This is a genomic window from Ancylomarina sp. 16SWW S1-10-2 (genome assembly GCF_009669305.1).
Taxonomy (GTDB): Bacteria; Bacteroidota; Bacteroidia; order Bacteroidales; family Marinifilaceae; genus Ancylomarina.
Window position 1 is genome coordinate 1 of record NZ_SADB01000019.1, and the last position, 57,671, is coordinate 57,671.

Consider the following 57,671-nt stretch of genomic DNA (forward strand, 5'->3'; position numbering starts at 1 on the left):
GTCCGTATTCGGCCGAATAGCCCCCCGTACTAAAAGTCATGCCTTTAAATAGTGTAGGAGAGTAACGTCCCCATGATGGTGTGTTGTTGGCCGAAGCGCTATAGGGTTTCGATACTTTGAGACCATCGATAAAGGTTTGCGATTCGCTGCTGTTTCCCCCTCTAATAAAGAGTTCCCCACTTTCGCCCACGGTACTTGTTCCGGGTAAGGCATTAAATGCAGCAATATAACTGCCTGCTGCTCCTGCTGTGGTGAGAACATCTAAAGTTTTTAGTGCGCTTATCTTGCTGTTGTCGCCAGCACTGAAGGTTCCGGCCGTAATTACCACGGCATTTAGTGTATTCACTGACTCTTTAAGTTGAATTTGCAGATTTTGCATGTCGTCTACCTTTTTACTGAGCTTTGTTGTGATAAATCCAATGCAGGATACGACTAATGTTTGATTGCCCATTGTTTTGCTTCTGAAACTAAAGAACCCATCTATATCTGAGGAAGCTCCATCGTAGGTGTTCTCAATATAAATATTGGCACCGGGAATCGGGTTCCCTTTTTTATCGTAAACCTGACCACTGATGAGGTTTTGAGCAGATATAAATTGTGTTGTAAGAAGGATACAGAATATTAGAATGAATCGTAACATGAGATGTAAGTATTAATGATTAACACTTACAAAATTGGCTTTAGCAAGGATAATTTAAAAAGAATTGTTTCTGACTTGTTGAGTTGAGGAGCTGAATTGTAATGCTGCTGATTTAATTGCGTGGTTAGATCAAAATAAATCTATCACAAACAGTTTGATTGGTTCTATGAAGAGTTTTAACTCAGAAGAATTTGCTTTGATAACAGATGGATTTTGTACTATGCTCAACACAAAGGAACTGTGGTGGAATTACATAAGAATGTAAATGCTGATAATTTTTTCATAAGGAATCCTCTAGGTGGTCTTAAGGATAAATTTCCTAAAGTTATAAATGTGGAACAATTAAAAGGTTTTTTAAACGAAACTTATAATACGGGTTATCATGTAATATTAAAAGACAGTCAGTTTATAGTCACAGTTACGAGAAAATATAAAATTGAATCTTACCATAAGACTTTTTACTTAAACCCATTTGAAACTGTAAGTGTCTATTTTGCATCTAAAAATAAGTATATTGGAATCGAAGATCACACTGTGGTAATGCCAGGGGTTTTGTTAGCATGGATACTAGATCAACGTGAACGAGAAACGAACCAGATATTAATTGATATTGGCTTAACAGCTGCTTCGTTTTATATTGGTGGTACTGCTGTATTTAAAGCTGCTGGGATAACCGGGAAAATTATTAACTCAATTCTATTTGTAAAGGGATTAACAGATAAAATCCTAGAATCGCCAGAAGTATTAAAAATATTAATTAAGAAAAAAGGAGATAAAGGTGATGAGCTTATTCAGTACTATAAGGATTTTAGTAATTTAATTAACTGTACATTAATCTTTAAGAACTTTGCAGATAAGGAGATTGATTCAAAAATATCATTGCTAATTACTGCGTGGAGTGAAATTAATAAATTAAACAATTAATATGAGTTTTATAAAGAAATATAGTTATTTGAGAGCTCTCTTTGTGGGTGTTCCATTTGGAATTAGTTGTATTATAGGCGGAATAAGAGTATATAATGAAACTGCAGAGTTTGAAGATTTAATAATGGAAGAAGGTATTATTTATAATATTGAATCAAAAATAATTGAAGAAGGAGAACGAATTTATGATTTTGTAGAACTAACTCTAGCTGATGGCTCAAAATATTCTTCAGGTGAATATAAGAATGATATATTATCATTTTTTGCAGAAAAACCATATAAGAATAAAATAATTAAATACAATAATGAAATCTTATCATTTCCTATAAAGGAATTATATAAAAATAAAACAATAAAAATATGGCATGAAGAGAGGCAGGATAATATAAGACAGCTTTCAGTAGGAGAAGAAGTATTAATAGAATATTCAGCTCCTTATTGGATGGCGTATTTCTTTTTTTTGTTAGGAGTAATCACGCTTGTATCAGCTTTAATTTATGTGATAAAACACCCTGAAGATTATACTGGAGAGAAGAAAAAATAGACACCCCCGCTACCGCACGGTCAATGTCATTAAGTTAAGGCTTTTTTACAATGCATTTTTTTGATTTTTAGTCACCTTTGGAGTTACTCTATTTCGATATTTATCTTTATGTCTCTCAAACTTTCTATTCGGTCTTATTGGAATCAAATGATTTTGAAAAATATCTTTCAATTCAGAAAACACTGCTGATAGCTGATTGCTTTGAGTTTTATCTTGTTTCCAATCTGGGTTTTTTAGGCTGATTTGTGTTTGAATATCCGTTAAGAAATAATCTGCACCCATACTGATATTGATGCTTTCAGAAGGTATATATTTGAGTTTAAGCTTCAATTGCGCATTGTTCTCTTTTGTTCTCAATCTGATTAAATCGATCTTTTCCTTTTTGTCATTCGTTGCAAAACTGGCACCTGTTGTTAATAGCAACTTATCGCTTAGCATGCCTTTGTAAGAACTGTTGATGTATAAGTCCATCTCCTTGGTTTTGTAGTTTATCTTTTCAGGAGAGTCTATGGTTTTCTGCTGTAGCTGAAAGTTGGTGTAATCGTAGCCCGTGTATAATTTAAACAAACCTTTTTCAAAYTGATGACGGTAAACTGCTTCACCCGATAAAGTCTCAGGTGATTTGTCCCAATCGTAGCGTGTTGCATTTAATTGATGATAGGGAGCTAAATTGGTATATGAAGTATTCAGACTTAAGGCATCTTTATTCCCCTTTATCACCTTTCCCATGCCAATGCCCAGACTCATAATCGAGATATCGGTTTGCTCTTCATGTGGCATATCCTTCGTATCCATTAGAAGTATGCCCGAAAGTGCYTGYCCGTATTCGGCCGAATAGCCMCCCGTACTAAAAGTCATKCCTYTAAATAGTGTAGGAGAGTAACGTCCCCATGATGGTGTGTTGTTGGCCGAAGCGCTATAGGGTTTCGAGACTTTGAGACCATCGATAAAGGTTTGCGATTCGCTGCTGTTTCCCCCTCTAATAAAGAGTTCCCCACTTTCGCCCACGGTACTTGTTCCGGGTAAGGCATTAAATGCTGCAATATAGCTGCCTGCAGCTCCCGCTGTGGTGAGAACATCCATGGTTTTTAGTGCGCTTATCTTGCTGTTGTCCCCAGCGCTGAAGGTTCCGGCCGTAATCATCACTGCATTCAATGTATTCACTGACTCTTTAAGTTGAATTTGCAAATTTTGCATGTCGTCTACCTTTTTACTGAGCTTGGTTGAGATAAATCCAATGCAGGATGCAACTAATGTTTGATTGCCCATTGCTTTACTTCTGAAACGAAAGGCACCATCTATATCTGAGGAAGCCCCATCGTATGTTTTCTCAATATAAACATTGGCACCAGGAATCGGGTTCCCCTTTTTATCGTACACCTTACCACCGATGAGGCTTTGAGCAGATAAAAATTGTGTTGTAAGAAGGATACCGAATATTAGAATGATTCGTAACATGAGATGTAAGTATTAATGATTAACACTTACAAAATTGTATTATGGATAGATGATTTAAAAAGAATTGTTACTGACTTGTTGAGTTGAGGAGTTGAATTGTAATTAGTGTGTGGGGCGTTTTTTTTAATATATGATTTATTCTCCGCATTTTTTCACACTTGCAGGTAAGCGGCTAGCTAATTTGCGTGGGCGTACAACCAGAGGGAGTAATATAACTAATTGTGCACTAGCAAGGGACTGCTTGTGCAGAATACGAGACCGATAATAATCGGGAACAAGCTCGCACTTGCGTGGAGAACTATTCTAAATCCAAAACAAAAAAAAAGCTGTAGATCAATCTACAACTTTATATTATTTTTGAAATCACTGCATTTAAAGGGCTTCATATTGCAAGATTCCCTTTCCTAAAAGTTCCGCAAGCTAGACCATTCCCCATAAAGGAGCAATTCTGTCATCGGTTACGTCAACCTACCGTTCATGTTGGGCAGTACCTGCCACACGAACGCTTAGTTGTTGTATGCTGGCTTTTCTTCATTCTTCCTCTATCTCAACGAAATCTTTCTCAATACTATTAAAAACATTTATTGTTGCGCTTATTGCTTTAAACAAATCAAAGCTTAACATCTCACTGAAAACTTCTGAATACCTATTTAATTCATCCTTTGATTTAGTCTTTAGATGAATCATGTTTTTTCTGTGATTATATAATTCATTGATAACTTCTAAATTTTCACGTCTTGTTTCCCAGAAATCATTTTGTTTTATAGCTAACGGCACTACAGATTCTAATTTTTCCTTAAATGAAATACCATTCTCAATCTTCTTCTGATTGTAATTTGTCTTACCGTGTTTATTTTCTTTTGTATAAGAAAAATTAGTAGGTATTATTTGATTCATAAAACTTTCTAATGCACTAACAAGCATTATAACACTACTAGTAACTGCCTTAATATAACTTGTGTAACTCTGATTTGTACAACCGTAGCTAAAATCCAAGATAAATAAGTTTGTATCATTACCACGTTTGCCAAATCTGATAAATTCATCTGATTTAATTTTTTGCGAAACCTCAAAAAATTCTAAAGAAGATGTTAAGAATAAATGAGTAGGGCTAGGTAGGACTGATATGAATTGTTTTTCATCATGCTTTATTCCTAACATTTGATATACTCGTTCTTTCTCTCCTTCATGTTTAGCTATAACAATGAAATTATTTGATTTGTTGTGATTGGAATTATCGTTATTTGCTAATTCGGATGGGGATATTTTAGCCAAAGATTCTTCTGTTATTATTGGATCTGCATGTGGTGGAATTTTTATTTTCATTTTGATATTCTATGTTTATTTAAGCTTGCATACAACGTTTCGTGTATAATTTCGGAAGGGATTGCGGATTTCAAACCTGTCAGTTTACCCACTAAATTTGATGCGGGTGATAATGCTTGAAAACCTCTAAAACCCTTATAAATTATACATATTGTTGGGGGTAGTTAATGACTCTTAACCCTAGGGATTCTGATATTCAACTTATTGAGAAAATACTCAATCCATGAATTACACCATTCACTATTCGCTCCATATAAAGTCAAAATAATTCCTATTAACGCAATTATCAAAAGGATCTTTTGCAATCTCATACTAGCCCTTAATGAATTATCCTCTACAATATGAGAGTGAAGTTCTAAAATCTCTTCGTACGATTTTTTAATATCGCTACTTGTGCCTTCTGTGAGTTGTACCAATGATTCTTTAAATTCGTATGGTTTAACCTCTTTATCCCATGGTGAATTGTGGGAATCAGGAACTTCAAATTTATTAAGTATATATTTAAAAGTATCAGCAGTAAAATCTTTCCTTATATTCTCAAAACTTATCCAATTTAATGTTAGGTTATTTTTAAGACTTATTACCTTTCTTAAAAATAATGAGATTTTATTTTTTCTAAAATACTTAAAAGTTCTTTTTCTCAATTCTACAATATCTTGTTTTCTCAAACAAGAGAGGTTTATTAAAATCCAATAAGAAGCAATAGCTTGCATATAGTTTTTAGATAAAAATGAAATATGGTTGAATGGCTCTTTTTCAACATCAGTATTATTTGGAATAAATATTTCTAGACCGAAAGAGGTTTTTCTAGAATAATCAACATTTGTCAAAGACAATATTACGTTTGAACCTGAATACAAATTGGGTCTTGAAATATTTAATTTGTCAAATATTTCATTTTGATAACTTTTAAATTCATTGGGTTCATATTCAAATGAAGTTATTCGTGGAAATAAAATCTCATTATTGAGATTAAAAACTCCAAGATTCAAATTTGAAATTACCTCAGTTTTGAATTGAAATGATATTTCATTAAATAATGCTTCTATCCAATATTCTGAATTTTTATATTTATTTCCGATAGACGAAATCAACTGTTTGGTCTTGATTATTTGTTTTATGGATTTAAAATTAATCTCTGACTCGGAAGTGATTTCTTCATTAATGGATTGTCTAAATAGGCTATGGAATTTATCAGATGGAGTAATGGTATATGTCATTACAAGATGTGATTTAGCTCCTTTAACATATCCATATGAAATACCGTCGATCAAATCTAGCTCTTCATTCCCTTTTGTGTCATTGTGATATAGGTGTCCAAACGAAATTGTGTTATAATCTGAATCAAACTTTTTAAATGCCTTACTAATATCTATATTTGGATCTATAGAAAACTCCCTCCCTTTATATTTAGAGGTTATTTTGATTAATCTATTTTCTAATTTTTTGTAATCTTCCAACTCAACACAGTCCAGGAATGTTATACTATGAACATTGAAGTTCGGGTTCTTTGGGATTTTAGATTTATGACGTTTTGAAACTTGGTTCATATTTCTAAAAATAATATGACTTTTAAGAAAGTTGTTTCTATCTAATTTAAGTTTCTTAAAGAGGGAATTATTATATAAGGCTAATAAAACATTTGAGCAGATTTTATTAATCTTTTGACTAAAACATCGTTTTTCAAACTTGGATTTATATGTGAAATTATAGTTCATAATTTAATAATCGTAGTTCTCTATTTAATTACCCCCAACGATTGTGTAAGTGAATGTCATTTATATCTCTTTTATCCATATCAAAACATACACTTACACAGTTGATCTGGTTGTGTAAATGTATAAAATATATTTGCTGTCGTCAATACAATCAGCATTGTGTTTAGTCCTAAATTAGATTATTAAAAGAAAAGAGCCTCACATTCTGTGAGCCCCTTTGTTTTAATTAAGCTTATACGACTTCGGTATCAGGCTCGTTTGTAGTGCGACGGCGTTTTACCAGTTCGTTATTTGTATCGATTAGCTCGGCAATGGTGTGGGCAATGTCTGCGTAAGTTGCTGGGTTTACCTTTGCCATGGTATTCAAATAGCCCACTAAGCTTGTGTTAATCTCTACGATAGCTTCTTTCTTCAACTTACTGGCAGAAGCCAAGTCGTTCTTCACACCTTCATCTTCGGCCTGTTGCAGGGCTAGATTTTCAAAATCTTGTTGAGCCGTAGTTAAAATTGTAATTGTTTCTGGCACACCTTGCAATAGTGCCGCAGCTGCTACAACATTGGGTTTGATTAAATCGTTGAGTAAGGATTCAACATTTGCTGATTCCTCAGCGTAATCCTCATTCTGTATGCTCAAACCATATTGCGCCAATACATTCTCTACCAGCACGGCAGCATTTTGCATGTCGACAATAGGAATATACGTATAGCCCTCTATCAACTTAAACAGGGCTCTAATTGCCATATCGCGATCATGGTCCTTTTCTGCCATCTGAGAATAGGCTTTCAAACGTTTCAACGCCTCAATCATTAAGGTGTTTGTCGCATTGGCACTATTAATTAGAGGCGTTAAATAAAGGTCCGCACTCCAATCATTTTTTGCAAACGCTTTGAGAATAAGCGTTAATAATGCACTAATGTCGCCATTGCGACTACTCGGGGTAATTTTTTTAATTAATACCATAACTTTTCTTTTTTAAGGATAAGTATTTATTGATTATTCAAAATGTGATTTTTTGCTTTGTCACTATTTATATTGGGCAAAAAATCATTTTTACGTGCTTTATCGGTATTGATATTGAGAGAAAAATCAATTTTTTATGCTTTGTCAGTATTGATATGGCTTGTAAAATCAATTTTATGAGCTTTGTCAATACTGGTATTGATCAAAAAAACATTTTTTCAGCCTTTATAAATATTGGTATTGATCAAAAGGCTATTTTTCTGAAGTTAATATCTGTGTCAATACCATGTTGTTAGCTGTGTTGTTTTATTAAAGTTTAATAAAGTTAGTGATTAATAATATTAAACAAAAGAATATGTGGGAGAATTAATTCTCGTGTTTTATTAAAGGAGGGAGAGGATTAAAAAACCGTGTGGAGCTTATTTCGATGCGACTTATTCACCTTATATATTTAAGATTATTAAAATAAAGCGAGACTATTCAGTTAATATATGGATGTGATTTATCGCATTAAAGGGGGATGCTTGAGTTCCGTTGACTATCGGTACAGGATGAGGTTCAATAATGCCTTTCACCTTTGCGTATTTTGCGAAAAAACGTTGTGCTCTTTGCGTGAAAAAATCTGCGGGAGAAATTCTTTTTTGAAAACAGAACACAAAAAAGCTCGACTTGTGGGTCGAGCTTTCATAGTATAATTGGGTATGTTAGTTTTCTTCAATTTTGAATCCGACCTCTTTTAGTTGTTCCCAAAAGTTAGGGTACGATTTATTTACGACCATTGGGTCTGCAATTTGAATCTCAGGACGAAGCATTGCAATTGGAGCAAAAGCCATTGCCATTCTATGGTCATGATAGGTTTCAATGATAATATGATCACTTTCATCTTCCATATCACCATCCCAAGCGAGTTCTCCTTTCTTAGGTTCATATAAGATGTAACCTAATTTTGCTAACTCTTTAATAAGAGCATAAATTCGGTCGGTTTCTTTTATTTTTAGAGTTTCTAAACCTTTAAAGTGGAAAGGAATATTTTTTAGTGCTGCAACAACAGCAAAAGTTTGAGCTAAATCGGGCATTTCATTAAAATCGAAAACCAGTTTGTTGCAAACCTCATTGCTTTGTTCAATATACATGCCTTTATTAGAGAAATTGGTTTTTACACCAAGTTTGCTAAATACGTCCACAAGACCGGAGTCACCTTGAAAGCTGTTCTTTTTTAATCCATCTAGAAATAGCTTTCCTTTTGGAGCCAAAGCCATAAAAGCATACCAATACGAAGCGCTCGACCAATCACCTTCTACCGTATAAGGCATAACTTTATAAGTCTGGTTTGCTACGTAAATTTCATTGCCTTTAAATTGGGATTGAATTCCAAATTCCGCCATAATATTAAGAGTCATTTGAATATACGAACGAGATACAATTTTACCTTGTAATTTAATGCGAAGCCCATTTTCAAGGGTGGGGGCAATAAGTAAAAGAGCCGAAATGTATTGTGAGCTTGTGTCTCCAGCTAACTCAACTTCTTTGCCAGTAATATTCGATCCCATTATTTTTAAAGGAGGATAACCTTCTTTTTCCAAATATGTAATTTGTGCGCCCAATGCGTTTAATGCATCAACTAATACCGATATAGGGCGTTCTTTCATTCTATCAGAGCCTGTAAGTGTCCATTCGCCTAAAATCTTAGCTAGATATGCTGTTAGGAATCGCATACTTGTACCGGCATGACCTATATCAAACACATTTGTGTTCGAGAATAATACCTCTTGCATAACTCTAGAATCATCGCAAGTAGATAAGTTCTTGATTGGTTCAAAACTATAACTTAAAGCATTGATAATTTGTACTCGGTTCGAGATACTTTTCGATGGAGGAATAATAATTTTTCCATCTATATTTTTTTCTGGCTTTGAAATAGTATAATGCATGATTTCTGATTATGAGTGAAATCGATAGGGCTAATAAATAAATATCAAATAGTATAATTTGATTAATTATATCCTTTAACCTTTATCCTTGAGTTATTTATCCTAAAAGATTGTATGAAAAAAAAGCCGTAAGAAAATTGAATTTTCCAACGGCCGTATGGTGTAATTCCTTAATTTCTATAATCTAGAAATGGAAAAGAGAATCAACTTGATATTTAGTATCTAACTTTTCACGTCCATTTAAGAAGTCTAACTCAACCAAAAAGTTAACAAATACATTCTTAACATTAAATTTGTTAATCAGGTTGATAGATGCTCTTGCTGTTCCACCTGTTGCTAATAAATCATCATGAAGTAAAATAACATCATCTTTATCTAAAGCATCTTGGTGAATAAACATTTCATCTTCTCCATACTCCAAAGAATACTTTTCGGAAAAAGTAGGAGCAGGTAGTTTTCCTGGTTTACGAACTGGCACAAAACCAGCACCTAATTTATAGGCTAAAACAGTACCTAGAATAAAACCGCGACTTTCAAGGCCTACAATTTTGGTAATTCCTTTGTCTTTATACTGATTATATAGAGCTTCTACTAATGTGTTTAGGTGCTTCTTATCCTTCAACATTGTAGTGATATCTTTAAATATGATACCTTTTTTAGGAAAATCAATTACATCTCTAATTGAATCTTTCGCTTCTTGAAGTTTTACGTCCATCTTAATTTTTTTTTCCATATTGGTTTAGGGCTTCAAATATTTCTTCTTCAGTACAAATGTTATTTATTGTATAAGAACCAATATCTTGAAGAAGAGTGAAATTCACGCCTTCATTACTATTTTTTTTGTCGTGTAACATGAATTGATAAAATTCGGGATAATCCTTGGCAAAAATAGGAAAGTCTGTGTAAATATCTGTTATATATTTAACTATCTCTTCATATTTATCTTGAGGGAAGCCTTGTTTCCTTACTGATAAGTATAGTTCGCCTATCATACCAAGTACTACAGCCTCACCATGATATAGTTCAAGTTTATGTCGATGGGCAAAACTTTCGAATGCATGACCTATCGTATGTCCAAAATTTAGAACCTTTCGAATGTTCTTTTCCGTTGGGTCTTTCGTCACAAACTCTTGTTTTACGGCAACCGATTTCCTAATTAGGTTAAGTAATTTGGAGTAGTTGATATTCTCAAACTTGAAGGTAAAGAGTTCGTCAAGGTAGTTTTGACTATAAATAATGGCATGTTTTAACATTTCAGCAAAACCCGACTTAAATTCTTTCAAAGGTAAAGTTTTCAAGAATTCAGGGCTTACTATAATAATGTTTGGTTGGTTTATAACACCAATTTCATTTTTAAGACCCTCAAAATTGAAACCAGTTTTACCACCTACCGAAGCATCAATCTGCGCAAGAAGAGTGGTTGGTATGTTCATAAAGTTGCAGCCGCGTTTAAACGTAGAAGCAACAAAACCACCAAGATCAGTCATTATTCCACCACCAATGTTAATAACGAGGCTATGCCTGTTAGCTCCATTTTCACCTAAAAATTGCCATGCTTTAACAACAGAATCTAAAGATTTATGCTGTTCTCCGTTTTCAATTATAAGTTTTGGTGCATTCTGTAATTTTTTAATCCCCGAAAGTAGATGCCAGCAATATTTTTCTGCACCAGAATCCATAAGAATAAAGATCTTTGACTTAGAATAGTTATCTAAAATTCTGTCAAGCTCTTTTTCAATATTTTCAGTAAAAATTAAATCGTAAGATTGGGAACTCATTTGCTAACTTATTTATAGTTTCTAACTTTGGTCAAATATAGTGTTTTAGCAAGTGATGTCAAACTTGCTTATTTTAAAAATTAGGACTAAGACTATTTATAATAGTCGTAATTATATACCAAAATTTTATATTAATAGACATATGACTCTCAGCAATCAGAACCGTGCAGCGCATATTAAGCTTTTTTATTACATTATAAGCTTTCTTTTTTTGAGTTTAACTGTGTTAACAGTTTATCTTAATCCAAATAACATGTTTTTAATATTGCTTAGTTTATTTGTAATATTTGTCGTTTTAGTTAGTTTAAATCTAACACGCGAGTATAATTACATTATTTATAAGGAAACAGATGATAAAATTATTATGCGTTATTACCCTTTGCATCCTTTTCATGATAAGTTTAAATCTATTGAAATAAGTAAGCAAACATTCTCACATTTTGAATTAGAAAAGCTGAGTCTAGGATTAAGAGAAAACTTATATCTTTTTCAGATGAGCAAAAAAGGTTTAGCTAAGTATCCTGCAATTAGTTTATCGGCTTTATCAAAAAAGCAAAGGAGTACTGTTCTAGAATCTCTTTCTAAGTTTTCAAAAAAATAACGACTAACTATTTCTTCCTTATATATAGGTATGCACATGAAAAAGTATTTTACATTAATCATTCTATCTTTTTTATCAATATCATTGTTTTCTCAAAACGTAGAAGATGGTTTAAGAATTCAAGTGGGACTTCCATTTGCTAAATATGGTAAGTTCGATAAAAATTTTAAGAATGGGAGCGAGACTCAATATCCCTCATTACTTATTCAGGCTGATAAACCTTGGCGCGATGGATTTCGATTAGGTGCATATATTGGTTTTGCCGGTCAAAAAAATAAATCCTCATTAAGCGAATATGGTAATGTTACCTATAACTACTATCGTTTGGGTGGTGTTGTGTCTTACGATTTAAATGATTTGTTAGAAGCAATCAACATTTCTCCTGAGTTTGGAGTCGATTTGTATGCTTCGCTAAAGACGGGTTTTTCTTTAGAGCATATAAAAGTTGATCAAGGAATCACCAATAAGGATAATAATATTTTGTTCGATTTTGGGATTCTAATAGGTGGACGATATAATATAAGTGATAATATCGATGTTTTTACTGAACTTGGATATGGAAATGCTGGATTTGTAACTTTTGGTCTTGCGTTTAAGATGTAAAAATATTTCTTTTTGATTCCTCATTACAAATTCCTAATTTGAATAGTCTAAATCCAAATTATGGAAACACTATATAAAGTAGCTTTTAGTTTTTTTAATGGTCTTGGTAGTATCAATGCTAGAAAGGTAATTGCTTATTCGGGAGGAGTCGAATCTTTTTTTAAGTCAAAAAAAAATGATCTTTTAAAGATTCCAGGTATAGGTAAGGCCATTATTCAGAAATTAGATCGAGATGCCGCATTACGAGATGCCGAGGCAGAATTAAAGTTTATTGAAGACAATAATATAAATGTGGCTTTCTATCTCGATGAAAATTATCCACAACGTTTATTAAATTGTCCAGATTCACCAACTACACTATATTATAAGGGAGATATTAATTTTAATGCATCGCGTGTTCTTAGTGTTGTAGGTACTCGCAACGCAACTGATTACGGAAAAGATAATTGTGATAAGGTTATAAAAGCGCTTGCTTCTCATTCTGAAAAGGCAATTATTGTTAGTGGTTTGGCCTATGGTATTGATATTTGTGCACACAAAGCTGCAATGAAATACAAGTTGCCAACTGTAGCAGTTATTGGTCATGGTTTCCATTTAATGTATCCAGCTCAACATCGTAAGTATGTCAATGAGATTATTCACAGTGGAGGTATTGTTACTGAGTTTACTTCAAAAAGCGTCATAGATCCAAGACATTTTGTTCGTCGAAATAGAATTATTGCAGGTATGGCTGATGCAACTTTGGTTATGGAGTCTGCTAGAAAGGGCGGTTCTTTAACTACGGCAGAAATTGCAAACTCATATAATAGAGATGTGTTTGCTTTTCCAGGCAGAGTAGGTGATATTTATTCGCAGGGATGCAACCATCTAATAAAAACGAATCAGGCTCATTTAATAGAATCTGTTGCCGATATTGAATATATACTTGGGTGGGAGAATAATTTGCCTAAGACTGATGCTATTCAATCTAAAATGTTTGTTGAACTTTCTGCTGAAGAAAATTTAATAGTAAGTCTATTAAAGGAGGCTGGTAAATTAGGAATCGATTTGCTTTCAGTTAAATCCAATTTACCCATGAGTAAGGTCTCGAGTTTGCTTTTAAAAATGGAATTTGAAGGCCTTGTTCGCGTGTTTCCCGGTAAAATCTACGCTCTAAATTGTTAAAAAATCTATATTTTTAGGGCTAATGTTGTAGAGCAGAATTTTATTATCTGTAAGTCGCTGTAAGTCAGTGTTTATATTTTTTTTAAAACGTTTGAATTTTTTTGCAAAATAAATTTGAGATTATTGAATTTTATATACATTTGAACAAGAATAATAACAATTGTATCACAACAATCTTATTTTAATTTCATAACATAATTTGGACATGGAAGCGAAGATTAAAGAATTCATGGAGGCCCTAAAAGGTCGAACTCCAGGTGAAATAGAATTCCACCAAGCAGTTGAAGAAGTAATAGAAACAGTGTGGGATGTATATGATGCAAACCCAAAGTACAAGTCTGCAAAGATTTTAGAAAAAATGTGTGAGCCAGAAAGAACTATGATGTTCCGTGTGCCATGGATTAATGATGCAGGTGAAGTAGAATTGAATCGCGGATACCGTGTTCAGTTTAATAGTGCAATCGGACCTTACAAAGGTGGTTTACGTTTTCACCCTTCTGTAACTTTAAGTGTGCTTAAATTCTTAGGATTCGAGCAAACTTTCAAAAACTCTTTAACTACTCTACCTATGGGTGGTGGTAAAGGTGGTTCTGACTTTAACGCTAAAGGAAGATCTGATAATGAAATCATGCGTTTTTGCCAATCTTTCATGACTGAGTTGTGTAAGTATATTGGCGCTGATACTGATGTACCTGCTGGTGATATAGGTGTTGGTGGACGTGAAATTGGTTACCTTTTCGGACAATATAAAAGAATCCGTAACGAATTTACTGGTGTTTTAACTGGTAAAGGTCGTGAATTCGGTGGTTCTATCGTACGTCCAGAAGCTACTGGTTACGGTTCTGTATATTTTGCTCAACATATGTTGGCTGAACAAAAAGAAGAAATTAAAGGAAAAAGAGTTGCTCTTTCTGGATTCGGTAACGTTTCTTGGGGTGCTGCTTCTAAATTAACAGAACTAGGTGCTAAAGTTGTTACTATTTCTGGTCCTGACGGATATATTCTTGATGAAGCTGGTTTTGATGCTGAGAAAATTGAGTATATGTTGGAACTTCGTGCTACTAATAATGACGTTGTTGCTCCTTACGCTGAAAAATTCGGTGCTAAATTCTTCGCTGGTAAAAAACCTTGGGAAGCTAAAGTTGATATGGCATTCCCTTGTGCTATCCAAAACGAACTTAATGAAGACGACGCTAAGCAACTAGTTGCTAATGGTTGTAAATATATCATTGAGACTTCAAATATGGGTTGTACTGCTGAAGCTGTAAACTATGCAATTAAAAATTGTGTATTTGCTCCTGGAAAAGCTGCTAATGCTGGTGGTGTTGCAGTATCAGGTCTTGAAATGTCTCAAAACTCAATGAGATATAGCTGGACAGCTAAAGAAGTTGACGAGAAATTAGCTCACATTATGAGTGAAATTCATGCTACTTGTGTTAAATATGGTACAGGTGCTGATGGTAAAATCAATTACGTTAAAGGTGCTAACATTGGTGGATTCATCAAAGTTGCTGACGCAATGGTAGCTCAAGGATGTGTATAATATCCTAACGCTTTAAATATATAAAAAGCCGGCTTATGCCGGCTTTTTTATTCAATAAGAGTTATTTTTGAAAAGAAAATATTAGTTATGAAGTTAATCGATACACATTCACATATATATTCTGAAGCTTTTGATGAGGATATTGCTGAAGTGATTCAGCGAGCTAAAGATGTTAATGTTGGACAGATTTTCTTACCCAATATTGATTCTGAATCTATTGAGCCAATGTTTAAGTTGGTGAAAGATTATCCTGGTTTTTGTTTGCCAATGATGGGTTTACATCCCACATCTGTTAAAGAAAACTACGAAGAAGAGTTAGCTATTTGTGAAAAATGGCTTGACAAAGAAAAATTTATCGCAATTGGTGAAATTGGGATTGATTTGTATTGGGATAAAATATTTTTGAAAGAGCAGCAGTTTGTTTTTGAACAACAAATAAAGTGGGCTATTCAAAGAGACTTGCCAGTTGTTATTCATGCTCGTGAATCATTCTCCGAAATTTTTGAAATTTTAGATTCTTTCAAAAATCAAAATCTAAAAGGTGTCTTTCATTCTTTTACAGGCAATTTAGAACAGGCAAATAAGGCTATCGATATGGGTTTTTTGTTAGGCTTAAATGGAATTCTGACATTTAAAAATTCTGGATTAGACAAAGTTGTTAAGGAAATTGATACAAAATATCTAATTTTGGAAACCGATTCGCCTTATTTAGCGCCAACACCCAAAAGAGGAAAAAGAAACGAATCTGCATTTGTTGCACTTGTTGCCGAGAAGTTGGCCGAGATTCATAATTTGTCTCTCGAAGAGGTGACAAAAATTACAAGCCAAAATGCTCAACGCTTATTTAATGTTTAGTGAAATTTGAGATTTTGGAAAGCTAATGATTTGACTGTTTTATTGTGAAGATCAGAAAAAAAAGAAATTTATAGATACATGAAGACTTCAATTTTAATAATTTATACTGGAGGAACTATCGGAATGGTTAAAGATCCCGTAACTGGTTCTTTAAAACCTTTCGATTTTGATCACATTCTGAAACAAGTTCCTGAGCTTAAAAATTTCGGTTTTGAGTTAACATCTATAGCTTTTGATCCACTTATAGATTCTTCCAATCTTAATCCAGAGGTCTGGATTAGAATTGCAAATCTGATTAAAGAAAACTATGAAAAGTATGAAGGGTTTGTTGTCCTTCATGGTACTGATACGATGGCATACTCTGCTTCAGCATTAAGTTTTATGCTAGAAAACCTTGGTAAGCCTGTTGTATTTACTGGTTCGCAGTTGCCAATTGGAATGTTACGTACCGATGGTAAAGAAAATTTAATAACTGCTATTGAGATTGCTGCTGACTATAAAAATGGAAAAGCAATTGTGCCAGAAGTTTGTGTGCTTTTTGAAAATAAACTATTTCGAGGAAATCGTACAACAAAGCATAACGCCGAATATTTTAACGCTTTTTATTCTTATAATTACCCTGATCTTGCAAAAGTAGGTATCAATATTCATTATAATAATGCTGTAATTCGAAATGTTTCAGATGGAATGTTTAGTATTAACACCAATTTGGATATGAATATTGCCATTTTAAAATTATTTCCTGGTATAAATAAGCAGACTGTGGATGCTATTTTAAATATAGAAGGATTACGAGCAGTAGTGATGGAAACATATGGTGCTGGTAATGCACCAACCGATGAATGGTTCATCGATTCTATAAAAGATGCAATAAGCAGAGGAGTTATCATATATAATGTAACTCAATGTCCTTCAGGAAGTGTTAATATGGGTTTGTACGAAACAGGTGTTATCTTGCGAGATATTGGCGTTGTTAGTGGTTATGATATTACTACTGAAGGTGCTATTACCAAATTAATGTTTTTATTAGGGCAGCCGCTTGATTCGGATAAGATAATATTCTATTTAAATAAGTCCATCAAAGGAGAATTATGCTAGTATAAAATTTGTTTTCCATTTTTTTTTAGTAATTTGGTCCACTGTTAAAATCATCTTACATTATATAATAAGAGAGGTGATGTTAGATAGGACAAGAGTCTTGAACTCGTTTCTAAGAAGAAAAAATAATTGATTGTTGCTAATTGATTATTCATAAATTGAACCGTTTAATTTTGTAAAAAATAATTTCGTTAATTAAAATTTGAAAAACAGACTATGAAAAAATTATTTGCATTTATAGCAGTTATTGGGATGCTGAACTTTGGAGCATCATTCAATGCCGTTGCTCAAGATGAAACTACTGAAACTACTGAAGCTACAGTGGATACTCAGGATGAAGCAACTCAAGACGTTGCTGAAGAAGTAGCTGAAGAAGAAGTGATTGAAAGTACTTCTTTCCATGCTGTAGTTAAAAAACAATTCATCCAAGGTGGTGCAATGTTTATGAGTTTTGTATTGTTAACATTAATCTTAGGTTTAGCTCTTAGTATTGAGAGAATAATCTACTTGAACATGTCAACAACAAACACTAAAAAGTTGCTTGCTAACTTAGAAGAAGCGTTGAATAATGGTGGTGCTGATGCTGCTAAAGAGGTTTGTAGAAACACTCGTGGTCCTATCGCTAGTATTTTCTATCAAGGTCTTGATCGTGTTGATGAAGGTGTAGATGTTGTTGAGAAATCAGTAATTTCTTACGGTTCAGTTCAAATGGGTCTTTTAGAAAAAGGTCTTTCTTGGATTTCATTGATGATTGGTCTTGCTCCTATGTTAGGTTTCATGGGTACAGTAATTGGTATGATTGGTGCATTTGACTCTATTCAGTCAATGGGTACTATTTCTCCTGCTGCTGTAGCTGGTGGTATTAAAGTTGCCTTGATTACAACTGTATCTGGTTTGATCGTTGCAATGATTCTTCAAGTATTCTATAACTACTGTACTGCTAAAATTGATAGTATTGTAAACAACATGGAAGATGCATCTATATCTCTTCTTGATATCTTAGTAAAATACAAATTGAAAAAATAATATTCGACTATGTCAAATACATTGAGTAAATATTTAAATATTCTTACCTATGTAATGCTTGGTCTTACAGTTATTTTTGTAGCCATGTTTTACTTTGGTGGAGAATTACCAAATCAAACTTATGATACGCCGGTATATACCGATTCGTTGATTAGTTATGCAACGGTATTGTTTTATATCACTGTTGCCATATCTGTATTGTTTCCTATCCTTCAGATAATAGACAATCCTAAGGGAGCTCTTAAAGGTTTAGCAGGACTTGCCGGTCTTGGATTAATTGTCTTTATAGCTTATTCTTTAGCTGACGATACATTGTTAAAACTTCCTGGTTATACTGGAGACGATAATAGTGCGGGTCCGTTAGTGTTTGCTGACACCGTTTTATATACCGCTTATGTTTTAGGTGTAGGTGCTATCGTTTCTATCGTAGTGACGGAAACAATGAGGAAATTTCGCTAAGATAAAGATTTGATTAATTTTGAATCGTAAACCTTAATTAATAATATTATGGCAAGAAAAACACCAGAGATAAATTCGAGTTCGATGGCCGATATCGCGTTTCTTCTGTTAATTTTCTTCTTGGTGACAACGACAATGGATGTGGATACAGGTATCTACAAAAAATTGCCAGCTATTCCAGAAGATTCTTCAGAAACGCCACCAAAGGTTAAGCAACGTAATGTTTTGTCCATTTTGGTGAACCGTAACAATGAATTGTTGGTAAACGGAGAAGTTCTTAGTATTTCACAATTGCGTGATAAAACAAAAGAGTTCTTCTTGAATCCAACAAACAGTGAATCTCTTCCTGAAAAAGCCGTAAAAAACGTACCCTATTTTGGGGATGTTATGGTGTCTAAGGGATTGATTTCGTTACAGAATGACCGAGGAACAAAATATGAAACTTATATTCGCGTTCAGGATGAACTTGCAGCAGCTTCTCGTGAGTTAAAAGATGAGAAGTCTATACAGCAATGGGGTAAAAAATACGAAGAGCTTAATGAAGATCAACAAGATGCTGTTCGAAAATATGTTCCAGTGCAAATTTCTGAAGCAGAACCAAGAAATACAGGAGGTAAATAATGTCAAAGTTTAGAAAAGACGGTAAGAAAGAATTGCCAGCTATATCAACAGCTTCGCTTCCTGATATTGTATTTATGTTGTTATTCTTCTTTATGGTTGCTACAACTATGAGAGAAGTTGACTTAAATGTAAATATTATGGTTCCCGAAGCGAATGAGGTTACTAAATTGGAGAAAAAGGATCTTGTAAGTAACATCTATGTAGGTGTACCTATGAGAAAGTTCCAAAAAAATTATGGAACTTTGCCTCGTATCCAACTGAATGACCAATTTGCAACAGTTGAAGATATTCAATCTTTTATTGCTTCAGAACGTGAATCAAGGAAAGAAGAATTGCGTAATAAGTTAACGACTTCATTGAAAGTTGATCAATACACTAAAATGGGTATTATCACTGATATTAAGCAAGAACTTAGAAAAGCTAGTTCTCTTAAGTTGAACTATTCAACAAGACAAACTGCAGAATAATTTTTTATTCGAGTTATATATTTAAAAAGGAGTTCGCAAGAACTCCTTTTTTTATGCCGTATTTTTTATTCAATCAAAATAAAAAAGCTCGAAGCGTTAGCTTCGAGCTTTTTGTGTGACTCCGATGGGATTCAAACCCATGACCTCCAGAACCGGAATCTGACGTTCTATTCAGCTGAACTACGGAGCCAATTCGAGAACAAATTTAGAAAATTAATCTTATTATCTATTGAAAATTAGCTTTAGCTTGTTTAATGTTTTTTTTAAATTGTATTACGATTAGTTAAAGCCTTAATAGACAAAATTTAATAATTACGCTTTCCTAGAATAAAGTCACTATTTATTTCAAACTTTTACTAATTTTGCGCTTTAATTGAGAGTAGGTTTTGAGTTTTGCAGCTGAAATTTTCGATGCTAATGAAAAAAAATCTAAATCTTATATACATCAATCAGATAGGAGTTTAAGTTTGACTAGTATTCTAGGATTTCTTATCCCAATAATATCGGAATTCATATCTAATTAGCTATTGAACATGGAATACAATTTTAAAGAAATAGAAAAAAAGTGGCAAAAGTTTTGGGTTGATAACAAGACTTATAAAGTCGATGTTGATACAAGTAAGCCAAAATTTTATGTGCTCGATATGTTTCCTTATCCATCAGGTGCAGGATTACATGTTGGTCATCCTCTAGGCTATATTGCTTCTGATATATATTCTCGCTATAAGCGTTTAAAAGGTTTTAATGTCTTGCATCCAATGGGATATGATGCTTACGGTTTGCCTGCGGAACAATATGCGATTCAAACTGGACAACACCCTGCTATTACTACTGAGGTCAATATCAACAGATATCGGGAGCAGTTAAATAAAATTGGTTTTTCTTACGATTGGGATAGAGAGATACGTACCTCTGATCCTGAATATTATAAGTGGACTCAGTGGGCTTTTGTTGAAATGTTTAATCATTATTTTAATAATAAAACTCAGAAAGCTGAGGCAATCTCTGATTTGGTTTTAGAATTCAAAGCCAATGGAAATGCTAATGTTGATGCATCAACTTCGCAAGAAGATATTTTTACAGCTGAAGAATGGAATGCTTTAAGTGAAAAAGATCAAGAAACTATCCTATTGAATTATCGTTTGGCTTATTTAGCCGATTCATTGGTAAACTGGTGTCCTAAATTGGGAACTGTTTTAGCAAATGATGAAGTTAAAGATGGCCTTTCAGCAAGAGGAGGTTATCCTGTTGAGCAGAAAAAGATGCGTCAATGGTCTCTAAGAGTATCTGCTTATGCAAAGCGTTTGCTCGAAGATATGGAGAAACTTGAATGGACTGACTCTTTAAAAGAAATTCAACGTAATTGGATTGGTCGTTCTGTTGGTGCTGAAGTTAACTTCAACGTGAAGGATTCAGATACTAAGATGGAGGTTTTTACAACTCGTCCAGATACTATTTTTGGTGTTACGTTTATGGTATTAGCGCCCGAAAGTGATTTGGTGAAGGAATTAACTACACCAGATTGTCAAGCAGATATTGATGCATACATTGAGGCAACTAAAAAAAGAACTGAAAGGGAGCGATTAGCTGATGTTAAGACAATTAGTGGTGCATTTACAGGTGCGTATGCTATAAACCCTTTTACAGGTGATGAGATTCCTGTTTGGGTGAGCGATTACGTACTTGCCGGATATGGAACAGGTGCAATTATGGCGGTTCCTGCTCACGATAGTCGTGATTATGCTTTTGCAAAACATTTCGATTTACCTATTATTCAGGTCGTATCAGGTGGTGATATTTCTGAAGAATCTTACGATGCTAAAACAGGTAAGGCGATGAACTCTGATTTCTTAAACGGATTGGATGTTAAAGATGCGATTGTAAAAGCAAACGAAGAAGTTGAAGCAAGAGGTTTAGGTAAAAAGAAAATCAACTATAGATTGAGAGATGCTATTTTTTCTCGTCAAAGATATTGGGGTGAACCATTCCCAGTTTACTTTAAGGATGGTATGCCAAAAATGATGGACTTAGATAAATTACCTCTTGAATTGCCTGAGGTTGATAAATATTTGCCAACAGAAACAGGTGAGCCTCCTTTGGGTCGCGCAACAAATTGGACTACTGAAGATGGTTATCCTATTGAGTTGAATACAATGCCAGGTTTTGCAGGTTCGTCTGCTTATTACTTGCGTTATATGGATCCTCGTAACAACGATGCATTGGTCTCTGAGGAAGTTAATGCGTATTGGCAAGATGTCGATTTATATATTGGTGGTACTGAGCATGCTACAGGTCACTTAATTTATTCTCGATTTTGGAATAAGTTCCTTTTTGATATAGGTGAAGTTTGTAAAAATGAACCTTTCAAAAAATTGATTAATCAAGGTATGATTCAAGGTCGTTCTAACTTTGTTTATCGTATTAAGAATTCAAATAAGTATGTGTCATATGGCTTGAAAAAAGATTATGATACTACCGAACTTCATGTTGATGTGAATATTGTGAAAAATGATGTTCTAGATACTGAAGCATTTAAAAATTGGATGCCTGAGTATGCAGATGCTGAGTTTGTGCTAGAAGATGGTAAATATATTTGTGGATGGGCTGTAGAGAAAATGTCGAAATCGATGTTTAATGTGGTTAATCCTGATGTGATTGTAGAAGAATTTGGTGCAGATACGCTTCGTTTGTATGAAATGTTTCTAGGACCATTGGAGGCTTCAAAACCTTGGGATACCAATGGTATTGATGGTGTTCATAAATTTCTGAAGAAATTATGGCGTTTGTTTCACAACGACCAGAATGAATTTGTAATTTCAAATGATGAGCCAACAAAAGCTGAATACAAAATTTTGCACAAGACAATAAAGAAAATTCAAGAAGATATTGAGAGATTCTCATTTAATACTTCTGTGTCTGCCTTTATGATTTGTGTAAATGAATTGAATAGTTCTAAATGTAATAAAAAAGCGATTTTAGAAGAACTACTTATACTTTTAGTTCCTTTTGCACCTCATATAACGGAAGAACTTTGGAAGCTGTGTGGAAATAACACCAGTATCACTGATGCAAATTTCCCAGTCTTGAATGAATCCTATTTGGTTGAAGACGTTTATTCATATCCGGTGTCATTTAATGGGAAGATGAGATTCATATTAGAACTCCCGTTAAGTCTATCTAAAGATGAAATTGAAAAGATTGTAATGACTAGTGAACAGGCCCAAAAATGGATAGATGGTAAAACCCCTAAAAAGGTGATTATTGTTCCTAAGAAAATCATCAATATAGTAGTCTAAAGAGAAAGCTAATAATTCATATTTAAATAGCTTTAATTTCATTGACTAATCAATGAAATTGAAGCTTTTTTTTGCTTAAAGGTAAAGTGTCATATTAATATCAAAAAAGTAATAATTAAGAAAATGAAATTGAATACGACTGAATTGAAATCCTATTTAATCATTGCTCTAGGGTTGGCAATTTATAGTTTTGGCTGGACAGCCTTTTTAATACCATCAAAAATCATTGGTGGTGGTGTTAGTGGTATCGGAACTTTAATCTTTTATAGCTCTGGAGAGACAATTCCTGTAGGGCTATCTTATTTAATTATTAATTGTTTTTTGATAGTAATCGCTTTAAAAATTCTGGGACCTAAGTTTGGAGCTAAAACGATATATGCTATTATATTGGGTGCTTTTTTCCTTAGTGTTCAACAAGAATTCTTTACTGAACCTTTGGTTGACGATAAATTTATGTGTGCCATTATTGGCGGTATATTAGGAGGTGTTGGAGTTGGTATTACTATTTCTCAGGGAGGTAGTAGTGGAGGTACCGATATTATAGCGATGATTATAAATAAATATCGGAATATCAGTCCAGGGCGTGTTATTTTATATTTCGATGTCTTTATTATTGCATCTTCTTATATCTTTTTTAATGATGTTCCTACCATCGTATATGGTTATGTATTTATGGGGGTTGCTTCTTATGCTATCGATATGGTTATTAGCGGTAGTAAGCAGTCAGCACAAATGTTTATTATTACCAAGGATTATGAAAAAGTGGCCGATGAGATTGGTTTACATGCCAGTAGAGGTATTTCTATTATTGATGCTACGGGTTGGTATTCAAAGGAAAACAAAAAGATATTGATGGTTGTTGTTCGTAAACATGAAACGCCTCTTATCTTTAAAATAGTGAAACATTACGATCCTGATGCATTTATTTCCATGGGATCTGTTATGGGGGTTTATGGTTTTGGTTTTGACGAAATTCGTGCCTAAAAACTCATAGATATTGTAGTCTAAAAATGCTAATATTTTGTGTTTTAAAGCTGTTATTTTTTTTATTTTAAATGTAAAATAATCTTGAAAAAATAATACCTTAGAATATGAAATTGAACACTGCAGAATTGAAATCCTACTTAGTTATAGCTCTGGGATTAGCGATTTATAGTTTTGGTTGGACTGCTTTTTTAATTCCATCAAAGGTCATTGGTGGAGGGGTTAGTGGTATAGGAACTTTAATCTTTTATGGTTCTGGTGAGACCATTCCTGTTGGATTATCTTATTTGATTATTAACTGTTTTTTAATAATAATAGCTTTAAAAATCCTTGGACCTAAATTTGGTGGTAAAACGATTTATGGTATTCTATTGAGTTCTTTTTTCCTTAGTATACTGCAAGGTTTCTTTTCTGAACCTTTCGTTGATGATAAATTTATGGCTGCAATTATTGGTGGTATATTAAGTGGTGTTGGAATTGGCATTACGATTTCACAGGGAGCAAGCACTGGAGGAACTGATACAATAGCCATGATTGTAAATAAATATAAGAATATCAGTCCAGGACGTGTCATGTTTTATATTGATGTCTTTGTTATTGCATCTTCTTATTTTGTTTTTGGTGATGTAACGAGTATCGTATATGGTTATGTTAGTATGGGGGTTGCTTCTTATGCTATCGATATGGTTATAAGTGGGAATAAACAATCAGCACAAATGTTTATTGTTACTAAAGATTATGCAAAAGTGGCCGACGAAATTGGCTTACATACCAGTAGAGGAATCTCTGTTTTCGATGCTCAGGGATGGTATTCAAAGGAAAATAAAAAGATATTAATGGTTGTTGTTCGTAAACATGAAACACCAGTGGTTTTCAGAATAGTGAAACAGCATGATCCTGATGCATTTATTTCTATGGGTTCCGTGATGGGGGTTTATGGTTTTGGTTTCGATGAAATTCGTGCCTAAGAAAATTCTTACTAACTTTGAGCCCGTAAATAAGCCCAGGTTTGGGAGAAAAATTTTAAAATCATATAATGGTAAGTAATGTGAATTTTACCGAGCAATTCAAGTCTTATTTTATTATTGCTTTAGGACTTTTTATTGGTTCGGTTGGCTGGACAGGTTTCTTAATTCCATCTGAAATTGTTGGAGGTGGGGTTACAGGTATAGCAACTATTATTTATTTTATAACAGGATTTAAAGTAGGTTACTCTGTATTTATTATAAATGGATTACTACTTGTAATGGCTATGAGGGTCTTAGGTTTTGGATTTGGTGTTAAAACTATTTTTGCAACTTTTGTCCTTTCTTTTTTCTTGTGGTTTCTGCAGTCTGTAATTACTGAACCTTTGGTAAGTGATAGATTCATGTGTGCTATAATTGGGGGTATAATGGCTGGTGCTAGTGCTGGTATTATATTGTCTCAAGGTGGTAGTACAGGTGGTACCGATATCATTGCCATGATAATTAATAAATATCGAAATTATAGTCCTGGTCAATTACTTTTAACTCTGGATTTACTTATTATATCATCTTCATATTTTCTTTCAAATTCTATCGAGCAAGTTGTTTATGGTTTTGTAGCCATGGGTGTGAGTGCTTATTGTGTCGATATGGTGATTGAGGGAAGTAAACAATCTGTTCAGATTTTTATTTTTACCAAGAAGTATGATGAGATGAGAGAAGAGATTATTTATGATCTAAGTCAAGGAATGACCGAGCTTCAAGCCAAAGGGGGTTATTCTCAAGAGGATGTAAAGGTATTTGTACTTTTAGCAAAGAAAAAAGATGCTCAAGCGATTCTTAAAATGGTGAAAATTGTAGATCCAGATGCTTTTATTTCAATGGGATCAGTAATGGGAGTCTACGGACAAGGGTTCGATAAAATAAAATAAAATATTGTTGATTATTTCTTAAGAAGCAAATTAGAAAGTTTAATAATGTTAAAAATTGCCGGGTGTAGATCATTCTATACCCGGCAATTTGTATCCACATATATAATACGTTAACTTCGGCAACGAAGTCAGCTAGAAGAAAACAAGTGTAAATTGTATGGGTTGATTTTTTGTAGATATCCAACCAAATTTTAATTTTTGAAGCTTAAATTGTTTTATGAAGCGTTTTCTAAAAGTTCAATACCTAATTTTTCCAATTCTGATTTTTGTTGTTTTATATTTTTTTAATAATAGAACAAGTTTAGACTTGACCGAAACTGATAAGGCTAAACCAGTATTAATTGATTCAGTTCAGAATCAGGAGGTCAATTACAAGTATGGGTTTTCTATAGATGATTTTCAGCTTGAAGAATTTAAGATAAAACGCAACCAAACACTTTCTGTTATATTGAGTAAACAGGGAGTCTCTTCGAAGCTTATTTATGATATTTCTCAAAAAGCAAAAAAAGTTTTTAATGTTAGAAAGATAAAATCAGGAAGAAAATATGCTATGCTTTATACTAAGGATAGTTTAAAAACTGCTGAATATTTTATTTACGAGAATACACCAAAAGAATATATTGTATTTGATTTGACTGATACAATTCAAGTTTACAAAGGGCAGAAGGAAATTACAAAAGTTCGCAAACAGATTAGTGGAACAATTACATCTTCATTGTGGAATGCTATGCTAGAGTCTAATGCAGATCCACTCCTTTCGATGGAATTATCTGATATTTATGCATGGACAATCGATTTTTTTGGCATTGGAAAAGGAGATGAATTTCATGTTATATACGACGAAGAAATGATTGAAGGAGAATCTATTCATCAGATTAAAGTTATAGCTGCAAACTTTGTTCATCGTAAATCAAATAATTATGCATTTGCTTACACTGATGGGGAAAAGGAGGGTTATTTTGATGAAGATGGAAATAGCTTACAAAAAGCATTTTTGAAGGCTCCTTTACACTATTCCCGTATAAGCTCTAGGTTTTCAAATAGACGTTTCCATCCTGTTCTTAAACGTTATCGTGCTCATCATGGTATCGATTATGCTGCACCAACAGGTACTCCAGTTATGACTATTGGTGATGGTGTTGTGGTAAAAAAAGGATATCAAAAAAGAGGTGGAGGGCGTTATCTTAAAATCAAGCATAATTCGGTTTATACGACAACCTATATGCATTTTTCTCGATTTGGAAAACATGTGGGTGTTGGTTCTAGGGTAAAACAAGGACAAGTGATTGGTTATGTTGGAGCAAGTGGTTTGGCTACAGGACCTCATTTAGATTTTAGAGTACATAAAAACGGGGTCGCAATTAATCCTCTTAAAATGAAATCGCCTCCAGTTGCACCAGTTTCAGAGCAAAATATTGCAGATTACAATAAAGTAAAAGATCATTTATTGATGGAGCTAGATGGTGGTGTTAAAAAAGTTCAAGATGAATTGGTTTTTGATTCAACCTTCCAGAGGTTAGAATAATCTTATATATAATAGGTGTAATAGATAAAATGGGAGCAAGTTTAAAACTTGCTCCCATTTTTGATATATAACAATGAGCTTTTTTAAAGCTGATTTAAATAACTTGCAATAGCACGAGGAAAATATTCGTATTCTAATTTGTGGATTTCATTAGCAAGATCTTCGGCTGTGTCATTTTTATTTATCTGACATTTAGTTTGAAGAATTGTTTTTCCATCATCGTATTTTTCATTCACAAGGTGAATTGTAATACCACTTTCTTTTTCCTTATTGTTGATAACTGCATTGTGAACATTCATACCATACATACCTTTCCCACCATAATTTGGAAGAAGAGCAGGATGAATATTAACTATTCGATTAGGGAAAGCTTGAATAAGAGAATGAGGTGCTAGCCATAAAAAGCCTGCTAATACAACAAGGTCAATCTGCATTTCTACTAATAGATCAACTATAGTATCGGTTTCGTAAAAATCTTTACGAGTGAATGATTGACTTGGAATATTTAATTTTTTTGCTCTTTCGAGAACGAAGGCATCTTTTTTATTACTGAGAATAATAGAAATTTCAACATCAGAATTTGATTCGAAATAGTTTACAATGTTTTCAGCATTACTTCCTGATCCAGAAGCTAAAATGGCTATTTTTTTCATACTTGTTGTTTCGTATTTATTGTCGGCAAAGTTAATTAATAAATAAATTTATATTCTTCTGTTTTTCTTCATTTTTAATAAATATCCTGCTTTTTCAGTATATTTATGTGTTTTATCTATTATTCAGATGTCTAGATGTTTAGCTTTACTAACAAGAAATTTGGATAGCATATTACATGTTTCTTTCTACATCCTTATCATTCAGATTATCAAGTAGAAAGGCTGGATAGGGGTTAATTTAATGGTAAATCCTTTCACATGAGAAATAAAAAGGATTACCTTTGCGTCCAGCTATGTGGAAATAAGTTTGATTTTTATCGTAACTTTATTTCTCTGCAGAGTTAGAAATTTATTAGTTTTTTAAATATTAATCTAAAATTTTAAAGTTATGTCTGATATTGCATCTAGAGTAAAAGCAATCATTGTTGACAAATTAGGTGTTGATGAAACTGAAGTTGCTATCGAAGCTAGCTTCACTAATGACCTAGGAGCTGATTCATTGGATACAGTTGAGTTAATCATGGAATTCGAAAAGGAATTTAATATTGCTATTCCAGACGATCAAGCAGAAAATATCGGAACTGTTGGTGCCGCTATTTCTTATATCGAAGAAAACGCTAAGTAATTAATTAACCCAGAACTTTTTTTATGGAACTTAAAAGAGTAGTAGTAACTGGTCTTGGAACCATTAACCCAATTGGTAACAGTGTTGCTGAATATTGGGAAAGTTTGAAGAATGGAGTAAGTGGAGCTGACATGATTCGTCAGTTCGATGCTTCAAAATTCAAAACTAGGTTTGCTTGCGAGGTTAAAAATTATGATCCTACGGCTTATTTCAACCGCAAAGAAGTTCGTAAACTTGATCTTTATGCACAGTATGCTTTAGTTGCTGCTAAAGAGGCTGTTGAAGATGCAGGTTTTGATTTAGAAGCGGAAGATTTAACAAGAGCCGGAGTAATTTGGGGTTCTGGAATTGGTGGTATTAAGAGTTTTTTAGATGAAGCTATAGGATATGCAAACGGGGATGGAACTCCTCGTTTCTCTCCTTTCTTTATTCCAAAGATGATTTCTAATATTGCTTCTGGTCATATCTCAATGAAATATGGCTTCCAAGGACCTAACTATAGTACTGTTTCTGCATGTGCTTCATCAACTCACGCTATGATTGATGCAATGAACTATATCCGTTTGGGTAAAGCTGATGTCTTTATATCAGGTGGTTCAGAAGCTGCAATTAATGAAGCGGGACTAGGTGGTTTTAGTTCAATGCAGGCAATTTCAACTAATAATGAAGAATGCAAATCTGCATCTCGACCATTTTGTAAAACCCGTGATGGTTTTGTAATGGGAGAAGGAGCTGGTGCTCTTGTTCTTGAAGAATATGAACACGCTAAAGCTCGTGGTGCTAAGATTTATGCTGAAATTGTTGGTGGCGGAATGTCTGGTGATGCTTATCACTTGACTGCTACACATCCTGAAGGACGTGGTGCTATTAGTGCAATTAAAATGGCATTGCAAGATGCTAATATGCAACCTGAAGATCTTGACTATGTCAATGTTCATGGAACATCTACTCCAGTAGGAGATATTCCTGAATTGAGAGCCGTTCAAGCTGTATTAGGTGAGCATGCATACAAAGTGAACATTAGTTCTACAAAATCAATGACAGGTCACCTTTTGGGAGCTGCTGGTGCTATTGAAGCTATTGCTAGTATTCTAGCAATTAATAATTCTCTTGTACCACCAACTATCAATCACAGGGAACAAGATCCTGAAATTGATCCAAAATTAAACTTGACTCTACACACTGCTCAAGAGCGCCCTGTCAGAGCTGCTTTAAGCAATACGTTTGGTTTTGGTGGACACAATGCTTCAGTGATTTTCAAATCTTTTACTGAATAATTTGTGATTAAATCTATTATTCGATCCATAAAACTTCGATTCTTTCCTAAGAGGGAGTTTTATGGATTGTTTTTTGATCTATTAGGCTTTAGTCCTAATAAAATTGAATTGTACGAACTAGCGTTTTTACATAAATCAGCATCTATTCCCAGTGAGGATGGACTTCCTATGAATAATGAGCGATTAGAGTTCTTAGGAGATGCCATTTTAGGATCGATTACTGCTGATATTCTATACAAATACTTTCCCAATAAGAATGAGGGTTTTCTTACTCAAATTCGTTCGAAAATTGTAAGTCGCGAATCTTTAAATAAATTGGCTATTACAATTGGGTTGGATAAACAAGTTATGTCGAATGTTAACCTGAATAACAACAAGCATATTTATGGTGATGCATTTGAAGCTCTAATAGGAGCTATATTTCTTGATCAGGGATATATTGTTACTAAAACTTTTGTCGAGGATAAGATCTTTCGTAATCACATCAATATTGAAGAAGTGGTTTCTGTTGAAACAAACTTTAAGAGTAAGCTCATAGAGTGGTCTCAAAAAAATAAGAAAGATGTCGTTTTTGATACTCGAGAAAATGGATTAGATAAGGTGATGAAATTACCGGTATTTATTTCTGAAGTTGAGATTGAGAAAAATTTGATGGGAAAAGGTATTGGTGCATCTAAAAAGGAAGCTCAGCAGATGGCTGCAAAAGAAGCTTTACAGCATCTTGACGAACCTTTGGTAGCTACAGCCTAGTTGTAGTTAATTGTATTCTGCTCGCAGAGCAAAAGAGGATGATAGTTAGCTATCATCCTCTTTTGGGTTTTATGAATCAGAAAATTTGTTTTTGCTTAGATATTTTATTCTTAATCTGTTTGTTTCCCATCTTTTGGGGAGAACTCTATTTTATATTGATCTGATTCGAATTCATTTTGATAGTTACGTCTTTCAAAATGATGACTCAATTTTTGAGCAAGACACTTAAGCTTTTATTAAAAGGGTATGAAAACTTTAATTCTTGGCAAAGAAAAACCCTTCAAGAAATTGAAGGGTTTAAATTATATTTTAATAAAATGAAGCTGAATTAATCTAGTTTAAGAACAGCTAAGAAGGCTTTTTGTGGAACTTCCACATTACCCACTTGTTTCATCTTTTTCTTACCTTTTTTCTGTTTTTCAAGTAGTTTACGCTTACGAGTAATATCTCCACCATAACATTTTGCGGTTACATCTTTACGAACGGCTTTTACAGTTTCTCTAGAGATTATTTTAGCTCCAATAGCCCCTTGTATAGCAATATCGAATTGCTGACGTGGAATAAGCTCTTTTAGCTTCTCACACATTCTTCGTCCGAATGATTGAGCATTGTCGAAATGGATTAAAGTAGATAGTGCATCAACACCTTCACCATTAAGAAGAATATCAAGTTTTACTAGTTTGGCTGCTCTAAATCCAATTTGGAAGTAGTCAAATGAAGCATAACCTTTTGAAATACTCTTAAGCTTATCGTAAAAATCGAATACAATCTCACCCAAAGGCATCTCGTAAGTTAATTCAACACGATCGCTTGTTAGGTATTGCTGATTGGTCATCATACCTCTTTTGCTCATGCAAAGGGTCATTAACGAGCCAATAAATTCAGATTTTGTGATGATTTGAGCACGAATAAAAGGTTCTTCGATAAATTCCAGTGAATTTGGGTCTGGCATATCCGAAGGGTTGTGCATTTCATACACGTCACCCTTTTTTGTATGTGCTATATAGGATACATTGGGAACAGTAGTAATCACGTTCATATTGAACTCGCGATCTAAACGTTCTTGAACAATTTCCATATGTAAAAGGCCAAGGAAACCACATCGGAAACCAAAACCAAGTGCTAAAGATGATTCTGGTTCAAAAGTAAGAGAAGCATCATTTAGTTTTAATTTTTCCATCGAAGCACGCAGGTCTTCGTAATCTTCACTATCGATAGGATAAACACCTGCAAATACCATTGGTTTCACTTCTTCGAAACCTTCAATAGCTTTTTCGCAAGGATTAATTTTATTTGTAATGGTTTCACCGACTTTAACCTCTGTCGATGTTTTTATGCCCAATACAATGTACCCAACATCTCCCGTATTTAATATCTTTCGAGGTTCACGTTCCAAACGTAATACACCAACTTCATCAGCAATATATTCCTTATCGGTATTTAGAAACTTTACGGGATCGCCTTTTCGTATTTCACCATTCATTACTCTTATGTAGGTAATAATACCACGAAAGGCATTGTATGTAGAATCGAAGATCAAAGCTTGTAAAGGAGCTTTGTTATCGCCACTAGGAGCAGGAACTTTAGCTACAATAGCTTTTAAAATATCAGGAACACCTTCTCCTGTTTTACCACTAGCTAATATAATTTCGTCTCTATCACAACCCAAAAGATCAACAATTTGATCTGCTACATCTTCCGGATTGGCATTTGGTAAGTCAATTTTATTGAGGACAGGGATAATTTCCAAGTTTTGCTCAATTGCTAAATACAGATTGGAGATTGTTTGAGCCTGTATTCCTTGAGTAGAGTCAACAATTAATAAGGCGCCTTCGCATGCTGCAATAGATCTTGATACCTCATACGAAAAATCGACGTGTCCTGGGGTGTCAATTAGGTTTAGTACATAGTTTTCACCATTTTCAGCATAGTCCATCTGAATGGCATGACTCTTAATGGTGATACCACGTTCTCGTTCCAAATCCATATCATCAAGTACTTGAGCTTGCTGTTGGCGTTCGCTAACAGTTTCAGTTACTTGTAATAATCGATCGGCAAGTGTACTTTTCCCGTGGTCGATATGGGCAATTATGCAAAAATTACGAATATTCTTCATCTTCAAAATCAAATTAGATAATGCTTGAAATTCCACCGATTTTCAACTTAGTCAACTTCATTACGGCGCTTCTCAATCAATCTACAAAGATATTCAATTCCTTGGATTAGACAAAGTGTGTAAGATGTTTATAACAAAGGGAGTACGGATTGTGATAATGGAATTTAAAGTTTTGGAAGAGATATTCTTAATTTAATTGATTTTAATTTCATTTTAAATTGAAGTATTGAGTTTAACTTTTTAGCTAAAACAACACAGAGCCAGAATTTATTTTATTAAAGTTTTAATGGTTTTTATTAATGCAAATAAGCAAATGCATGTGCCTATTATGAGTAACAAATAGGAGTAATATTTAATTTTTGAATAAAATTTGAGTAGTATACCTAGTACTGTAATACCGAAACCCAAAATTGAATATAATTGTGCCTTTTTTAATTCCTTTTCCTTCATTTATCATTCTTTTTACCAACATGAAACAACACGTTCTATTCCCTTAATTCCTTATTTAGACAAAAAGTAACCCAAGAAATATCTGTTTTATATGAATAGATAGTTTTTGTTGATGAACGACTATGTATACCTGACTATAATTCTGTGATGCCTATAAATAAAGGCTTTTTATTTGTTTTCGATTACATATTTAGATTTTTTTTCAAGTTAAATGGAGGGTAAAAGATGTCTCATACGGTATATGTGTAAGAGAGGAAAATTAAGTTGCCTTTTAGATTAAAATGAGTTTAATACATAAAACCTATAATTATGAAAAGTTTATTATTCATTTTATTAATTGGAGTCGGATTTATATTCACAGCATGTGATAAATAGGATGATAGTGTAAAGTTAATTAGTGAAGATGAGATTTGCATAAATGATATGGCTTTGGTTGTTGATTCTGAAGTTACCATATCGAATATTACGATTTAGGATGATTAAGAGAGTGAAATGTTTTAACTGGAATAGAGTACTGTGAAATTTGGTGTTTATGCTTACCCTTTGGGAAACTTAAATGAGCTTTATACAAGATGGCGTTGTTATGAAGATGATATGGGACTAGGAGTACCTATATTAATTATCAATGAGAAAACGACACCTTTTTCAGTGAGGCTATTTCTTAAAGTTGAATTTTGATATGTATCAAAAGTAATAATTTGTATTTTTGGAATTATGAAAAAATACAAATTTCAAAGTGTCGATAATATTTCATATGCTTTAATTAATATAGGAATATTTACGTCACCTATAGTCATTTGCCCTATTCTGGTGTTATTAAAGGTAGCAAGCAACCAATTGTTATCAATTCTTCTTTCTTTTCCTGTACTTATTTTAGGTCTTATTTTTTACAAACAATTAATACAAATCAAAGAACAAAAAACAGAAATAGACGATGAAGGGTTTGGATATTTAAATCAAAGAAAACACTCATGGGATATGGTCAAATGGTATCGGATCGATCATAATAAAGCCAGAACAATTTAAACAATAGTAATTGCATTGAAAAATGCTAAGAAAGTGAGATTTACTTTTTATAAGAAAACCAAAGAAGAGAATGATTGGGAAATATTAGAGCCGACTTAATTAAAATGATTGATATGAATTGTCCAGTATTGAGTTCATATTATGATTCTAAATATTGGGATAAATTAATACTAACTTTGATACTAATCGAAATCATTATTTTTATTTTGTGGTTAAGTTGGGACCTTAATAATTCAGTCGCGGTACCAATATTAGTTAGTATGCTTTATGGAGTATTAATTTTTTCGCTTAAGGTTTATTCCGATAGAAGGAGAATAGCGAAAAGGAATAAATTAAAATTGAAGAATCTAAGTGATCGGATAAGTTAATAATGCTTCAGAAATAAACTACTAATTCTAATAGAAGGGGTGGTTTCAATTATTTATAATTGACCCGACTAAGCAATTAATTCACTATCCTCACAACCTAGTATTCCTCTGCTTTGGTTAACAATTATGTGTTTGAATGGAGATAACTCCATTTTAAATAACCTCAATTAAAATAAATCATCTTTAAAATTAGATTTATTTCGATCTTAAATAATATTATAATATGCTGTCAGAAGAAATACCTTCAAAACAAGACTTTAAGTTGTTTAGGTGTCTTTTATTACTGATAGCTTCGTAAGAAACTTCTTGTTTTGTTGAAATCTGATTTTCGAGTTTTGATTTAAAAGCGACCATTTCTTCGTTGCTAATAAATTGCTCAATCATTTTTAAACCCTTATTTATATCTTGACCTAGAATAACAGAAAGTTCATCTAGTATCATTTTATTAAGAGATTTTTTTTGACTTAAGTTTATTGAATCAGATTCAATCCCATTTGTTAAATCAAGTTTGTCGAATTTTATTACATTTGATCGCATATCCTATATTGCTAACTGTATTAATTTGAAAACGATATAAAAGTAACACATAGCTTAGGCTTTGAAAAAACGTTTTTGTTTATATTCTCGAAGTTCAAAAGTTTAGTTATGTTTTAAATAACTTGTTTATAAGTTAGATACAGAAAAAAAAACTACTATGTCTAAGCATCAAATAGAACCCTTATTCCAACTTATTAAATCGATGACTAAGTCGGAAAAGAGAAATTTTAAACTTTACGCCAATCGAATAGGAAGTGGAAAGGAGAGTAAATTTATTCAAGTTTTCGATTCTATCGATAAAATGGAAATTTACAAGGAAGAACTTATCTTTAAACGAGCTAAGGATATTAAGCTATCTCAACTTCCGAACTTAAAAGCTCACCTTTATAAGCAACTTTTAACAAGTTTGAGGTTGACACAGGTAAACCATGATGTTACGATAAATATTCGTGAGCAAATTGATCATGCCAAGGTCTTATATAATAAAGGTTTGTATCAACAGAGCTTGAAAATGCTAGAAAAGAGTAAGGCTTTAACTCAAAAATATGAGCGCCAATTGCTTAATCTTGAGATTGTTGAGTTTGAGAAACTTATTGAATCTCAGTATGTGACTAAGAGTATTAAGACTAGAGCTGATGAAATTACTGCAGAATCAGTAGGACTTAATCACGAAATGGGTGGAATCATTTATTTCTCAAATATGTCGATCCGTTTGTATGCTTTATATCTTAAGGTTGGGTATGCAAGAGACGATAAGGATCTTTTGATGGTTAGTGAATTTTTTAATTCCAATATTCAATCGGTGGATATGACTAAGCTAAGCTTTTACGAAAAGCTTTATCTCTATCAATCCTATGTTTGGTATTACTTAATTATTCAGGACTTTTTAATGTGCTATAAATATGCTCAAAAATGGGTCGACTTATTTCAGCAGAATCCTGATCTAATTTCAAGTCAATGTGATTTATATCTTAAAGCGCTTAATAATGTATTGGTCGCTTTATTTTATACCAATCATCTTAGTAAGTTTAAGAATAACCTAGAGCTTCTTATGGGGCTAGAGAACGAGGAGTATGTGAGCGTAAATACCAATCTTTCAATTCTGCAAAAACAGTTTTCTTATATGCATCAAATAAACCTGTATTTTATGGAGGGTAGGTTTAAAGATGGTACGGCTCTTGTTCCTCAAATTGAAAGTTTTATTGAAGAAAATAAATACAGTTTAGATAAGCATCGAAACTTAGTTTTTTATTACAAGATAGCCTGTCTTTATTTTGGATGCGGAGAATACCGAGAAGCAATTCAGTTTTTAAACAAAATTATTGAGCAAAAAGATACGTCTTTAAGGACAGATATTCATTGTTTTGCACGTATTCTGAATTTGATTAGTCATTATGAATTGGAACACACCGACCATCTCGATTATCAAATTAGATCGACCTATCGTTTCTTGGTTAAAATGGAAGATTTACAGGAAGTTCAGAAGTATATCTTGCGTTTTATTAGACGATTAAGTGGCATTCGTCCAGATCAGTTAAAAGAGGAGTTTATTAAATCGAGAAGTGACTTGATGCAATGGGTAAATGATCCTTTTGAAAAGAGAGCTTTTCTTTATCTTGATATCATATCGTGGTTGGATTCTAAAATTGAGAAGCGACCTGTTCAAGATGTAATTATGGAAAAAGCTAGAACAAATAAATAAACAAAGAAGCTCTCAGAACAATATTCTGAGAGCTTTTTTATGATGTAGTTTAAATCTTATTTATTGTAGCGCAAAGTTGATAGGTACAGTGTATTGTACACTTACAGCTTCATCTCTTTGTTTTCCAGGTTTCCAAGTTGGCATAGAGCTTACAACACGAAGGGCTTCCGCATCTAATGAAGGTGCTACTCCTCTCAAAACTTTAGCTTGTTCAACATGCCCCGTTTTATTAACTACAAATCCTATATAAACTCTACCTTGAATTGAACTTTCTACAGCTATATCAGGGTATTTTATATTTTCAGAAATCCAAGATTGAAGTGCTAAGTCTCCACCAGGAAATTCAGGCATATCATCACAGACAACAAAAATTTCTTCAAGTTTATCATCTACTTCTGTGTATATAGATTCTGCTATAACATTGCCGTCAGCATCTCGTATTACGGTTTGTTCTTCTTCTCCTAATATACCATCACTTTTTTCAGTACACTGTAGGTTTAATGTTAGAGCAATGGCAATTGCTGGTATTATAAACAGAAGTCTAAATATTCTGTTTTTCGATGTATTGGTTTTAGTCATCATTATTAGTCGTTTTTTAGTAATAGAGTAGTTGAAATTATTGGCTAAGCCCATTATCTCAGTACCCATTATTTGGTTTAAAATACTCGCTTGATATTGTCCGATGTTGCAGCCTTGCGCAATAACTCCTTCGTCAGCCAATAATTCATGCGTTTGTTTTATGGCACGCTCAAAAAGCCATGCAAAAGGGTTAAACCACAATAATATTGTTGTTAACTCTACCAAAAGCAGATCGATCCAATGCTTTTGTTCTACATGTATTTTTTCGTGTGCTATAATATTCCTAAATGATTCAGCGTTATGTTCTGTGGTATTAATTGCAATTTTTCCAAAAAATGAGAAGTTTGGAGTTTCATCATCAACCTTAACTAACTTTTGCCCTTCAAACTGATCTATTGGGTATTTATTAATAATATTTTGAGTTTTTCGTATTCTTATTATCGATCTTAAAACTAGTATAATGCATACTGATGTATATAGCCCTGCTAATAATTGAGTTGAAGTAATATGTGTTAGTGCTTCATTCGTATTAGTTTTATCAGCATTTAGATTTATTGCATTTAGAAGTACAACAATGTTAGAGCTGTTTGCTGCTTCAGAAATGGCAAAATTCATTTTAATGAGAGGTAAAACAAAGGCCAATATAATTGATGAAGCTAAGTAGATTCTAATGCCTTTATAAAACTTTTCATCTTGTAAAAAGAAATGATAAATGCCATAAAATATGGTTAATACAATTGACGATTTAATTAGGTAAATATATAGATCGTTCATATTACTTGTCTTTATTAATTTCTTTCTTAGTTATCTCAATCATTTCTTCTAAATCTGAGATGCTTAAGTTATTCTCTTTGGCAAAAAAAGATGCCATTTTTGAGAACGAACCATTAAAATAGTTTTGCAATAAACTACCCATTTGTTGACCAGAGTATTCTTCTTTAGTAATTTTTGGAACAAACAAATGCGTTTTACCTTGTGGGATATTTGTTACGAAACCTTTCTTTTCTAACACTTTTAAAACCGTAGCAACAGTCGTGTAAGCAGGTTTAGGTAAATCAAATTTATCGACAATGTTTCTTACATTACTCTCATTCAAATCCCACAATATTTGCATTACCTGTTCTTCTGCTTTAGTCATTTGTTTCATATATATGCTCTTTATTGTAATTATCGATTTTAAACTCATTGTCTACTACAAATGTAGTAGTATAAATGTTAGTAACAAACTTTTCTACTACTTTTGTAGTAGGGTGTTTGCATAAAAAATCCCCAAAGCTTTTGTTTTGGGGATGTCTTATGGAATTATTTTTTTTGAAATTACATAATCAGCTTATAACCTTTACCATGAACATTAATAATTTCGATATTAGTGTCTGGTTTAAGATGTTTTCGAAGTTTAGTGATATAGACATCCATACTCCTAGCATTAAAGTAATTATCGTCTAGCCAAATGGTTTTAAGAGCTAAATTACGTTCAAGTACTTCATTCATATTAATACAAAGTAATTTAAGTAGCTCAGATTCTTTTGTGGTTAGTTTAATAGCTTTGTCACCATCGTGAAGCAATTGTTTTTTTGAATCGAAAAGGAAACGTCCAAGTTTGAATTCATCTTGTTTATTTTCCTTTTTCCCACCAGCTCTTCTTAGTACAGCTTCTATACGAACGAGTAGCTCTTCCATACTGAAAGGCTTAGTCATATAATCGTCTGCTCCTAGTTTAAAACCTTCCAATACATCATCTTTCATCGATTTTGCAGTTAGAAAAATGATAGGAATTCCAGAGTTAATTAAACGAATGTCTTTTGCTAAAGTAAATCCATCACGATGAGGCATCATGACATCGAAAATACCAATATCAAATGGATTTTTTAAAAATGCATCGTATGCCTTATCTCCATCTTCGCATAAGGTTGTATTGTAGCCCTTAGCAATTAAATATTCTTTAAGCAATAGGCCGAGATTTGCGTCATCTTCAGCCAATAAGACTTTAATTTCTTTTTCCATAATGTCTATTTTTTAAATGGTAGGTATACTTCAAATTTAGTACCCTTTCCAAGGCTACTGTTAACACTTACATGACCTCCGTGGGCATCGACAATTCTTTTCACATAGGATAATCCTAAGCCAAAACCTTTTACGTTGTGAACATTTCCTGTGTGTACTCTGAAGAATCGCTCAAAAATCATTTTTTGATCTTCTTTTGATATGCCAATACCGTTGTCGGTAATCGTCATTACAATTCCTTTATCTTTATTTCTTGTACTAATACTTATTTCAGGTGCATCTTTACTATACTTAATGGCGTTATCCATTAAGTTTGAGATAAGATTACCTATATGAACTTCATCCAACATAACTAGATCCTCTTTGGCATCTAGATGTTGATAAGTGTTTCCTTTTTTATCTTCAACCTTAATAGCAAAGTTAGGCATTAGATTCTCAATTATCTGATGAAGATTAACTGCTTTCAGTTTTAATTTTAAACGCCCCTCGTTAAAGATAGCCATTTGCAGCACTTTTTCAACTTGATAACTTAAGCGACGACTCTCATCATTAATGATTTTAGCCATTTGGTTCATACTCTCGGGAGTAGTTGCTACCGAAGTATCTCTAAGCATTTGTGAAGCAAGAGAAATAGTAGAAATGGGCGTCTTAAACTCATGTGTCATATTATTGATAAAGTCGTTTTTAATTTTTGATAAACGTTTCTGTCTAAATATGATAAAAATAGTGAAAGCACAACACAAAATTAATAATAATGATAAAACCAATGAAGGAACTAACATTGTATATGATTTAATAATGTACTTATGCATCTCTGGAAAATAGATATACATATAATGCGACTTCCTGAATGAATCGTTTGGGAATAAAAGCTTTGAAAACTTTTCTTGCTTATCGTATTTAAAATAGTCGTCTGATTTTTTTACAAATTTATTATCTGATTTTATCGCATATTCGAAATCTAATTTAATCCCGTTGTTAGTTAATTTCTCTTTAATTAGTTTGTGTATTGTATTTAGATTTATTCGCTGTTTAAGAGGCATCGATTGACGAGCCATACTTGCAGCTATGAATGAGGTTTGGGTCTGATAGTTTCCAATCCTATTATTTGAAAATCCCAATCGAGGATCTTGAGCTCTTTTAAGTAAATCGCTAAATGATTTTGTATTGAGTTCGGTTTCCTTAGTATCTACAATTTTATTATCCTCATAGTAACTTACTGAAGCAGTTTGATGCTGAGAAGGATTAGGTGGAAAGTCAATAGTATATCTAAGACCACTAATTTTTTTATTTGATTGGCTACTTCCGTTACCTTCTAAAATGCTTTTTGCTTCATCGTCAGATTCCATCTTATCGACCACTTGATCGAGAGCTTTGCTTATTGTAAGAATAAGCTGATCTTCCTTAATTTTTGCAGTAGATTGATAGTACTTGATTTGAATTAAAATCAATCCACATAAGGAAATTGCTAAGATGATTGTTACTAACCAAATATATTTTTTGCTCATGAGTACAAATATAGAAAAATACTTATGCGCATGTTCATGCTTAACAATCTTTAACGGAGCAATAAAGCTTTTAAATTAGATTGATAGGGAAAATTATAATGGATGTTAATATTTAGCATTTGTAAATGAGAATAGTGTCGTTTTTTGCTTATCAATTTTAGAATCGAATGATTAACTCTATTGTGTCTAATTTATTATAATGGGATGTGTTGTGTTGCAATTTTCATTTGATTGTAATATGTTGTATAACATGTTTTCTTATTTTTCATCATTATAATGTTGAATTTAATTTATAGGTATTATTTTTGCGCAGGAAGATTGATACTTGTGATTGGTCTTCTAATTTTGGTTAATAGTTAGTAGAGAGGATGGTTGTGGTTACCATCCTTTTCTTTTAAAAATTAGTCTCGCTCTGCTATAGATTTAGCTCGCCTAGTTCATCTCTTTTTTCATTCTTCGGTGTTCTTTCTTAAATAATGCTAGTTGTTGGTGTTCTGGTATTTATTATTTTCTTTTCTATTTTTCGATACAACATGTTTATAGTCTGTGTTATAAGCGATCTTTTGGTATGTTCTTTTTGATAATAAGAAAGAGAAATCTTATCAATCGTTAAAATATATTTGAAGCTTGATATTTTTGATTATTTTTGGTGATTATTCTAGGCATATAAAAAGAGCTTGGTAATCAGTTGAAATTGAGTGCCCTTTTTATAGAATTGAAAAGTAATTAGTTTTGGAAAACACATATTATATGAAGTATATTTTTTCTTTATTCACCATTGTATTTGCTTTTTGCCTTTCATCACTTTATGCGCAAGAGTATGAAACAGAACCAATAGTAAATTCGCTAGAGCCGAGTGTTCAAGATTCTATTCGCGTGAAAAAGATGGAATTTTATAAAGGTGATGTAGAATTTATCGATAGACTAAGAAAGGATAGTTTAGGTGAAGGTTCGGTAAAAATTATCCAGGACTATAGAATTGATGAATTGCTCAAAATTGATAGAGCTGAAAATTCATATTTGCCAGGATTTCAAGGATATAGGATTCAAGTTTTTTCTGGTGGTGGTAGAGATAGAGAAAAAGCTGTTATTATAAAAAATGATCTTGAAGAGCGATTTCCCAACGATAGAGTGTATCTAAAATACCATGCGCCTGATTTTCGGGTACTTATTGGGAATTTTAGGAATAATTTCGAAGCTGTTTATTTGTATAAGAAATGTTTGAAAATATATCCTAATAGTTATATAAGGAGAGATCAAATAGATTTGGTTGATCTTGAAGTACAAGAAAAAATTGAGATTGAGGAAATGGAATAATATTGAACTACTTAGATGATTCTAAGTGGTTTTTTTTATAGAATAAATTGCAAATGAATTTGTAATTTGTCCATATATAAATTATAAAAAAAGAGTACTAAATAACCATTATAATAAATTAAAATGAGTGATCAACTTAAACACGAGTGCGGAATTGCGTTAGTTCGTTTGCGTAAACCTCTTGAGTATTACCAAAAAAAGTATGGAACTTGGCAATATGGAATTCAAAAGCTTTGTCTTTTGATGGAGAAGCAGCATAATAGAGGGCAAGAAGGAGCAGGAGCCGCAAGTATAAAAATCGATCAAAGGCCAGGAACGAAATATATTCATCGTCATCGCTCAAATAGTAATCAGCCTATTAAAGATGTTTTCGATAACATTTATGGTGATCTATTAACAAAAAAAGAAGCTAACCCAGAAAAATTTGAAGATGCTAAGTGGGCAAAGGAAAATGTTCCTTTTGCTGGTGAAGTTTATTTGGGTCACCTGCGTTATGGCACATTTGGTCGTAATAGTATCGATTTTGTTCATCCTGTAAAGCGTGAAAATAATTGGCGATCTCGTAACCTTGTATTAGCAGGCAACTTTAATTTGACTAATGTTGATGAGTTGTTTAATCTATTGGTTTCTTTAGGTCAAAGTCCTTCCGATTATACAGACACAGTAACAATTCTTGAAAAAGTTGGTCATTATCTTGATGAAGAAAACCAACTTAAATTCAGACAATATAAAAACGAAGGTTATACTTCTCAGGAAATTTCGCCTTTGATTGAAAATAACCTTGATGTTCAAAAAGTTTTATCAAATGCCTCTCGTGATTGGGATGGCGGATATGCCATTGCGGGTATGTTTGGTCATGGCGATTCTTTTGTAATACGTGATCCATGGGGAATACGCCCAGCTTACTATTATCAAGATGATGAAATTGTAGTTGTTGCATCTGAGCGTCCAGTTATTCAAACAGCTTTGAATGTTAGAGCTTGTGAGATTAAGGAAATAGGACCAGGTAATGGTGTTATTATTACTAAGAATGGTGATGTTTCGGAAGTGCCTGTTCGTGTAGCAGAGAAAAGAAGATCATGTTCGTTTGAGAGAATTTATTTTTCTAGAGGATCTGATAAGGATATCTATTTAGAGAGAAAAAAACTAGGTCAGTTATTAACACCAGTTATTCTTGATAGTATCGATAATGATATTAAAAATTCTGTTTTTTCATTTATTCCTAACACAGCAGAAACTGCATTTTATGGTATGATGGAAGGTGTAAGAAGCCATCTCCAAAAAGATAAAAAACGTAAGATCCATGAGCTGAATGGTGAGTGGACTGAAGAAAAGTTACAAGAGATTATTTCTGTTGAACCTCGTGTTGAAAAAATTGCAGTTAAGGATGTTAAGTTAAGAACATTTATATCGGGAGACGAAGGTCGTGATGATTTGGTTGGCCATGTATATGATGTAACTTATGGTATTGTTAAAAATGATGTTGATAACCTTGTTATAATCGATGATTCAATTGTACGTGGAACAACACTTAAGAAAAGTATTCTTAGAATTTTAGATAGACTTCATCCTAAGAAAATTGTGGTTGTGTCTTCGGCACCTCAAATTCGTTATCCCGATTGTTATGGTATTGATATGACTAGAATGGGTGATTTTTGTGCTTTTAATGCAGCTATTTCTTTGCTTAAGGACAGAAATATGGAGGCTGTAATTGATGATGTTTACCAGAAGTGTAAAGCTCAGGAGAATTTACCTAAGGAAGAAGTGGTGAATTATGTAACTGAAATTTATAAACCATTTACTCCAGAAGAGATTTCTGATAAAATTTCGGAACAATTAACACCGGAAGATATGCATGCTGAGGTGAAAATTGTATTCCAAACTGTAGAAAATCTACATCTTGCTTGTCCTGAAAATAATGGTGACTGGTATTTTACTGGTGATTATCCAACTCCAGGAGGAAACAAGGTTGTGAATAAATCATTCATCAACTATGTTGAAGGAAATTCAAAGCGATCTTATTAAACATTGAGATTAAATAGAATAAAAAAAGTCATCCGTTAGGATGACTTTTTTTGTTTATAATGAGTTGAATTGATTAATGTCTTTTCTTGAACAAGTGAAATTTTGTTCTAGGTAAACGTATTTTTAAGAAATTTAGATATGAAGAGATGTGACGCTCAACTTTATTCTCGTATACGTCTTCGATTGTAATCATGATACCTGTTTCTTCAACATCTCCAAAGTGAGTGTTTACAGCTGTACCAAAACTTTTCATAGATGGTGATAAACCCATGTAAGCATTAATAAGTGGAGGAATGTTTGCTCCATGCTCACGTACAATTCTTGATAATATTTTATAGTTTTCTTTAAAATCGACACCATTATAAGTTGCATCCATAGCAGCTGTATCGGTATCTGTTTTAAGAGGATTTAATGGCCAAGCTAGCTTTTCTGGGTCACTAAACATTCTATGCATAAAGTAAAGAATATGATTACGCGCTTCAGTATTAAAATGAGGATACATCGTTACTTTTCCGAAGAAATATTTGATCTCAGGATATTCAACAATTAAGGCTCCAAGTCCATCCCAAAGGTTATCTAGAGCATAAAGGCTTTTTCGTCCTTTTAAAATTGACTGATATTCTGGCTGAACAAATGAACGACCTAGTTCAATCATTTTAGGTATGTATTGAGACTTAAATTTGTCAGAAAAATCAAATAATCTTGATGTTGCCAAAAGTAAATTTCCCTGTTTGTCGGTATGAGCATCTTTACAGATAATATAACGATATCCTCCAAGAATTTCTTTGGCTCCTGGATCCCAAACAATAAGTTGATGGTATGGTTTTTCGTCTAAATCATAATGGTCAATATCAGTTTCCTTACCAGTCCCACCACCGGCTTTTCTGAATGTAATTTCACGTAAACGTCCTACCTCTAGCATTAAATTAGGTGAGTCGTGATGAGTGAAACAATAAATTTCGTTCGAACCTTTATTGGTTTTTCTTACAAATCTATCTTCGGTAAGTTCTTTTTCAAGGAGTTCTCTGTCTACTCGTGGGATAATATCTTTCATTTGGTCTATTTTTTTATTGGCGACAATTTTCTAACTTTTAAATTTAGAATAAGGAAACTCGTTTGTAGTGTTTTTTTAGCAATACAAGGTAAGTGAAAATAAGGAAATTATAAAAATTATGGAAGTATAATATTTCTTATTAATTTTATTTTTTATCAGCAAGATCGTAACATTGATTCTTTATTTTTTCGGCCCATTGGTTGTAATTTAAACTACGATCGATACTTTCATAAGGAATTGGATCACCAATGTTAATTTTAAAGTTTTTTCCTCTTTGCTTGAATAGTTCATTTACTAAATACAACATTTCAAGATTGGTTTTAATGCCTACAAGTTTCCTAAAGTTAGCTAGGTTGTAGAAGAAATTGGAGTTTCTACCACTAATGTGTATTGGAACTATATCGCGTTGGTGTTTCTTTGCTTTTACAATAAAGCTTTTCTTCCACTCGAGATCTTTAATTTCACCTTTTTGTTTTCTAGAAACTAATCCAGCAGGAAAGGTTAAAATTGTAGAATCGGATTTGTAGGCTGATTCTATGATTATTGCAGCCTCTTTTGCTTGACCTCCGTGCTTATTAATAGGAACAAATACTTTGCCCATGTTTTTGATGTTCATTAGAATATCATTAACGAGGAATCGGATTGTTTTAAAGTGTTTCCCAAATAAGGTGATTAAAATAAGACCATCTGGTCCACCTAGTGGATGGTTGGCTACTAGTAAGTAACGCTTGTTTTTATCAAGTTTTTCTAGTCCCTGAATATCATAGGTTATCGATAATTCATCTAATATAGATTGAGAAAATTCAAAACCATGCTTTTGGTGGTTTTTCGAAAGAAAATCATTTAATTCATCTTGGTGAATAATACGTTTTAGGTAAGAGATGATAAAACCGGGCATTAGTTTGCCTTTACTGGCAAATACCTGTTTTAGATCTATCTTTTGAAATTCTTCTGATTCTGATTGGTCTTGCATTTTAATATAATTCTTAAAATAAGGCTTTGTTGTGACTTATTACTGATTCAATAATCAGTAAATACGTGTTGAATGAAAGCCATTAAAGTCAATTACAGCCCAAATATCGTAATTTTATATCGACTTCTTTAAAAAAGAAACGAGCAATAAGTGGAAAAATACACAAGAAAGCCTTTTTATTAGTTATAAGCCTGTGTTTACTATTTAGAAGACTAGAATTTATCTTACTCTAATTGTCTTTCAACGAATAAGATTTATCTTTGCACCTTATAAAAATTCAATAAGCCTTAATAGTAAAGCAATGAGCAAAAGCAATAAGAAGTTATTTATGGAGACCTATGGTTGCCAAATGAATGTTGCCGACAGTGAAGTGGTAGCTGCCATTATGGAACATGATGGTTTTGAGAGAACAGATGAAAGAAGTGAGGCTGATGTTATTTTGATAAACACATGTTCTGTTCGTGAAAATGCTGAGCAAAGGGTACGAGGAAGAGTACAAGGCTTAAACACATTAAAGAAAAAAAATCCTAAGCTTTTAGTTGGCGTTATTGGTTGCATGGCAGAGCGTCTTGGTGAAAAACTTTTTGAGCAGGAAAAAAATGTGGATATAATTGTTGGACCTGATGCTTATATGGATTTACCTTTATTGGTGAAGAAAGCAGAGAAAGGGGAAAAGGCGATTAATATTGATTTATCGTTGTCTGAAACCTATAAAGATATTTGTCCTACACGTATTGATACAAGTGCCATCTCTGGTTTTGTTTCTATTACGCGTGGTTGTAACAACTTTTGTACTTATTGTATTGTACCTTATACTAGAGGTAGAGAACGTAGTCGTACACTTGAAAGTATATTGGGTGAGGTGCATGATTTGGCTTCTAAAGGTTATAAGGAAGTCACTTTATTGGGACAGAATGTCAATTCATATCATTATAAAGATTCAGATTCGGAGATTACTTTCCCAGAGCTTTTGGATATGGTGGCTAAGGCGGAACCCAATATGCGTATTCGTTTTTCAACGTCTCATCCAAAGGACATGAGTGATGATACACTTAAAGTGATGGCTGCAAATGACAATATATGTAAGTCTATTCACTTACCAGTTCAGTCAGGAAGTAATGAAGTTCTTAAGAATATGCGCCGAAAATATACACGTGAATGGTATATGGATCGTGTTGAAGCAATTCGAAAATATATTCCTAATTGTGGCTTAACTTCAGATATATTTGTTGGTTTTCACGACGAAACTGAAGAGCAATTTCAAGAAACATTAGATTTGATGACGTGGGCAGGATATGATTATTCGTATATGTTCAAATATTCAGAACGACCAGGAACTTATGCATACAAGCACCTAAAGGATAATATTCCTGAAGATGTAAAATCGAGACGATTGAGTGAGATGATTGTTATACAAAGACAATTATCATTAGAAAGTAACCAAAGAGATATGGGAAAGACTTTTGAAATCTTAATCGAAGGTTTGTCTAAGAAATCTGATCAAGAAATGTATGGACGTAGCTCGCAAAATAAAGTTTTTATTTTACCTAAAAGTAATTTGAAGGTGGGAGACTTAGTGAATGTAAAAGCTGTTAACTGTACCTCGGCGACATTAATCGGTGAACTTATCGATTAAGTTTATACTATCTATAATATATAACAAGAGGCTGTCAATTATTATTTGACAGCCTCTTTTGTATTTGAATATCGATATTAAGCTAACAATAAAGATTTTACTTTATCTGCAATAGTTTTTCCATCAGCACGACCAGCTAGTTCTTTCGATGCCATACCAATAACCTTACCCATATCTTTAATAGAGCTTGCACCTGTTTTCGCAATAAAACCTTTGATGATTTCTGTTAATTCTTCATCGCCAATTTGAGCAGGAAGGTAAGCTTCAATAAATCCCATTTCTACGAGTTCAACATCAGCTAATTCTTGACGTCCGCCTTCAATATATGTAGCTGCAGAATCTTTTCTTTGTTTAGCCAATTTCTGTACTATTTTTAAAGCATCAGCATCGGCAATCTCAGTACTACCTGTCTTTGTCATTTCAAGAGTGAAAGCTGTTTTAACGGCTCTAATAGTCTGTAATTTCGCCTTGTCTTTAGCTTTCATTGCGGCCTTCATGTCGCTGTTTATCTGTTCTAATAATGTCATGATATATTATATTGTTGTAAAAATCACGTATGAAGATTTGATTTATACAGGTTTGTATTAATTGTCAAAATCGTCTAAATTGAGATGTACCACATTGGCTGTTTTAGGCGTCTCAGTTCTTTGTAAGTCGATTTGTTTACGCTTATATGCTGGAATTTCTTCATTTTCTTGAATTTCTGCTTCGTTCATGTTCCTAGCATCTAGCTTTTCATCTAGTTTAGGTTCAGGTATAGATGCAGTTTCTAATTCCAATTGTAATTTCTGAGTTTCTGTTGTTTTAGCCGGACCTTTACCTCCTTTAAAGGCACTTGTTTTGTTTACAGTCGTTTTTTGATGTCTCTCTTTATAACTTTCGGCTTCGTCATGCTCAAAACCAGTAGCAATAATGGTTACAGAAATATTATTACCTAAAGCGTCATCTTGACCTGTTCCCCAAATGATATTGCCACTATCACCTACAGCTTCATAAACGTAGTCGGTAATTTCTCCGATTTCGTCCATTGTTATTTCTTCTGTTCCAGAAGTAATGTTTAGAAGAATAGAGTTAGCTCCTCGTACATCATTATTATCTAAAAGAGGAGAGGTTAAAGCTTCACGAATGGCTGTTACAGCTCTTCCTTCACCTTCAGCACTTGCTGATCCCATAACCGCAACACCGCTATCGGTCATTACAGTTTTAACATCTTCGAAATCAACATTTATATAACCATGTAAAGTAATAATTTCGGCAATACCTTTTGCTGCAGTAGCTAAAACATCATCAGCTTTAGAAAAGGCTGTTGATAGTTTAAGATCGCCATATATTTTAGAAAGTTTACCATTGTCAATAACAAGTAAAGAGTCAACACTTTCTTTAAGTTTTCTAATTCCTTCTACTGCTTGGCTGATACGCTTATTTCCTTCAAAAGGGAAAGGGATTGTAACAATACCTACAGTAAGGATTTTCATATCTTTTGCTGCCTTAGCTATTATTGGAGCAGCACCCGTTCCGGTTCCTCCTCCCATACCAGCTGTTATAAATACCATTTTGGTATTGTCAGCTAATATTTCAATAACATCGTCTAAGTTTTCTATAGCTGATTGTTCTCCTTTTTCAGGTTTATTACCTGCTCCACGACCTTCAGTTAAAGATTCACCCAGTTGAATTTTTTTAGGCACATCACTTTTTGCTAATGCTTGTGCATCTGTATTACAAATCACAAAATCAACGTCTTTAATGCCTTGCTGATACATGTAGTTAACAGCATTGCCACCACCACCACCAACTCCAATTACTTTAATAATTGAAGATTCTTTTTTTACCAAGCCAAAATTCATTAATTCCTCGCTCATTAATCTATCGTATTTATCCTTACCGGATGTGTGTTATTGTATTCTAATGTATTTAACTTTTTGCGTTGCAAAAGTAATGCTTAATTAACGATGTCCTTATCTTAATTAAGATTTTCTACATGAAATTCAAGTCTAGGTATATATTATATCCAAACTGTCATTTACATAGCTGTGTCTTTGTTGTCGAATAAAGTTCCTAAAGTGTTTTTGACTTTACCCAATAAGCTGTGTCTATTTATTTTTTCTTCTTCTTTTTTAGGAGGAGTAGGAGAATCTTTCGGTTTATTCTCATATTCTTCCGTTTCGTTCTTATTAATTATTTCATCTACAAGAACTTCCTTTTCCTCTGTCTCTTCCTCTTCAAATGTTCTTGTTTGCTCAGAATTATCTGTTTTTGTAGCAGCTGCCCTCTTTTTGGAATTATTAGCTTGGGCTTCCAACATTTCAGGGTTCTCAATAATCAACTCAAATTTTGAGTCATTATTTTCTTCTTGTTGTCTAGGCTGAATATTTAATTCTGGAATAGGATTTTCAGAGAATCCTGTTGCAATAATTGTAACACTTAACTCTTCGTTACATGATTCGGAGTAACCATTACCCCAAATAATATTAACATCATTACCAACAATTGCCTGAACATATTCTGTGATTTCGGTTACTTCCAACATGGTAGCTTCCTTGCTACCCGAAATGATATTTAGTAAGATGTTACTTGCTCCATAAATATTGTTGCTATTGAGTAATGGTGAACTTAAAGCTTGCTTGATTGCTTTAATTGCTCTATCCTCACCAGCTAAACTCGCCGATCCCATAATTGCAACACCCGAATTAGACATGACTGTTTCAACATCGGCAAAATCGACATTTACATAACCATGAACAGTGATAATTTCTGCAATGGATTTGGCTGCAATAGATAAAATATTATCGGCTTGAGCAAAAGCTTCGGAAAGCTTTAAATCGCCAAACATGCTTCTTAATTTTTCATTGTTGATGATCAATAAAGCATCTACATGTTTTTCTAAATTCTCTATACCTTCTAATGCCTGTTGAACTCTATGTTTTCCTTCAAATAGGAAAGGTATTGTTACGATTCCAACTGTAAGTATGCTTCTCTCCTTAGCAAGCTCAGCAATTACAGGTGCAGCACCCGTACCAGTTCCCCCGCCCATACCAGCAGTAATAAAAATCATCTTAGTTTTTTCGCCAAGAACTTTACTTACTTCTTCAATACTTTCTATGGCAGATTGACGACCCTTTTCTGGCTTATTACCTGCACCTCGACCTTCGGTTAAGCTTTTACCTAATTGTATTTTTAAAGGAATAGGGCTGTCTATTAATGCCTGAGAATCGGTATTACATATTATAAATCCAACATCTTTGATTCCTTCTTTATACATGTGATTGACAGCATTACTTCCACCGCCTCCAACACCAATAACTTTAATTATTGATTCATCTTTAGTTTCGAAATTAACAGGTAGTATATCATCAGTCATAATCTTAGGTTTATCGTGTTTTAGTAGCAAGAGGATGAATTTTGAATTTGATAATGAAATCTAGGGAAATCCAGAATCAGCAAAAACTTGTTTCTATTTTTTAATACTAGTTATCAAAAAGTGTTTCAAAAAAACGCTTAAATTTAAACTTATTCTTCTTACTTCTTGGTTGTGTTTCAATTCGGTCATTTGTATTATTAAGTGATTTGTTTAAACCTTTTAGTAATAGACCAATACTTGTTGCATATATCGGATTTTGATAGGCATCGTCAAGTTTAATTTTAGATGAAGCATTGGGGTAACCAATTCTAACATCTAAACCCAATCTTTCTTTTGTTAAAACATCAAGGTTCTTAAGCATTGCTCCACCACCAGTTAGTACAATCCCTGCACCAAGCTTATCACCATATGGAGTCATATCAATTTGATATTTAACACGATCCAATATTTCTTCCATACGACATTGAATAATTTGAGCTAGAGTTTTGAATGCAATTTCTTTTGGATCCCAACCTCCTGTTTGTGGTATGTTTACCACTTTATCCATATCTGCTAATCTTTCAATGGCTTCGCCAAATTGAACTTTTAGAGCTTCTGCTTGTTTCAATAGTAAGTGACAACCTTCTTTAATATCCTTGGTAACCACATCGCCACCAAAAGGAATTACTGCGGTATGTCTAAGAACGCCATCAAAATAAACCGTGATGTCCGTTGTGCCACCACCTATATCAACAAGTACTGCTCCAGCTTCTTTTTCTTCAGGTGTTAAAACGGCTAGGGATGAGGCTAGTGGTTCTAAAATAAGTTCTTCAATATCAATATCAACAGCTTTAACGCAGTTTTCTATATTTCGGGCAGATGCTGATCGGCCAATAATAATGTTAAAGTTGCCATCAATTCTTCGACCTGCCATTCCAATCGGGTTTTTTATTCCCTTATCTTTATCAACCACATAATCTTGTGGAATGACATGTAGGATTTGTTCGCCTACTTGAATTGGAATTCTAAAATTATCCTGTAGAATTGTATCAATATCTTCCTGAGTAACAGTTTGAGAACTGTTTTGTATGTATTTAAACTGACGGTTTTTTAAACTTCGAATATGTTGTCCAGCGATACCAACGTATGCTTTATCAATTTTAAGATTTGTTTTCTCTTGTAATTTAGTTACCACTTCACGAATGGCATCAATTGTTTGGTTTATGTTTTGAATAACTCCCTTAACTACACCTAATGATTTGACCTTCTCCAAACCTAATATTTGAAGTTCTCCGTTGGGTGTAATTTCCCCTGCTATGGCAACAATTTTAGTTGTTCCAATATCTATGGCCGCTATAATTTCGTTTGTGTTGCTCATCCTATTATCTTTTTGTACATACGACCTGATTTTCGTATTTCAAATTTATTTTTTTGTATTTATTCCAACCTACTGTTGAAAATCCATCTTTGTATAACGCATATAGCTTCAAGAACTTCCTTTCGTAGTTGTCAATTTTTCCCATTTCAATTTTTTGACCACCAACTCTAGGAATTAAAATATATTCATTATTCGAATCTACATAGATTTGATTGATTTGAGAAGACCAAAATTCATCTTTTGTGATAAAATTGATTAATGGCATGAGATCTGATTCAATCGTTTTGTCTTTTATGTGACCAGAAACGACTAAAACCCTTGATGTATAGTTCGAAGAGAGTGGCATTTGTTTGCCCTCTTCATCAATATAAAAGCCTTTCCCTTTTAGTATTCGAACAATAGGTTTTCGTTGTTCGATATTGAGATGTAAACATCCTTTTAGGGTGGTATAAATTTCTGTGTTTTTTACAAATGGAATTTTATTAATTGTGTGTTCTAAATGTTCTTTATTAATTTTTATAGCTTGTGTTCCTATTATGTTTGGGTGATTTTTTAATACGAGATTTTTGATTTCAGAGTCGCATATAAAACGTGTGTTCAGACTGTCAATAATATCGATATCAATACCTGTAATCATTATGGCATCACTTTTCCTATTCACAAAAGCGAATGTGAAAATGAGGTAGGCTAATAAAGCCAAAGTGACTAATATGGGTTTGATTTTTTTTAGCATTTTATTCTCTGATTCAAAACCTGTTCTATGGGTTCAACTAGCTTGTCTATATCGCCTGCTCCCAAAGTTAATAAGACTTCTATTTCGCTCTGTTCAATTCGTTTAATTAATTCATTTTTTGTGCATAGTAAACCTTTTTTCTTCATCTTGCTAAGAATTAGGTTTGAGTCAACACCCTTTATTGGAAGTTCTCTGGCAGGGTAAATGTCGAGTAATATAAGTTCATCCAATAGGTCTAAACTTTTTGCAAAATCATCTGCAAAATCACGTGTTCTAGTGAAAAGATGAGGTTGAAAAATCCCCGTTATTTTTTTATCGGGATAGATAGCTCTAACTGATGAAATACTTTCCCAAAGCTCCTTAGGATGATGTGCATAATCATCAATAAAAACTAAGTTGTCGCTCTTAATTCTATAATCGAATCTACGTCTAACACCCAAAAAGTTATTTAATGCTAAGCGAAGTTCATTTTCGCTAATGCCACAAATTAATGCTACCGCACTTGCAGCAACAGCATTCTCAACATTTATTCGACCAGGGTACGATAGTTTTAACCCTTTAATACAACCCTTAGGATGTACCAAGTCGAATTGATATAAACCCTTCTCGAGTTTTAAATTTTTTGCATAAAAATCAGCTTCTTCCTCTAATGAATAAGAATGAAGGTTGATTTCTTTGGGGTTTAATGGTAAACCTTTTTTATAGACTAAATGGCCATCTTTTTTGATTTGTCCTACGTAATTTTGAAAGGTTTTTTCCAACTCTTCCTTTTTGCCATAAATATCCAAATGATCGGCATCCATTGACGTGACAACGGCTACTTGTGGATGAAGTTGTAAAAATGATCGATCAAATTCATCTGCCTCTATAACTACCCATTTACTTTTTTTAGATAAAAGTAGATTTGTGTTGTAATTTCTTGCAATACCACCCAAAAAGGCATTACACTCGTGTGTTGAATTTTTAAAGATATGAGCTGTTAAACTCGATACTGTTGTTTTTCCATGTGTCCCAGCAATTCCAATTCCGTTTAGAGGATCAGATAATAAGCCAAGAACTTGCGCTCTTTTCATTAGAGCGAACTCTTCAATCTTGAAAAATGATAATTGTTTGTGACTTGATGGGATTGCAGGTGTGTAAACAACTAAAGTTTCTTCTTTATTGAGATAGATTTCAGGAATTTGATCAAGGTCATCGCTGAAAATTATATCAATTCCTTCTTTTTCTAATTCCCCTGTTAGTAGGGTTTGTGTTCTGTCGTAGCCAAATACATTTTTCCCAATAGCCTTGAAATAACGTGCAATCGCACTCATTCCAATCCCTCCAATTCCTACAAAATAGATATTTTTAAAATTCTCTATATTCATTGTTTTCTGGCTCTATATAAGTTCGTTTAAGTTTATGAGACCTAAATTTAGTGCTTAATCATTTTTAATATTTCATCTGCAATTTCGTCTGCAGCATTTGGTTTTGCTAGTAAGGCAATATGCTTTCTAAGGTTTTCTAGCTCAGATTCGTTATTTATTAACAATAAAGCCTCATTAACTAATTTCTCCCTTGAATCAGCATCAGAAATCATTATGGCAGCTTTTTGATTAACTAAAGCCATTGCATTCTTAGTTTGATGATCTTCGGAAACATTGGGCGAAGGAACCAGAATACAGGCTTTCTTTACCAAACAAAGCTCAGATATAGTTCCAGCACCTGCTCTTGAAATAACAAGATCGGCTGCTGCATAGGCTAAATCCATTCGAGATAAAAAGGCAGACATTTGAACGTTTTCAATATTCGCTTTAGCAAGTTTTTCTTCCATCTCTTTATGGTAAAATTTACCACATTGCCATATTACTTGAATAGACTTGTTTTTAAATGCTTCAATATTTTCAATAATACTGTTATTTATGGTTCTAGCACCCAAGCTACCACCAACAACCAGCAAAGTCTTTTTGTTTGGATCAAGATTGAAAAATTGTTGAGCATTCAATCTTAAATTTTCCAGATTAACTAAATCTTTTCTTACAGGATTTCCTGTCATCAATATCTTCTCTGATGGGAAAAATTTTTCCATTCCTTGATATGCAACACAAATTTTATTTGCCTTTTTTGCTAATAATTTATTGGTGATTCCAGCGTATGAATTCTGTTCTTGAATTAACGAAGGAATTCCCATTTTATTGGCTGAATGTAATAAGGGACCACTTGCGTAACCACCTACACCAACTACAGCATCGGGTTTAAATTCTTTTATAATTTTCTTAGCCTTGCGAAGGCTTTTAAATAATCGAGAGAAAAATTTAAGATTCTCTTTGCTAAAATTTCTTTGTAGACCTCTAATTGGAAGTCCGATAATTTTGTAACCAGCAGCAGGAACTTTTTCCATTTCCATTTTACCATCAGCTCCAACAAATAAAATCTCTATATCGCTACGTTTCGCTTTTAAGGCATTTGCAATAGAAATTGCTGGAAAAATATGTCCTCCAGTTCCACCTCCGCTAACTATTATTTTAATTTTCTGCATGGTTTTGTTCTTCTTGTTCTTTGACTTCTCGACTAACACTTAAAATCATTCCTAGAGCTGCACTTGTAAATATGAGGGAGGTGCCTCCCATGCTGACTAGTGGTAGCGGTTGACCTGTTACTGGAATTAAATTGACAGAAACAGCCATATTGGTTAATGCTTGTGCGACTATACTTATGCTAAGCCCAATGACGAGAAAAGCGGGAAATGTTTTATCGCATTTCTGGACAATGGCACCTGCTCTATATATTAGGAATAAATAGAGAATTAAAATACCAAATCCTCCTATCCAACCCCATTCTTCGAGAATGATGGCGTATATAAAATCGGAGTAAGGATGAGGTAAGAAATTTCGTTGATTACTATTCCCTGGTCCTTTTCCAAAAATTCCTCCTGATACGACGGCTATTTTAGCTTGATCGACTTGATAGTTACGATCATTGTCTGTTTTTTTATCGCCTATACCAGCGAAATTTAAAATTCGATGTCTTACGGTGTGTATTCGTCCAAAACTATCGGGTAAGAAAGGTGCCAATATGAGTAATATGACTATAAGTACTAAGCCAGCTCCCATTGTTCCCAAAAGATATTTTTTGGCTATTCGACCTATGTACATTAACATTAAACATACAACTCCTAAAAGTGCTGAAGTAGAAAAGTCATCTAAAAAGATGAGACCACAAACAACACCTATTGCAGCCATTATTTTCCAAAAGGCTTCGTTTTCACATTCTTTATCTGCTTGGAATTTTGAAAGTATCCGGGAGACAAATAGGATTAGGGCTAGTTTAGCTAGTTCTGATGGTTGAAAGTTAAAACCAATTACGGGAATTGTAATCCATCGTGATGCCTGGTTAAGATTTACTCCAGCAAATTTTGCCAACAGTAACATGCCAATGGCGACGAATAAACCCATATTTGCCCAAATATTATAATATTTGTAGGGTATGATATGAGTTACCCAAATGACAACGTAACAAAAAAGTAGAAGGCCAAATTGTTTCATGAAAAAAAAGGACGTATTCCCTCCTCTAACCTTATATGCTAAGGTTCCAGTAGAGCTGTAAACTACCAATAGCGAAATGATGGAAAGTAAAAAGATAATGATCCAGATCACCTTATCGCCATGTAATTTAAATTTTCTAATAATTTGTCCCATTTTAGTCAACTATAATTTTTGCACTTCTTCCTTAAATTGATCGCCTCTGTCTTCGTAATTTTTGAATAAATCGAAACTTGCACATGCAGGAGATAACAAAACTGTAGCCTCGTCGTTTGCCAATTCATAAGCTTTTTTCACGGCATCGTGCATCGATTTTGTATCTACTATAGTGTCGATAACACCATCAAAAGCTTTGTGAATTTTTGAATTATCGACACCCAAACATACAATAGCAATCACTTTTTCTTTAACCAAGTCCATTAACTCGGAATAGTCATTCCCTTTGTCAGTACCACCAACAATCCAAACCGTTTCGTTGGTCATACTCTCTAGAGCATACCAGGTTGAATTGATGTTTGTAGCTTTGGAATCATTAAAAAAGTCTATTTCACAGATACTTGGTACTTTTTCAAGACGATGTTCAACACCTTCAAAATCGCTTAAACTTTCTCTTATAATTTCTTTATGAATACCAAGAATGCTTCCTGCAATTCCTGCGGCCATAGAATTGTAAGTGTTGTGTT

Annotated in this window: 51 protein-coding genes and 1 tRNA gene (1 of these 52 running past the window's edge); 25 read left to right on the forward strand and 27 right to left on the reverse strand. The window is 33.3% G+C overall.

Going from position 1 to position 57,671, the window contains the following annotated elements; genetic code table 11:
- A partial coding sequence (locus EMN46_RS14515; protein WP_154201541.1) for a carboxypeptidase-like regulatory domain-containing protein occupies window positions 1–640 on the reverse strand: 640 nt, incomplete at its 3' end.
- Between the two features lie 243 nt (window positions 641–883).
- Between EMN46_RS14515 and EMN46_RS14520 the strand changes: the two genes are divergently transcribed.
- Window positions 884–1,564 (forward strand): hypothetical protein, encoded by a 681-nt coding sequence (locus EMN46_RS14520; protein WP_154201542.1) that lies wholly within the window; start codon window positions 884–886, stop codon window positions 1,562–1,564.
- A 1-nt stretch (window position 1,565) separates the two neighbouring features.
- Window positions 1,566–2,108, forward strand: coding sequence for a hypothetical protein (locus EMN46_RS14525; protein WP_154201543.1), 543 nt, complete (start codon window positions 1,566–1,568; stop codon window positions 2,106–2,108).
- Window positions 2,109–2,153: 45 nt separating this feature from the next.
- Here the strand turns inward: EMN46_RS14525 and EMN46_RS14530 are convergent, their stop codons facing one another.
- The 7 genes from EMN46_RS14530 to aroB all read right to left on the reverse strand — a co-directional run bounded on the left by EMN46_RS14530 (window position 2,154) and on the right by aroB (window position 11,280).
- Window positions 2,154–3,566 (reverse strand): TonB-dependent receptor, encoded by a 1,413-nt coding sequence (locus EMN46_RS14530; RefSeq protein WP_154201544.1) that lies wholly within the window; start codon window positions 3,564–3,566, stop codon window positions 2,154–2,156.
- Between the two features lie 531 nt (window positions 3,567–4,097).
- On the reverse strand, window positions 4,098–4,892 hold the full coding sequence (locus tag EMN46_RS14535; protein WP_154201545.1) for a hypothetical protein: 795 nt from the start codon (window positions 4,890–4,892) through the stop codon (window positions 4,098–4,100).
- A gap of 164 nt (window positions 4,893–5,056) precedes the next feature.
- The gene (locus EMN46_RS14540) at window positions 5,057–6,442 is read right to left on the reverse strand and encodes a hypothetical protein (protein ID WP_154201546.1); all 1,386 of its coding nucleotides are present in this window, start codon (window positions 6,440–6,442) and stop codon (window positions 5,057–5,059) included.
- 400 nt (window positions 6,443–6,842) lie between these two features.
- Complete coding sequence (locus EMN46_RS14545) at window positions 6,843–7,571, reverse strand: DUF6261 family protein (RefSeq protein WP_154201547.1); 729 nt, start codon at window positions 7,569–7,571, stop codon at window positions 6,843–6,845.
- Between the two features lie 704 nt (window positions 7,572–8,275).
- Window positions 8,276–9,502 carry a 3-phosphoshikimate 1-carboxyvinyltransferase gene (gene aroA / locus EMN46_RS14550; RefSeq protein ID WP_154201548.1) on the reverse strand — a complete coding sequence of 409 codons (1,227 nt, stop codon included), beginning with the start codon at window positions 9,500–9,502 and terminating at the stop codon, window positions 8,276–8,278.
- A 184-nt stretch (window positions 9,503–9,686) separates the two neighbouring features.
- Entirely contained in the window at window positions 9,687–10,217 is a 531-nt protein-coding gene (locus tag EMN46_RS14555; protein WP_154201549.1) for an adenine phosphoribosyltransferase, read from the reverse strand.
- Between the two features lies 1 nt (window position 10,218).
- A complete protein-coding gene (gene aroB, locus EMN46_RS14560; RefSeq protein WP_154201550.1) occupies window positions 10,219–11,280 on the reverse strand; it encodes a 3-dehydroquinate synthase in 1,062 nt (353 codons plus the stop codon).
- 253 nt (window positions 11,281–11,533) lie between these two features.
- Here aroB and EMN46_RS14565 point away from each other — a divergent pair, with 253 nt between their 5' ends.
- From EMN46_RS14565 to EMN46_RS14610, 10 genes are all read left to right on the forward strand, one after another.
- Window positions 11,534–11,881, forward strand: a complete 348-nt coding sequence (locus tag EMN46_RS14565; RefSeq protein WP_154201551.1) for a hypothetical protein — start codon at window positions 11,534–11,536, stop codon at window positions 11,879–11,881.
- A 36-nt stretch (window positions 11,882–11,917) separates the two neighbouring features.
- The gene (locus EMN46_RS14570; protein WP_195715281.1) at window positions 11,918–12,484 is read left to right on the forward strand and encodes an outer membrane beta-barrel protein; all 567 of its coding nucleotides are present in this window, start codon (window positions 11,918–11,920) and stop codon (window positions 12,482–12,484) included.
- A gap of 60 nt (window positions 12,485–12,544) precedes the next feature.
- Entirely contained in the window at window positions 12,545–13,648 is a 1,104-nt protein-coding gene (gene dprA / locus EMN46_RS14575; RefSeq protein ID WP_154201553.1) for a DNA-processing protein DprA, read from the forward strand.
- Between the two features lie 205 nt (window positions 13,649–13,853).
- Window positions 13,854–15,191 carry an NADP-specific glutamate dehydrogenase gene (gene gdhA, locus EMN46_RS14580; protein WP_154201554.1) on the forward strand — a complete coding sequence of 446 codons (1,338 nt, stop codon included), beginning with the start codon at window positions 13,854–13,856 and terminating at the stop codon, window positions 15,189–15,191.
- An 87-nt stretch (window positions 15,192–15,278) separates the two neighbouring features.
- On the forward strand, window positions 15,279–16,046 hold the full coding sequence (locus EMN46_RS14585; protein WP_154201555.1) for a TatD family hydrolase: 768 nt from the start codon (window positions 15,279–15,281) through the stop codon (window positions 16,044–16,046).
- Window positions 16,047–16,124: 78 nt separating this feature from the next.
- The gene (locus tag EMN46_RS14590; protein WP_154201556.1) at window positions 16,125–17,144 is read left to right on the forward strand and encodes an asparaginase; all 1,020 of its coding nucleotides are present in this window, start codon (window positions 16,125–16,127) and stop codon (window positions 17,142–17,144) included.
- A 216-nt stretch (window positions 17,145–17,360) separates the two neighbouring features.
- Window positions 17,361–18,170: a MotA/TolQ/ExbB proton channel family protein gene (locus EMN46_RS14595; RefSeq protein ID WP_154201557.1), complete on the forward strand. Its 810-nt coding sequence runs from the start codon at window positions 17,361–17,363 to the stop codon at window positions 18,168–18,170.
- Window positions 18,171–18,179: 9 nt separating this feature from the next.
- Window positions 18,180–18,629, forward strand: a complete 450-nt coding sequence (locus tag EMN46_RS14600) for a hypothetical protein (protein ID WP_154201558.1) — start codon at window positions 18,180–18,182, stop codon at window positions 18,627–18,629.
- A 48-nt stretch (window positions 18,630–18,677) separates the two neighbouring features.
- Complete coding sequence (locus EMN46_RS14605) at window positions 18,678–19,250, forward strand: biopolymer transporter ExbD (protein WP_154201559.1); 573 nt, start codon at window positions 18,678–18,680, stop codon at window positions 19,248–19,250.
- Window positions 19,250–19,717 (forward strand): biopolymer transporter ExbD, encoded by a 468-nt coding sequence (locus EMN46_RS14610; RefSeq protein ID WP_154201560.1) that lies wholly within the window; start codon window positions 19,250–19,252, stop codon window positions 19,715–19,717. Before EMN46_RS14605 ends, EMN46_RS14610 begins: the two co-directional genes overlap by 1 nt.
- Before the next feature lie 116 nt (window positions 19,718–19,833).
- Here EMN46_RS14610 and EMN46_RS14615 read toward each other — a convergent pair.
- Window positions 19,834–19,907, reverse strand: a tRNA-Arg gene (locus EMN46_RS14615).
- A gap of 343 nt (window positions 19,908–20,250) precedes the next feature.
- Between EMN46_RS14615 and leuS the strand changes: the two genes are divergently transcribed.
- The 5 genes from leuS (at window position 20,251) to EMN46_RS14640 (ending at window position 27,419) form a co-directional block, all read left to right on the forward strand.
- Window positions 20,251–23,013, forward strand: a complete 2,763-nt coding sequence (leuS, locus tag EMN46_RS14620) for a leucine--tRNA ligase (RefSeq protein ID WP_154201561.1) — start codon at window positions 20,251–20,253, stop codon at window positions 23,011–23,013.
- A gap of 123 nt (window positions 23,014–23,136) precedes the next feature.
- Window positions 23,137–23,997: a YitT family protein gene (locus EMN46_RS14625; protein WP_154201562.1), complete on the forward strand. Its 861-nt coding sequence runs from the start codon at window positions 23,137–23,139 to the stop codon at window positions 23,995–23,997.
- A gap of 107 nt (window positions 23,998–24,104) precedes the next feature.
- Window positions 24,105–24,965, forward strand: a complete 861-nt coding sequence (locus tag EMN46_RS14630; protein ID WP_154201563.1) for a YitT family protein — start codon at window positions 24,105–24,107, stop codon at window positions 24,963–24,965.
- 68 nt (window positions 24,966–25,033) lie between these two features.
- Window positions 25,034–25,894 (forward strand): YitT family protein, encoded by an 861-nt coding sequence (locus EMN46_RS14635; protein WP_154201564.1) that lies wholly within the window; start codon window positions 25,034–25,036, stop codon window positions 25,892–25,894.
- Window positions 25,895–26,111: 217 nt separating this feature from the next.
- A complete protein-coding gene (locus EMN46_RS14640; RefSeq protein ID WP_154201565.1) occupies window positions 26,112–27,419 on the forward strand; it encodes a peptidoglycan DD-metalloendopeptidase family protein in 1,308 nt (435 codons plus the stop codon).
- Window positions 27,420–27,502: 83 nt separating this feature from the next.
- On the opposite strand, the gene purN is transcribed toward EMN46_RS14640, so the two are convergent.
- A complete protein-coding gene (purN, locus tag EMN46_RS14645; protein ID WP_154201566.1) occupies window positions 27,503–28,072 on the reverse strand; it encodes a phosphoribosylglycinamide formyltransferase in 570 nt (189 codons plus the stop codon).
- A 388-nt stretch (window positions 28,073–28,460) separates the two neighbouring features.
- Between purN and EMN46_RS14650 the strand changes: the two genes are divergently transcribed.
- Genes EMN46_RS14650 through rnc form a run of 3 tightly spaced genes read left to right on the forward strand, consistent with a single transcriptional unit; the run spans window position 28,461 to window position 30,724 of the window.
- Complete coding sequence (locus EMN46_RS14650) at window positions 28,461–28,697, forward strand: acyl carrier protein (protein WP_125030722.1); 237 nt, start codon at window positions 28,461–28,463, stop codon at window positions 28,695–28,697.
- A 23-nt stretch (window positions 28,698–28,720) separates the two neighbouring features.
- On the forward strand, window positions 28,721–29,974 hold the full coding sequence (gene fabF, locus EMN46_RS14655; protein WP_154201567.1) for a beta-ketoacyl-ACP synthase II: 1,254 nt from the start codon (window positions 28,721–28,723) through the stop codon (window positions 29,972–29,974).
- 3 nt (window positions 29,975–29,977) lie between these two features.
- Window positions 29,978–30,724: a ribonuclease III gene (gene rnc / locus EMN46_RS14660; protein WP_368667552.1), complete on the forward strand. Its 747-nt coding sequence runs from the start codon at window positions 29,978–29,980 to the stop codon at window positions 30,722–30,724.
- 328 nt (window positions 30,725–31,052) lie between these two features.
- Here the strand turns inward: rnc and lepA are convergent, their stop codons facing one another.
- Window positions 31,053–32,840, reverse strand: a complete 1,788-nt coding sequence (gene lepA, locus EMN46_RS14665) for a translation elongation factor 4 (RefSeq protein WP_154201568.1) — start codon at window positions 32,838–32,840, stop codon at window positions 31,053–31,055.
- A gap of 1,164 nt (window positions 32,841–34,004) precedes the next feature.
- Between lepA and EMN46_RS14670 the strand changes: the two genes are divergently transcribed.
- Window positions 34,005–34,316 (forward strand): hypothetical protein, encoded by a 312-nt coding sequence (locus tag EMN46_RS14670; RefSeq protein ID WP_154201569.1) that lies wholly within the window; start codon window positions 34,005–34,007, stop codon window positions 34,314–34,316.
- Between the two features lie 584 nt (window positions 34,317–34,900).
- Here the strand turns inward: EMN46_RS14670 and EMN46_RS14675 are convergent.
- Complete coding sequence (locus tag EMN46_RS14675; RefSeq protein ID WP_154201570.1) at window positions 34,901–35,221, reverse strand: hypothetical protein; 321 nt, start codon at window positions 35,219–35,221, stop codon at window positions 34,901–34,903.
- 157 nt (window positions 35,222–35,378) lie between these two features.
- Here EMN46_RS14675 and EMN46_RS14680 point away from each other — a divergent pair, with 157 nt between their 5' ends.
- Window positions 35,379–36,923, forward strand: coding sequence for a hypothetical protein (locus EMN46_RS14680; RefSeq protein WP_154201571.1), 1,545 nt, complete (start codon window positions 35,379–35,381; stop codon window positions 36,921–36,923).
- Between the two features lie 60 nt (window positions 36,924–36,983).
- Here the strand turns inward: EMN46_RS14680 and EMN46_RS14685 are convergent, their stop codons facing one another.
- From EMN46_RS14685 to EMN46_RS14700, 4 genes are all read right to left on the reverse strand, one after another.
- Window positions 36,984–38,276: a TonB family protein gene (locus EMN46_RS14685; protein WP_154201572.1), complete on the reverse strand. Its 1,293-nt coding sequence runs from the start codon at window positions 38,274–38,276 to the stop codon at window positions 36,984–36,986.
- Between the two features lies 1 nt (window position 38,277).
- Entirely contained in the window at window positions 38,278–38,649 is a 372-nt protein-coding gene (locus tag EMN46_RS14690; RefSeq protein WP_154201573.1) for a BlaI/MecI/CopY family transcriptional regulator, read from the reverse strand.
- A 170-nt stretch (window positions 38,650–38,819) separates the two neighbouring features.
- Entirely contained in the window at window positions 38,820–39,506 is a 687-nt protein-coding gene (locus EMN46_RS14695; protein WP_154201574.1) for a response regulator transcription factor, read from the reverse strand.
- Between the two features lie 5 nt (window positions 39,507–39,511).
- Entirely contained in the window at window positions 39,512–41,014 is a 1,503-nt protein-coding gene (locus EMN46_RS14700; RefSeq protein ID WP_154201575.1) for a sensor histidine kinase KdpD, read from the reverse strand.
- A 750-nt stretch (window positions 41,015–41,764) separates the two neighbouring features.
- On the opposite strand from EMN46_RS14700, the gene EMN46_RS14705 reads away from it, so the two are divergent.
- Window positions 41,765–42,331 carry a hypothetical protein gene (locus tag EMN46_RS14705; RefSeq protein ID WP_154201576.1) on the forward strand — a complete coding sequence of 189 codons (567 nt, stop codon included), beginning with the start codon at window positions 41,765–41,767 and terminating at the stop codon, window positions 42,329–42,331.
- A gap of 123 nt (window positions 42,332–42,454) precedes the next feature.
- Complete coding sequence (locus tag EMN46_RS14710) at window positions 42,455–44,356, forward strand: amidophosphoribosyltransferase (RefSeq protein ID WP_154201577.1); 1,902 nt, start codon at window positions 42,455–42,457, stop codon at window positions 44,354–44,356.
- 73 nt (window positions 44,357–44,429) lie between these two features.
- On the opposite strand, the gene EMN46_RS14715 is transcribed toward EMN46_RS14710, so the two are convergent.
- Complete coding sequence (locus EMN46_RS14715) at window positions 44,430–45,410, reverse strand: GNAT family N-acetyltransferase (RefSeq protein ID WP_154201578.1); 981 nt, start codon at window positions 45,408–45,410, stop codon at window positions 44,430–44,432.
- Window positions 45,411–45,555: 145 nt separating this feature from the next.
- The gene (locus EMN46_RS14720) at window positions 45,556–46,383 is read right to left on the reverse strand and encodes a 1-acyl-sn-glycerol-3-phosphate acyltransferase (protein WP_154201579.1); all 828 of its coding nucleotides are present in this window, start codon (window positions 46,381–46,383) and stop codon (window positions 45,556–45,558) included.
- 301 nt (window positions 46,384–46,684) lie between these two features.
- On the opposite strand from EMN46_RS14720, the gene miaB reads away from it, so the two are divergent.
- Entirely contained in the window at window positions 46,685–48,019 is a 1,335-nt protein-coding gene (gene miaB / locus EMN46_RS14725; protein WP_154201580.1) for a tRNA (N6-isopentenyl adenosine(37)-C2)-methylthiotransferase MiaB, read from the forward strand.
- Window positions 48,020–48,096: 77 nt separating this feature from the next.
- Here the strand turns inward: miaB and EMN46_RS14730 are convergent, their stop codons facing one another.
- The 9 genes from EMN46_RS14730 to murD form a co-directional block, all read right to left on the reverse strand.
- Window positions 48,097–48,546 (reverse strand): GatB/YqeY domain-containing protein, encoded by a 450-nt coding sequence (locus EMN46_RS14730; protein WP_154201581.1) that lies wholly within the window; start codon window positions 48,544–48,546, stop codon window positions 48,097–48,099.
- A gap of 57 nt (window positions 48,547–48,603) precedes the next feature.
- Window positions 48,604–49,878, reverse strand: a complete 1,275-nt coding sequence (ftsZ, locus tag EMN46_RS14735; protein WP_154201582.1) for a cell division protein FtsZ — start codon at window positions 49,876–49,878, stop codon at window positions 48,604–48,606.
- A 161-nt stretch (window positions 49,879–50,039) separates the two neighbouring features.
- Window positions 50,040–51,377 (reverse strand): cell division protein FtsZ, encoded by a 1,338-nt coding sequence (gene ftsZ / locus EMN46_RS14740; protein ID WP_154201583.1) that lies wholly within the window; start codon window positions 51,375–51,377, stop codon window positions 50,040–50,042.
- Between the two features lie 106 nt (window positions 51,378–51,483).
- The gene (gene ftsA, locus EMN46_RS14745) at window positions 51,484–52,734 is read right to left on the reverse strand and encodes a cell division protein FtsA (protein WP_154201584.1); all 1,251 of its coding nucleotides are present in this window, start codon (window positions 52,732–52,734) and stop codon (window positions 51,484–51,486) included.
- Between the two features lie 4 nt (window positions 52,735–52,738).
- Window positions 52,739–53,467 (reverse strand): cell division protein FtsQ/DivIB, encoded by a 729-nt coding sequence (locus tag EMN46_RS14750; protein WP_154201585.1) that lies wholly within the window; start codon window positions 53,465–53,467, stop codon window positions 52,739–52,741.
- Entirely contained in the window at window positions 53,461–54,834 is a 1,374-nt protein-coding gene (gene murC, locus EMN46_RS14755; protein WP_154201586.1) for a UDP-N-acetylmuramate--L-alanine ligase, read from the reverse strand. Before murC ends, EMN46_RS14750 begins: the two co-directional genes overlap by 7 nt.
- Before the next feature lie 47 nt (window positions 54,835–54,881).
- Window positions 54,882–55,985 (reverse strand): undecaprenyldiphospho-muramoylpentapeptide beta-N-acetylglucosaminyltransferase, encoded by a 1,104-nt coding sequence (gene murG / locus EMN46_RS14760; RefSeq protein ID WP_154201587.1) that lies wholly within the window; start codon window positions 55,983–55,985, stop codon window positions 54,882–54,884.
- Window positions 55,972–57,144, reverse strand: a complete 1,173-nt coding sequence (locus tag EMN46_RS14765) for an FtsW/RodA/SpoVE family cell cycle protein (RefSeq protein WP_154201588.1) — start codon at window positions 57,142–57,144, stop codon at window positions 55,972–55,974. Before EMN46_RS14765 ends, murG begins: the two co-directional genes overlap by 14 nt.
- Before the next feature lie 9 nt (window positions 57,145–57,153).
- Window positions 57,154–57,671, reverse strand: the end of a protein-coding gene (gene murD, locus EMN46_RS14770; protein ID WP_154201589.1) for a UDP-N-acetylmuramoyl-L-alanine--D-glutamate ligase. 826 nt of this gene lie beyond the right edge of the window; 518 of the gene's 1,344 nt are visible here — the last part of the coding sequence; its start codon lies beyond the right edge, outside the window; it ends in the stop codon at window positions 57,154–57,156.

What these genes read in the sequence shown, in the direction of transcription:
- EMN46_RS14525 (WP_154201543.1), top strand. Translation starts at nt 1,566, where the DNA reads ATGAGTTTTATAAAGAAATATAGTTATTTGAGAGCTCTCTTTGTGGGT.
- EMN46_RS14535 (WP_154201545.1), bottom strand. Translation starts at nt 4,892, where the DNA reads ATGAAAATAAAAATTCCACCACATGCAGATCCAATAATAACAGAAGAA.
- EMN46_RS14540 (WP_154201546.1), bottom strand. Translation starts at nt 6,442, where the DNA reads ATGAACCAAGTTTCAAAACGTCATAAATCTAAAATCCCAAAGAACCCG.
- EMN46_RS14545 (WP_154201547.1), bottom strand. Translation starts at nt 7,571, where the DNA reads ATGGTATTAATTAAAAAAATTACCCCGAGTAGTCGCAATGGCGACATT.
- aroA (WP_154201548.1), bottom strand. Translation starts at nt 9,502, where the DNA reads ATGCATTATACTATTTCAAAGCCAGAAAAAAATATAGATGGAAAAATT.
- EMN46_RS14555 (WP_154201549.1), bottom strand. Translation starts at nt 10,217, where the DNA reads ATGGACGTAAAACTTCAAGAAGCGAAAGATTCAATTAGAGATGTAATT.
- aroB (WP_154201550.1), bottom strand. Translation starts at nt 11,280, where the DNA reads ATGAGTTCCCAATCTTACGATTTAATTTTTACTGAAAATATTGAAAAA.
- EMN46_RS14565 (WP_154201551.1), top strand. Translation starts at nt 11,534, where the DNA reads ATGTTTTTAATATTGCTTAGTTTATTTGTAATATTTGTCGTTTTAGTT.
- EMN46_RS14570 (WP_195715281.1), top strand. Translation starts at nt 11,918, where the DNA reads ATGAAAAAGTATTTTACATTAATCATTCTATCTTTTTTATCAATATCA.
- dprA (WP_154201553.1), top strand. Translation starts at nt 12,545, where the DNA reads ATGGAAACACTATATAAAGTAGCTTTTAGTTTTTTTAATGGTCTTGGT.
- gdhA (WP_154201554.1), top strand. Translation starts at nt 13,854, where the DNA reads ATGGAAGCGAAGATTAAAGAATTCATGGAGGCCCTAAAAGGTCGAACT.
- EMN46_RS14585 (WP_154201555.1), top strand. Translation starts at nt 15,279, where the DNA reads ATGAAGTTAATCGATACACATTCACATATATATTCTGAAGCTTTTGAT.
- EMN46_RS14590 (WP_154201556.1), top strand. Translation starts at nt 16,125, where the DNA reads ATGAAGACTTCAATTTTAATAATTTATACTGGAGGAACTATCGGAATG.
- EMN46_RS14595 (WP_154201557.1), top strand. Translation starts at nt 17,361, where the DNA reads ATGAAAAAATTATTTGCATTTATAGCAGTTATTGGGATGCTGAACTTT.
- EMN46_RS14600 (WP_154201558.1), top strand. Translation starts at nt 18,180, where the DNA reads ATGTCAAATACATTGAGTAAATATTTAAATATTCTTACCTATGTAATG.
- EMN46_RS14605 (WP_154201559.1), top strand. Translation starts at nt 18,678, where the DNA reads ATGGCAAGAAAAACACCAGAGATAAATTCGAGTTCGATGGCCGATATC.
- EMN46_RS14610 (WP_154201560.1), top strand. Translation starts at nt 19,250, where the DNA reads ATGTCAAAGTTTAGAAAAGACGGTAAGAAAGAATTGCCAGCTATATCA.
- leuS (WP_154201561.1), top strand. Translation starts at nt 20,251, where the DNA reads ATGGAATACAATTTTAAAGAAATAGAAAAAAAGTGGCAAAAGTTTTGG.
- EMN46_RS14625 (WP_154201562.1), top strand. Translation starts at nt 23,137, where the DNA reads ATGAAATTGAATACGACTGAATTGAAATCCTATTTAATCATTGCTCTA.
- EMN46_RS14630 (WP_154201563.1), top strand. Translation starts at nt 24,105, where the DNA reads ATGAAATTGAACACTGCAGAATTGAAATCCTACTTAGTTATAGCTCTG.
- EMN46_RS14635 (WP_154201564.1), top strand. Translation starts at nt 25,034, where the DNA reads ATGGTAAGTAATGTGAATTTTACCGAGCAATTCAAGTCTTATTTTATT.
- EMN46_RS14640 (WP_154201565.1), top strand. Translation starts at nt 26,112, where the DNA reads ATGAAGCGTTTTCTAAAAGTTCAATACCTAATTTTTCCAATTCTGATT.
- purN (WP_154201566.1), bottom strand. Translation starts at nt 28,072, where the DNA reads ATGAAAAAAATAGCCATTTTAGCTTCTGGATCAGGAAGTAATGCTGAA.
- EMN46_RS14650 (WP_125030722.1), top strand. Translation starts at nt 28,461, where the DNA reads ATGTCTGATATTGCATCTAGAGTAAAAGCAATCATTGTTGACAAATTA.
- fabF (WP_154201567.1), top strand. Translation starts at nt 28,721, where the DNA reads ATGGAACTTAAAAGAGTAGTAGTAACTGGTCTTGGAACCATTAACCCA.
- lepA (WP_154201568.1), bottom strand. Translation starts at nt 32,840, where the DNA reads ATGAAGAATATTCGTAATTTTTGCATAATTGCCCATATCGACCACGGG.
- EMN46_RS14670 (WP_154201569.1), top strand. Translation starts at nt 34,005, where the DNA reads ATGAAAAAATACAAATTTCAAAGTGTCGATAATATTTCATATGCTTTA.
- EMN46_RS14675 (WP_154201570.1), bottom strand. Translation starts at nt 35,221, where the DNA reads ATGCGATCAAATGTAATAAAATTCGACAAACTTGATTTAACAAATGGG.
- EMN46_RS14680 (WP_154201571.1), top strand. Translation starts at nt 35,379, where the DNA reads ATGTCTAAGCATCAAATAGAACCCTTATTCCAACTTATTAAATCGATG.
- EMN46_RS14685 (WP_154201572.1), bottom strand. Translation starts at nt 38,276, where the DNA reads ATGAACGATCTATATATTTACCTAATTAAATCGTCAATTGTATTAACC.
- EMN46_RS14690 (WP_154201573.1), bottom strand. Translation starts at nt 38,649, where the DNA reads ATGAAACAAATGACTAAAGCAGAAGAACAGGTAATGCAAATATTGTGG.
- EMN46_RS14695 (WP_154201574.1), bottom strand. Translation starts at nt 39,506, where the DNA reads ATGGAAAAAGAAATTAAAGTCTTATTGGCTGAAGATGACGCAAATCTC.
- EMN46_RS14700 (WP_154201575.1), bottom strand. Translation starts at nt 41,014, where the DNA reads ATGAGCAAAAAATATATTTGGTTAGTAACAATCATCTTAGCAATTTCC.
- EMN46_RS14705 (WP_154201576.1), top strand. Translation starts at nt 41,765, where the DNA reads ATGAAGTATATTTTTTCTTTATTCACCATTGTATTTGCTTTTTGCCTT.
- EMN46_RS14710 (WP_154201577.1), top strand. Translation starts at nt 42,455, where the DNA reads ATGAGTGATCAACTTAAACACGAGTGCGGAATTGCGTTAGTTCGTTTG.
- EMN46_RS14715 (WP_154201578.1), bottom strand. Translation starts at nt 45,410, where the DNA reads ATGAAAGATATTATCCCACGAGTAGACAGAGAACTCCTTGAAAAAGAA.
- EMN46_RS14720 (WP_154201579.1), bottom strand. Translation starts at nt 46,383, where the DNA reads ATGCAAGACCAATCAGAATCAGAAGAATTTCAAAAGATAGATCTAAAA.
- miaB (WP_154201580.1), top strand. Translation starts at nt 46,685, where the DNA reads ATGAGCAAAAGCAATAAGAAGTTATTTATGGAGACCTATGGTTGCCAA.
- EMN46_RS14730 (WP_154201581.1), bottom strand. Translation starts at nt 48,546, where the DNA reads ATGACATTATTAGAACAGATAAACAGCGACATGAAGGCCGCAATGAAA.
- ftsZ (WP_154201582.1), bottom strand. Translation starts at nt 49,878, where the DNA reads ATGAGCGAGGAATTAATGAATTTTGGCTTGGTAAAAAAAGAATCTTCA.
- ftsZ (WP_154201583.1), bottom strand. Translation starts at nt 51,377, where the DNA reads ATGACTGATGATATACTACCTGTTAATTTCGAAACTAAAGATGAATCA.
- ftsA (WP_154201584.1), bottom strand. Translation starts at nt 52,734, where the DNA reads ATGAGCAACACAAACGAAATTATAGCGGCCATAGATATTGGAACAACT.
- EMN46_RS14750 (WP_154201585.1), bottom strand. Translation starts at nt 53,467, where the DNA reads ATGCTAAAAAAAATCAAACCCATATTAGTCACTTTGGCTTTATTAGCC.
- murC (WP_154201586.1), bottom strand. Translation starts at nt 54,834, where the DNA reads ATGAATATAGAGAATTTTAAAAATATCTATTTTGTAGGAATTGGAGGG.
- murG (WP_154201587.1), bottom strand. Translation starts at nt 55,985, where the DNA reads ATGCAGAAAATTAAAATAATAGTTAGCGGAGGTGGAACTGGAGGACAT.
- EMN46_RS14765 (WP_154201588.1), bottom strand. Translation starts at nt 57,144, where the DNA reads ATGGGACAAATTATTAGAAAATTTAAATTACATGGCGATAAGGTGATC.